Below are 57671 nucleotides of genomic sequence, written 5' to 3' on the forward strand. Positions count from 1 at the left end.
AAAACGGTAATGTAATTGGGACAGAAGACACCGTAACAGTGTCTCCAACTCAAAATTCAACTTATACCTTTGAAGTAACATATGATTTATGTACGGGTGGTCAAGCTACTGTTGTAGATGAAGTTGAGGTTACTTACACCAACCTTTCTACAGCTGATGGAACATTTGAAATGGATTTAGACTGTACGGGAGCAACTGCTACTATTCTTGGAGATACAGGTGGAACATTTGCTTTCAACCCAGAACCTACGGATGGCGCTATTATTGACCCAACAACCGGAGAGATTACTAATGGTACCTCTGGAACAACTTATAATGTACAATATACAGTAGGAGAGGCTGGTTGTCCGGCTATTGTTACGGAAATTATAACATTGCCAGCGGCAGGAGATCCTTCCTTCACATTAACCGCAACATGTGACGGTGCTATTACTACAATTGATGGTGATAGCGGAGGTACGTTTGTTTTTAATCCAGAACCTGCAGATGGCGCAACAATAGACAGTACAACAGGTGAAATTTCTAACGGTGTTAGTGGTAATACCTATACTGTTGAATATACTATTTCTGGAACCTGTCCTGTTACGAGAACAGAAACTGTAACCGTATTATTACCAAGCGACCCATCTTTTACGCTTTCAGCAGATTGCGTAAGTGCAACAGCAACTGTAACGGGAGATACTGGAGGTGTATTCACATTCAATCCAGTGCCAACCGATGGTGCAACCATTGATTCCGCTTCTGGTGAAATTACGAATGTTGTAGCAGGTGCAAGTTACACGGTAGAATACACAACAGTAGGCGACTGCCCAGAGACAGCAACGCAAACAATAAGTATTCCGTTAATAGCAGATGCAGCATTTGAAATGACAACATCGTGTACAGGTGCAACAGCTAATGTAACTGGTGATACAGGTGGTGTATTCACATTTAATCCAGTACCAACGGATGGTGCGGTATTAGACATGAATACCGGTGAAATTACAAATGGTGTTCCTGGATCTTCTTATACCATAGAGTATACAGTAGGTGATGTTAGTTGTGAAGCAACAACTTCAGAAACAATAACCTTGCCAACGGTTGGTGATGCATCCTTTACCTTAACTGCTAATTGTGATGGAGCCGTAGCAACTATAGATGGTGATGCAGGAGGAACATTTACCTTCAACCCAGTACCAACGGATGGTGCAACTATAAATGCAACCACAGGAGAAATCTCGAATGGTACCGGTGGTACTACGTATACAGTAGTATATTCAACGTCTGGAGTTTGTGCAGAAACAGAAACACAAACAGTAACAGTGCTGCCAGGAGGTGATGCTTCATTTACAATGACAGTAAATTGTGATGGTGCTACCGCTGTTCTAACAGGTGATACAGGAGGAACATTTACATTTAATCCTTTACCAACAGATGGAGCAACTATAGACCCAGGTTCAGGTGAGATTATGAATGTAGTATCAGGAAGTAGTTATACGGTTGAATATACCACGGTAGGTACTTGTCCAACAACGGCATCGGAAACAATAACTATTCCGGCAGAAGAAGACGCTTCATTTAGCGTGGTTGCAATATCATGCGAAGGAGCAACTATAAGTATTTTAGGAGATACGGGAGGTACATTTACTTTTAACCCGATTCCAAACGATGGTGCAACCATAAATGCAACAACGGGAGAAGTCCAAAATGCTGAAACAAACACGTCGTATACAATTGCGTATACTACAACTGGACCTTGTCCCGTATCATCTGAAGTAACATTTATTACAGATGAATGTTTGGTGCAGGTTATTCCGCAGGTTATCACACCAAATGATGATGGCGTAAACGATACGTTTGATCTAAGTGGTTATGATGTGAGTAGTTTAGAAATATTCAACCGTCATGGTGTTAAAGTATTTAGCCATAAAAATGGAATTTATACAGACCAGTTTAGAGGAGTTGCCGATAACGGTGATGAATTACCGGTAGGAACTTATTATTATATCATGAAATATCAAAATGGTAAAGTGAAATCATCATGGGTATATATCAACAAGTAAACGAACGCAACCAAAATTTAATAATGAAAAAACTATATATAATTTTCGTATTCTTATTGTCAGCATCCTTTATGCATGCACAACAAGACCCGCAGTACACGCAGTATATGTATAATATGAACGTGATAAACCCAGCTTATGCCGGTTCCTTTGAAGGAATTGCTATTGGTGCTCTTTATAGAAGCCAATGGGTTGGGTTAGAAGGTTCGCCTAATACTGGAACACTCTCTATTAGTGCGCCAGTTGGAAAGCGCGTAGGTCTCGGTTTATCCTTTATTAATGATGAAATTGGACCAGTTAGAGAAAATAACGTCTATGCTGATTTCTCATATACCTTACCATTAGGAGGTGATAACAAATTAGCCTTTGGTGTTAAAGCAGGTGCAACCTTTCACAAAGTTGGATTGGTGGATTTGGACGTCATAGATATGAATGATCCCTTCCTTCAAGAAGATGTGGATGGCGCTACACCAAACGTTGGTGCCGGTGTTTATTTCTACAAACCAAACAAATATTATGTGTCGGTTTCTATGCCAAATATGCTTAACTCCGTGCATTTAGATGCTACAAACGGTGTTAAAGTTGGATCTGAAACACAACACTTATTTGCTGGAGCAGGTTATGTATTTAATTTATCTGATAATTTCGCATTAAAACCTCACGGTATGATGAAAATGGCGTTTGATGCGCCTATCAGTTTTGATGTAAATGCAAACCTTTTCATGTTTAATATTGTGGAAATTGGAGCAGGATATCGTTTAGAGGATTCTTTTACTGGAATGATTAACTTTATGGTATCTCCTAATTTAAGAATTGGTTATGCTTATGATAGTGTGCAATCAGATTTAAGTTATGCAACATCATCATCACATGAGATATTTATTAACTTCGATTTCAGTTTCACCAAAAAAGTATCGCGTTCACCACGTTATTTCTAATCACTTAAGCTAAACATAATGAAAAACATTAAAATATTTATAGCACTTATAGTCATGAGTAGTTTAAGTGCGACTGCTCAAAATAAAGCTACGGAATCTGCTGATAAGCATTTTGCTAAATTCGAGTTTGTTCAAGCTATTGCAGGTTACAATAAACTGGTTGAAAACGGTGAAGGAGACACCTATGTCTATTCACAATTAGGAGAAGCTAATTATAATATTTTCAATACAGTTGAAGCGGAACGCTGGTATGCCAAAGCTTTAGAATCATCAGATAATGCTGAAATGGTTTACAAATACGCTCAAATGCTTAAAGCAAATGAAAAGTACCAAGAAGCCAATGCACAAATGGCGCGTTTTGCTCAATTAAAACCAAGAGATGACCGTTCAAAAGCGTTTAAAGCAAATCCTCATTATTTACCATTAATATTGGAAAAAGCAAAAGAGTATACCATTCAAAATTTAGAAATTAATACTGAAAATTCAGATTTTGGAGGCGCAGTTTATAATAGTCAATTGTATTTTACAACAGCTAGAAATAATGCTAGACGTAACTACGGATGGAATGACCAACCATTTTTAGATGTTTACGTTTCAAATATTCTTACAGATGGTACATATCAAGAAGCTGACCCCGTAAAAGGAGATATTAATACAAAATACCATGAAGGGACTGTAACATTTACTCCGGATGGAAATACCATGTATTTTGCGCGTGAGAGTTTCTTTGAAGGCGAATATGAAAAAGATTCAATCTCTAATACAAAATTCAGTGTTCTACATATATACAAAGCAAATAGAGATGGTGATAAATGGCGAAATGTTGAGTCGCTTTCTTTAAATAATTCTAGCTACAATGTAAATAGTCCTGCTTTAAGTGCAGATGGCAAAACGTTATATTTCCAATCAGATATGCCAGGAGGTCTTGGATTATTTGACCTGTACAAAGCACCAGTAAATGAAGACGGTACAGTTGGAGAACCAGTAAATTTAGGAGACAAAGTAAATACAGAAGGAAACGAAAAATTCCCATTTTCAAGTTCTAACGGAACATTATACTTCTCTTCAGATGGTCACTTAGGACTAGGTGGTTTAGACGTATTTTATATGTCAGAAGCGGGTGAAGCTGTAAACGTAGGTGTTCCCGTAAATAGTAATGTAGATGACTTTGCGTTCACTGTAAACGAGGAAACAGGAGAAGGCTTTGTGTCTTCTAATCGTTCTGGAGGAAAAGGTGGCGATGATATATATGCAATAAAACGCCTAGTACCATGTAATGTAAATGTAATTACAACCGTAGTAGATAATGATACTAGTAATCCTTTAGCGGGCGTTTCTGTTAAAATTAGAGATGCTGCAGGACGTGTGGTTTCAACGCAAACATCAGATGTTAAAGGTAAGGTAGAATACACTGTTTCTTGCGATAAAACTTTGGAAATTGCCGGTGTATTAGAAGGCTATGAAAGTAATACAATTAGCTTTGCAGGGAGTAAGGATAAGGAAGCGTTATTGCTGCTTAATTTAAATCCTATTGATAAAATTATTGTGCTAGATCGTGTTGTATTGAATCCAATATTATTCGATTTTGATAAATCTAATATTACACAACAAGGGGCATTTGAATTGGATAAATTAGTATCTGTTATGAAGAAATATCCAAATATGATTATTTTGGCAGAATCTCACACAGATAATAGAGGTCCAGCTTCATACAATGAAAGATTATCAGACAGACGTGCTAAATCTACCGTTCAATATGTAATCTCTAAAGGTATAGATGCTTCCAGAATTTCTGGAGTAGGAAAAGGTGAAAATGAGCCTAAAGTAGATTGTAAATCTAATTGTACAGAAGCAGAACATAAAACAAATAGACGTTCAGAGTTTATTATAGTAAGTGGAAATCCTTCTGAAGAATAATGCAAACTAATTATTAGTTATAAAAAAAAGCCTTGCTATTAATTTAGCAAGGCTTTTTATTTTCTTCGTGTTTAATGTCAATTTTTTGCATTTTACTATAGATTATAAAACGGTCTTTAATTAAAGCGTAAAACTGAAATTTAGCTTCCTATAGTCCGTAATATAACTAGTAAATATGCAACCACCATCTGGTATTAAAATTCATACGAAAAGCTTTTTATTTTAAGTGTACCTAAAGTTTGCGCATAAAAAAAGCCCCGAAGAAAATTCGGAGCTTTGTTATTATTTAATTTGTTTACCATCTTTATCAAAAAAGTGGTACTCTAAGTATGTGTAAGCATCTCTTGGTAATATTTTGACCCATTTTTTATGTTCAAAAAACCATTTTGAACGTATTGATGGAATACCTTTGGTTAAAAAGGCTGCTATAAAAGGATGTGTGTTTAAGGTCACCTTTGTATAGTCTTTTTTTAATAATTGTTCAAGATCGTGAGTAATTTTCGACACAATACCTATTGGTGCTTCAACATCGGCTCCATTAATGGAATCCGGATTTTCCTCTCGCGTTTTAATGTTCATTTCTGGACGTACGCGTTGTCTTGTAATTTGTACTAAACCAAATTTACTTGGTGGTAGTATTTTGTGTTTCGCTCTGTCATCTTTCATTTCATCACGAAGATGATTGTAAAGCGTTTTTCTGTTTTCTGCTTTCGTCATATCAATGAAGTCAATAACGATAATGCCTCCCATATCACGTAAACGAAGTTGTCTAGCAATTTCGGTTGCAGATATCATATTAACTTCCAAGGCTGTATCCTCTTGATTTTTAGCTTTATTGGAACGATTACCACTGTTTACATCAATAACGTGTAAAGCTTCAGTGTGTTCTATTACCAAATAAGCGCCTTTGGACATAGAAACAGTTTTCCCGAAGGATGTTTTAATCTGTCTTTCTACACCAAATTTCTCAAAAATGGGAACATTGGATTGATATAATTTCACAATTGATTCTTTTTTTGGTGCAATTTCTTGCACATAATCTTTAATTTGAATGTAAAGTTCTTCATCATCTACATGGATATTGGTAAACGTATCGTTAAAAATATCACGTAATATTGATGAAGCTTTATTCAATTCGCCAAGTACCTTACTTGGGTGGTGTGCTTTGTCTAGTTTTTTACACATTGCGGTCCAACGACCAAGCAAATTTTGTAAATCTTTATCTAGCTCTGCTACTTTTTTGCCTTCTGCTACTGTACGAACAATAACGCCAAAACCTTGGGGAGTAATACTCTTTACAAGGCGTTTTAAGCGGTCTTTTTCTTCTTTGTCCTCTATCTTTTGTGAAATAGAAATACGATCAGAAAAAGGCACCAAAACAATGTATCTGCCAGCTATGGATAACTCGGAACTAATCCGTGGTCCTTTAGTGGAAATTGGCTCTTTTACTATTTGTACTAATGTAGATTGATTTGATTTTAAAACGTCCGTAATTTTGCCGTCTTTATCAATATCTTTTTCAAATGGGAAATTCTTTAAAGAATAGTCTTTTAGTTTACCTGTGCTTACACGTTTTGTGAATTTTAAAAGGGAAGGGAGTTTGGGTCCTAAATCATGATAATGTAAAAAGGCATCTTTTTCGTAGCCTACATTTACAAACGCAGCATTTAAACCCGGAACAGCTTTTCGTATTTTGGCAATAAACACATCGCCAACGGAAAAGTTATTACCGCCTTCATCTTTCTGTAATTCAACTAGTCTTCCATCTTTTAATAAGGCAAAATCAACAGCGTCTGAACCAGACCGAATAATTAATTCTTTATCCATTTTGTTAATTTTTATCTACCATACCAATGGTATGACAGATGGATTAATACTATTTTTTCTACTGTTCATTACAAACAATAGAAAGAACACCCAAACTATAATCCGTTTTTACACGGAATATAGTTAAGGTATCTCACAGGATTTTTTTAAATCCGAAGAGCAACTCGATATATAAAACCTTTATATAAAGCGAAACTCAATTTCAAAGAACTCTTTGTTGTAAAAACCAAAAAAGTAGTTAAATAACTACTTTTTAAGCTTACTTCTTCTTTTTGTGACGGTTAGCGCGTCTTCTTTTTTTACGCTTATGCGTTGCTACCTTGTGTCTCTTTCTCTTTTTACCACTTGGCATAAGTTACTTGTTTTAAGTTAATAATTTAATGTTTTTACTTGACGTCAACATTCGTTTTAACACCTTCTACAAATACTTTTGCAGGTTTAAATGCAGGAATATTATGAGCAGGTATTTTGATAGTTGTATTTTTAGATATATTTCTTCCAGTTTTTTCAGCTCTAGTTTTAATAATAAAGCTACCAAATCCTCTTAAATAAACGTTATCTCCACTCTCTAATGAAGTTTTCACTTCCTCCATAAATGTTTCAACAGTTGCCTGTACATCGCCTTTTTCAATTCCTAATTTTTCAGAAATTTTTGCTACTAAATCAGCTTTTGTCATGTTAATTATTTTATTGTTTGCTATTAATCTAATAAGGGATGCAAATATAGGAATTTAAAATTCAATATTTCAAACCTAATTCATTAAAATTTAAGAATATAAACCTTTACTTTTGCCGTTAGCAACCTACTTCAATGCATTTTACAAAAACTTTAACAAATTGGTATTCAATAAATAAGCGTGATTTGCCGTGGCGAAATACCAAGAACCCATACTATATATGGTTATCCGAAATTATTTTGCAACAAACCCAAATCAAGCAAGGTCTGCCTTATTACGAAGCCTTTGTGTCGCAATATCCTACAGTTTTCAATCTTGCAAATGCTCATGAAGAGGCTGTTTTAAAACTTTGGCAAGGATTGGGTTACTATTCACGAGCTAGAAATTTACATGCTACAGCCAAGTCTGTGGCTTATGAGTTACATGGAAATTTCCCTAATACCTATAAGGATTTACTAAAACTAAAAGGAGTTGGCGATTATACAGCCAGTGCCATTGCCTCCTTTTGTTTTAATGAGGTGGCTGCTGTTGTAGACGGTAATGTATATCGTGTGCTTGCCAGATTTTATGGAATACATACTCCTATTAATAGTACGCAAGGTAACAAGGTGTTTAAAGCCTTGGCAATGGATCTTATTGATGCTAAAAACCCAGCCAATTTTAATCAAGCCATCATGGAATTTGGCGCCATACAATGCAAACCTAGTAGTCCGGACTGTTCGGTTTGTCCTTTAAGAGAAAGTTGTGTGGCGTTTAGGGAAAACGAGGTAAACGTCCTGCCTGTTAAAATTAAAAATAACAAACCTAAAAACAAGTTCTTTAATTTTTTGGTTTATGTAACGGATGGTGGGTATACGATACTAGAAAAGCGAAAAGGAAAAGGCATCTGGCAAAATCTCTATCAATTTCCGCTATTAGAATCTAAACATAGTTTAGATGAAGCCGATTTTTTACAGCAATTAAATCCGGATGATTCGGTTGTGAAAGTAACCTTATATAATCCGGTTGATATTATTCATAAATTGTCACATCAGCATTTACATACCAAGTTTTGGATTATACAAACTACCAATTTGCCAAAAATAGGTATTCCCATTTCAGAAATTGAAAACTATGCCGTTCCTATTTTGATTAAAAACTTTATTGATGTTTTCAATTTTCAATCTGAAATTTAGGGAGCTCATATTTTTTTACTAAATTTAAGTTTATGAATAGCAAAAGCGTAATTTTGCCAAATAAATAAAGAATCATGTCAGGAACATTAAATAAAGTTATGCTAATTGGGCATTTGGGAGATGAAGTAAAGATGCATTACTTTGAAGGTGGTGGCTGTATTGGCCGTTTTCCGTTGGCTACAAACGAGACGTATACCAGTAAACAAACCAATGAACGTGTAACAAACACCGAATGGCACAATATTGTAGTTAGAAATAAAGCCGCTGAAGTTTGCGAAAAATATTTAAGCAAAGGCGATAAAGTATATATTGAAGGTCGTATTAAAACAAGAAAATGGCAAGATGATACAGGAAATGATCGGTACTCTACTGAAATACAATGTACAGATTTTACGTTTTTAACAACCAAAGGCGAAAGTGGTAGTTCCCCATCCAGTCAGCCACAACAACAACAACAAACACATAGTGCACAACCACGTCAAGAGCCTATTACTCCCAAGCCGGAAGTAGATATGCCGGAAGACGATTTGCCATTTTAAACGTCATTAAAACCAACTATCATTGGACCTAGAACCTCCCAGTTTTTTATCGTTAATTATCTCCGTTGATTATTCCATATTTTTAGGAATAGCACTCCTATTTGTGTTATTGCTTTGTTCCGCCTTAATTTCAGGAGCAGAAGTAGCATTGTTTTCATTAACCAGAACAGATATTGAAGACGAATCGCAAACAAACACAACGGCTGTCAATATTATTGTTAAGCTATTGGAGCGTCCTAAAAAACTGTTGGCAACTATTTTGGTGGCCAACAACTTCATTAATATTGGTATAGTAATTCTCTTTGCCTATTTGGGGCAATTTATCTTTAAAAGCATTCAAATACCGATTGTAAAGTTTTTGGTAGAAGTGGTCGTTATCACTTTTTTAATTTTACTATTTGGTGAAATTTTACCAAAAATTTACGCAAGTAGAAACCGAATGAAATTCGCCATTTTTATGGCTTATCCATTACGAGTTTTAGATGTAATTTTTTCACCATTGAGCTTGCCAATGCGCAGTATCACGTTAGGAATTCACAGTAAATTAGGTAAGCAGAAATCTAATTTAAGTGTAGATCAACTATCGCAAGCCTTGGATTTAACAAGCGAGGCAGATACCACCAAAGAAGAACACAAAATTTTAAAAGGTATTGTATCCTTCGGGAATACAGATACCAAGCAGGTCATGAGACCACGTATTGATATTTTTGCATTAAATGTCAACCAGAAATATTTAGAAATTATTCCAGAAATTGTGAGTAATGGTTATTCCCGAATCCCTGTTTTTGAGGAAAATATTGATAAAATAAAAGGGATTCTCTATGTAAAAGATTTATTACCATTTTTAGACCGAAAGCAATTTGATTGGACCAGCTTGCTACGGGAGCCATTTTTTGTTCCAGAAAATAAAAAGTTGGACGATTTAATGGTGGAATTTCAAGAAAAGAAAGTGCACTTGGCTGTTGTAGTTGATGAATATGGTGGCACCTCGGGATTAATTTCTTTAGAAGATATTATTGAGGAAATTGTGGGTGATATTAGCGATGAGTTTGATGATGAAGACTTAATTTACTCCAAACTAGATAATAATAATTATGTTTTTGAAGGTAAAACAGCTTTAAAGGATTTTTATAAAATTGTAAAAGTTGAAGATAACAGCTTATTTGAAGACGAAAAAGGGGAAGCGGAAACCTTGGCTGGCTTTATTTTAGAATTCTCAAAAAGTTTTCCCAAACAGGGCAGTAAAATATATTTCGGAAATTACGTTTTTATAATAGAAGCTTTAGATAAAAAACGGATTACTCGTGTAAAGGTAACTATTCCTTAAATTTATCTTATTTAATTTAAAACAAATGAAGTTTAAAAGTGTTATAATCATAATTCTAGCAATAACTATAAGCGCATGTGGTAATGATACCTTGCCAAAGCCTGCAGCACATTTACGATTGGAATATCCTAAAGCTGACTATAAAAGGTTAGAAGCCGGTTTTCCGTTTACTTTTGAAAAAAATGAATTAGCCGCGGAAATTAAGGCAAGAACTATTGGAAATGATTCTGGTAGCTATGGAATAGATTTAATGTATCCTGCATTAAAGGGCACCATTTATTTAACCTATAAACCAATTAACAATAATAAAGAACGGTTATTAACCTTGCTTAAAGATGCGCAAGGATTTACACAAGAGCATACCGTAAAGGCAGATGAGATTGCGGAGCAACTTTACGAGAATAAAGAGCGAAAGGTTTACGGCATGTTTTATGAAGTTGGCGGTAATGCAGCATCACAATCCCAGTTTTATGTAACGGACAGTACCAGTCATTTTTTAACAGGATCCTTATATTTTTATGCAAAACCTAATTTCGATTCTATTTTACCTGCAGCAAAATATTTGCAAAAGGATATCCAACATATTATGGAAACCGTAACCTGGAAATAAAAAAAGCCACTCATTTGAGTGGCTTTTTGATATTATAAAATTGTAATTAAGCCTTCGCTTTATCTGCACAACATGCCATTTTACAGTCTTCAGCACAAGCTGTTTTTTCGGCTTCTGTTTTATCTGCACAACATGCTTTTTTACAATCTTTATCGCAAGCTTTTTTGTCAGCAGCATCTGGTGTAGCTTCAGAATCAAAACTATCAACAGTTTTCATATCTTTTACAGAATATACATCACCAGCTTTCTTTACAACTTCTTCTAAAGACATAGCATTAACTTTAGCCTCATCGTATTCTACCATTGCTAAACGTGTATCAAAATCAACTTTAGCCGATTTTACACCGTCCATTTTAGCCATTTTCTTTTCAATGGTTTTGGCGCATCCCATGGCGCATGTCATACCTTCAATGGTAAATTCTGCTTTTGCGTATGTCGCATTTGGATCTAATTCGGCCACAGCTACTTCGGTAGTTTCTGTTTCAACCGTTACCACTTCTGGTGCTGTTTCATTTTTACAACTTGCAAATACTAAAGCTAGTACAACAAGTGTCACTATATTTTTTAACGTTTTCATTTTAATTGTAATTAAGTTCATTACAAAATTACTAAATATTGCCATTTATTGCATTTAAAATTGGAATTTTGTGCCTTGAACCGTTTTTGTATGAAGCAAATTAGTAGTAAGTGGTTATATTTAGTCGTGCTTTCCGTGATTTGGGGTACATCATTTATTCTCATTAAAAAATCACTTTTAGGACTTACACCGTATCAATTAGGTGCTGTTAGAACCATAATTACAGGAATTTTCTTGCTTGCTGTAGGTTTTAATAAGCTTAAAACCATTGATAAACGCCAATGGAAATGGATTGGTGCATCGGGTTTTTTAGGATCTTTTTTCCCCGCTTTTCTATTCGCAATTGCAGAAACTGAAATTGATAGTGCTGTAGCATCTATTTTAAATTCATTGGTGCCATTGAATACTATTTTATTAGGGTTTGCTGTTTTTAAAATAGCATCAACCAAGCGTCAAATTTTAGGTGTGATAATTGGGTTTGTTGGAACGGCTATCCTTATTTTAAAAGGTGCCGAGCTAAATCCGGAACAAAACTATTTATATGCTGGTTTTGTTATAATTTCAACAGTAATGTATGCGGCTAATGTGAATATTATTAAACGCTATTTACAAGATGTGAAACCCTTAGCTATTGCAGCCGGAAATTATGCGGTTATTACTATTCCTGCTTTAATAACTTTATTTTTTGCAGATTTTTTCACCACGGAAACTTTATCCAATCCAAATTTAAAAATGGCATTGGTTTATGTCATCATTTTATCCTTTTTTGGGACGGCTTTGGCAAAAGTGCTATTTAATAAACTGGTTCAAATGTCTACGCCAGTTTTTGCGTCTTCAGTCACTTATTTGATGCCTATTATTGCATTGGTTTGGGGTGTTTTGGATGGTGAAGGCTTTAGTTTATGGCAAGGTTTAGGTTCGCTTATTGTTTTACTAGGTGTGTATTTATCTCATAAGCGAAAAAAATAAAAGCCCGAAGTGTCCTCCAGGCTTTTAAAATATAATGTTTAATGTTTAATTATTCGAAATCGGCATCTGAAACATCTTCATTTACTTTAATTTCTGATACAATAAAGTCAATTGTTCTTGGACCCATTGTTTGCGAAATTTTAAAAGGAAATTTAACACCTGACACATCTTTATAGTTACTAAAGAAAGTGGCAGATTGGCCCATTTCTGAAGCCTCTATTTCTTTGATTTTTAAGCCAGTTTCAACACTGTAATACACTGAAGTTTTTTCGTCAACTTTAATTTTATAGGCATTTTCACCTTCTATTTTTTCAATTTTCTCTAAAGTAACACCACCATTAAGATAGTTTACTTCAGGGAATGGAGACGACTCGACCTGGGCTTCTTTAACTTCGGCTTCCGTCATATCTTTACGTTGACCTTGCGCAAACGAATAACCAGCTGTACCATCTAAAACTTGTTTTTGCGTTTGCCCCATAACGCTTATTTGTTGTAATGATTGGTTCTTTATGGTTTTCTTCATTTCTAAATTAATTACCACACCTGGTTGTAATTCTGCTTCAGCTGTAATGTAAACCGAGTTAACCTTATCTAAATTTGCTTTGCCACCAATAGCGTCAATATAGGCGTTAAGCACTTTATTGGCATTCATGTCCGCAGGCATTTCGATTTCGTATTCTGGTTTTTCAGTTAAATCCGCATACTTATCATAATAGCGAATTGGTAATCCTACTTTTTCAAGGTTTTCAAGAACTTCACTTCCGTTTCCAACGACAATAACACGCGCATTTTCAGGTCGCATATATTTTTTAGCTGCTGTTTGTACATCTTCAATAGTTACATCGTTTATCTTTTGAAGATACGTTTCGTAAAAATCTTTTGGTAAGTTGTTTAACTTAATATTCAAGGCATAACTTGCAATAGTTTCTGGACGTTCAAGAGCCATTACAAAGTTTCCAGTGTATTTAGCTTTTACGTTACGCAATACCTCTGCATCTACAGGTTCATTATTAATACGTTTAATTTCTTTAAGCGTTTCCACAACGGCACTATCTGTAACTGTATTTCTAACTTTGGCAGTTGTACTAAAACGAGACATGCCATAGCGATTAGCACCTAATCTGGAGTACGAACCATAGGTGTAACCGTGCTTTTCACGAAGGTTTAAAAATAAATAACCTTCGCCACCACCACCAAGTATTTCATTTGCAATTAAGGCCGAGAAATAATCAGGGTCACTCATTTTTAATGAAACATTGTTGGTAACAGAAATATTAGACTGTGTTGCACCAGGAACATCAATAAAATTGATTTGAGGAACTGGTAAGCTTTCTGCTGTTTTTGGAATTGTAGTGGATACACTAGCATCTGTTTCCCAATCTTTAAAGTATTTCTTTACTTGTTTCTCAACGGTTCTAAAATCAACATCACCAATAACAACTAAATAGGCGTTGTCAGGATTCATGTATTGTTGGTAATAGGCTTTAATATTATCAAACGTAATATTTTTAATTGTTTCTTCGGTTGTAAACTCGCCATAAGGATGTAGTTTTCCGTAAGATAATGCACTACCAACACGACCTGCAATAGCATCCGGGTTTTTATCGCTATTTTTTAAGTTTTCAATCAGCTTTGTTTTTTCCGCTTCAAACTCTTCTTCGGTTAATAATGGATTAATAACAGCATCTGCCATTAATTCCATAATACGTTCTGAATATTGCGTTAATGAACTAGCAAAACCGCTTCCAAAACCTAAATTAAGACTAGCACCTAAAAAATCAATTTCTTCATTAAAGGCATCCTTTGGAATGGATGTTGTTCCATTTCCTAACATAGAGCCTAATACGCTAGTTACACCAGCAATATCACCTTCAAAAATGGGGCTGTTATCTATTCGTAATGAATAGGAAACACGTGGTAATTTATGGTTTTCAACAACTAAAACTTTTAAGCCGTTTTTCAATTCAAATTCGCCAGGTTCCTCTAAAGTAATTTTTGGAGCTGGTCCAGCTTTTGGTTGTTTAGATCGGTCTATTTGAGCTGAAACGCTTAGAGCGATAAAGAACAGGACAACAAAAGCAGATAGTTTCATTTTTATAGTATATGTATTCATCTTATTGATCGTCTTTTTTTGGTAAGTAATCTATTTCTACGCGTTGGTTTGGATTTAAGTACTTTTTAGCAACGTTTTGGATGTCTTCTCTAGTAATAGAACGGTAAATATCTATTTCATTATTAATTAAGTTTACATCACCATATAATAAATAATAAGTAGCTAATGAATTAGCAATTCCAGAAATACTAGAGTTAGAATTTACAAACTGATTTTCAAACTGATTTTGAAGTTTTTGATAATCGCGTTCTGAAATTAATTCATTTTGAATTTTTACAATTTCCTCATCCATTTCCGATAATAAAGTTTGAATAGTTACTTGGTCACCTAATGGTAAAGCGAATAACGCAAAAATATTATAGTCAACTTGAGGAAGGTTTATGGCTTGAACAGTTAATGCTTGTTTTTGCTCATCTACTAATTTTTTATATAATACCGAACTCTTACCACCACTTAAATATGACGAAATCATATCCAATACACGTGCGTCTTTAGTAGCCATTCCTGGGCCTCTATACGCTGCAATAATTGCTGGTGTTTGAATGTTCTTGTCGTATGTAGTAGCTTTAACAGTTTCAGTAATTGGTGCTTCAGTCGGGAAGTTACGTACAACGTCTGGACCTTTTTTTACGGCTCCAAAATAATCTTTTACTAATCCTTTGGTTTTGGCAATATCAATATCTCCAGCAACAACTAAAACGGCATTATTAGGAACGTAATATTTATCAAAAAACGCCATAAACTCTTCAAGAGTAGCTGCATCTAAATGGGCCATCTCGCCAATATTGGAATCTTTGTATGGATGTAACACAAATAAGTTTTCGCCAATAGTATTTAAAATTTGTCCGTAAGGTCTGTTGTCAAAACTTTGACGTCTTTCTTCCTTTACAACCTCATTTTGTGTGTCCACACCAACTTGATCAATAACAGGGTGTAGCATACGTTCAGATTCTAACCATAGGCCCAATTCTAATTTGTTAGAAGGAAATATTTCATAATAATAGGTTCTGTCTTGTGATGTATTGGCATTAAACGTTCCACCATTAGCTGGAATAATTTTCATGAATTCACCACGACCAATATTTTCAGAGCCTTCAAATAATAAATGCTCAAAAAAGTGAGCAAATCCAGTACGGCTTCTGTCTCCATCTTTTCCGCCTACGTCATACATCACCGAAGTAGAAACTACAGGTGCGGTATTGTCTTGATGCAGAATAACGTGTAATCCATTATCTAAATCAAATTCTTCAAATTTCACTTCTTGTGCAACACTAGTAATAATGGCTAGCAAACATGCAGAAAAAGTTAATAATCCTTTTTTCATGTGTTTTTGTTTTTGTTAAATGACATGTAATATGTCTGTTATGTATTCAATATGTTACAATGTTTCAAAAATAAGAAATACTTATTGCTTTTATAACCTTAGATAAAAAAACATAAACAAATTATTATTTGCCATAAATTTTCACGAAATTTAAGAACCGAAAAAATATTGATATATGAAAAACGTAATCTTACCAGTAAGGTTTGGCCTTATTACCAGTGCTGTATTAATTGCTTACTTTTTAATTCTAGCACTAATAGATAAACATACAAATCCGGTTTTTAGTTTTTTAAATGCGGTTATTACGGCTTTCGGGATTTTTGAAACCGTTCGTTATTATAAACTGGAGCAAGGCGATAAATTCACATACTCTAATGGCTTTGTAGCAGGTTTAATAACAGGTTTTGTTGCTACTGTTGTTTTTACATTTTTCTTTTTACTTTACATAACCGAAATTAATAGCGATTTTGTATCACAAGTTTTGTCTTTTATAGACTTTGGCGCGCCAGTTAGTGTTGGTGTTATGACCTTTGTTGTTGGCATAATGGGTGTGGCCACAACCGTAATTTCGGCATTTACGGTGATGCAGTATTTCAAAAAAAGCTGGAATATTTCGTAATTTAAACAAAACGTTTGTAGTTTAATTATTTAGCAGTATATTTGCATCCGCTTTCCGTGAGGTTAGCAGATTAATAAACTAATTTAATAAAAACGTTACGCTATGTACGCAATTGTAGAGATAGCAGGGCATCAATTTAAAGTTGAAAAAGACCAAAGAGTTTTTGTTAATCGTTTAGCAACAGAAGAAGGTAAGGAAGTTTCTTTCGATAACGTTCTTTTAATTGCAGATGGTGACAATATAACTGTAGGCGCCCCAGCTATAACCGGAGCTCTAGTAGGAGCAAAAGTATTAAAGCACCTTAAAGGTGATAAAGTTATTGTTTTCAAAAAGAAAAGACGTAAAGGTTACCGTGTAAAAAACGGACACAGACAATCTTTAACGGAAATCGTAATTGAGAGCATTGCAGCGTCGGGAGGCAAAAAAGCTGAAAAAACCGAAAAAGCAAAACCAGCTAAAGCAGAGAAAACAGTGAAAGCTGAAAAAGCTGCACCAGCTAAAAAGGAAGAGGCTACAAAAGCAGCTCCTAAAAAATCAACTGCTAAAGCAGACGATTTAAAGAAAATTGAAGGTGCTGGACCAAAAGCTGCTGAAGCTTTGGTAAATGCAGGATTTGAAACTTTTGCTAAAATTGCAAAGGCAACCCCTGAAGCATTAAGCACTGTGTTAACAGATGCAAGTTCAAGATTAGCTCACATTGTGACTGACACTTGGCCAAAACAAGCGGCTTTAGCTGCTGAAGGTAAGTGGGATGAACTTAAAGAATTACAAGACAGATTAGACGGCGGAATTGAGAAATAATTTCGTTATTATTAATAAAATAAAACCTTAAGACAATGGCTCATAAAAAAGGAGTTGGTAGTTCGAAGAATGGTAGAGAATCAGAATCAAAACGTTTAGGCGTTAAGATTTTTGGTGGACAAGCTGCTGTTGCTGGAAATATCATCGTAAGACAAAGAGGTAATACACATCACCCAGGTGAAAATGTGTATGGTGGAAAAGACCACACGTTACACGCTAAAGTGGACGGACTTGTTAAATTTACAAAGAAAAAAGACAACAAATCTTATGTTTCTATTGAACCTTTCGAGGCTTAATTAAACAATTTCTTTAAAACATATAAAACCTTTTCTGGAAACAGAAAGGGTTTTTGTTTTTTAACAATGTATTTAATTTAGGATTATTTTAGAATATCACGTATAATCTTCACATGATGATTGGTATGTAATTCTAAAAATCGATAAATTCTTTTTTTGTTTACGTCCCCAAAAAGCGGATGCTTAAAAAAGGCGTTTTTATCTAAATCAGGAATGATGTCAATATTTGTTCGTGCTTCTTGCAATTGTTTTATAAGGTCTTTTTGTGAAATAGTTTCAGGTGGTTTAACGTTTTTTGGTGCCTTTGCCTTTCCTCTCGGGAAAAACCCTAATGTAAAAAAAAGCTTTCCTAAAAAGCTGAAATCATTTTTATATAAAGCCGGATCTGATGATTGTAATGTTAAAACAACTTGATTAATTACTTTGCAGCTATGGTCTATGTGCCAGCCAACAGTTGCTTTTGAAATTTTTGGATTAGCAACGTCATGCTGATTTATGTGGTTTTCTAACTTGTTTATTAATTCATATAGTTTTTTTGAGCTCATGGATATAGTGTTTTACAAAACGAAGTTACGTATTTAAAAGCTATGGTTTAGTTGCTTTTTGCGATAAGGATTACTCTTGCATTTTTACTTTAATAAATAAGAAATCGTGAATGCTATGCATTTGTAACGGCATCCTATTTTGAGGTACGATAAAAAGATACAGTGGAAGGCGTGGTGCTACGTAGCTTTTAGCGAAGTGGCAATTGCCCAAAAAAAATCCCAAACATGCCTGCTTGGGATTTTATATAATATCTAAAAGCGAAGCGGTCTATGTTCTAGAGTCGCAAGCGGTCTTTTTCTAGTATCTGTAGTATTCTGGCTTATAAGGACCTTCAACAGCTACACCAATATACTTGGCTTGATCGTCTTTAAGTTCGGTAAGCTCTACACCAATTTTTTCAAGGTGCAATTTAGCTACTTTCTCATCTAAATGTTTTGGTAGCATATATACCTCGTTTTTATAAGCGTCTTTATTTGTCCACAATTCAATTTGTGCTAGAGTCTGGTTTGTAAATGAGTTACTCATTACAAAACTTGGATGACCAGTTGCACAACCTAAATTTACCAAGCGTCCTTGTGCTAAAATAATAACGTCCTTTCCGTTTACGGTATATTTATCAACTTGTGGCTTAATAACATCTTTGGTATGACCGTGGTTTTTGTTTAACCAAGCCATATCAATTTCGTTATCAAAATGTCCGATGTTACAAACTATTGTTTTGTCTTTCATGGCTTCAAAATGTTCACCACGAACAATATCTTTATTTCCTGTAGTGGTAATAACAATATCGGCATTTCCAACAACAGTTTCTAATTTCTTAACTTCAAAACCATCCATAGCAGCTTGAAGCGCACAAATAGGATCGATTTCTGTAACGGTTACAATACTTCCAGCACCTTTAAAAGAGGCAGCGGTACCTTTACCAACATCGCCATAACCACATACCACTACGCGCTTTCCAGCTAACATAATATCTGTTGCACGACGTACAGCATCTACAGCACTTTCTTTACAGCCATATTTATTATCGAATTTCGATTTTGTAACCGAATCATTTACATTTATAGCTGGCATGGGTAATGTTCCAGCTTTTACACGTTCGTATAAACGGTGTACACCTGTAGTTGTTTCTTCTGAAAGGCCATTAATGCCCGCAGCCAATTCTGGGTACCTGTCTAAAACCATATTAGTTAAATCGCCACCATCATCTAAAATCATATTTAGTGGTTTTCTGTCTTCACCAAAAAACAAGGTTTGTTCAATACACCAATCAAATTCTTCTTCGGTCATATCTTTCCAGGCGTAAACAGCCGTTCCTGCTGCTGCAATAGCTGCTGCTGCCTGATCTTGGGTAGAGAAAATATTACATGAACTCCATGTAACTTCAGCGCCTAAAGCTTGTAATGTTTCTATTAAAACTGCTGTTTGGATCGTCATGTGCAGACAACCTGCAATACGTGCACCTTTAAGTGGTTGTTCATTTTTGTATTCTTCACGTAGACTCATTAATCCTGGCATTTCTGCTTCAGCTAAATCCATTTCTTTTCTTCCCCAAGCCGCAAGCGACATATCTTTTACCTTATTTGGTACGTAAGCAACTGTTTTTGTAGTCATAGTATTTTTTTCTTAATGTTTTTATAGCCTAACAACTTTGGCAAAAGGACTTAAAATAGTTAAATTCGCTTGTCACATTTACTAAAGCTGCTTTAGGCAGTGCAAAGATAACTAATAACTTTTAGAATATTAAATGCCGCTTTATAAAACCCTTATTCCCAACTCACAAACTACTGTTAAAATCTGGAAGATAGAAGAATCTTATGACGATTTAATTCAGCCAATTACCTTAAAACCCGAAAGTTTAAGCCGCGTTTTAAGTATGAAAAGTGAGCTGCACCAACGTGGTTTTTTAAGTGTTAGACATTTGCTTGCCGAATTTGGTTATACCGATACCGATTTGTATTACGATGAAAATGGTAAGCCGCATTTAAAGGACGGGAAATATATTTCTATTACGCATTCCTTTACATTTTCTGGAGTGGTGGTTAGTGATCATTTAGTAGGCATTGATATTGAAAAGCAACGTGACAAAATTGGTGTTATTGCTCATAAATTTATGGATTATGAAAGTCAATATTTACAAAAAGATGCCGAAGATTATATTCGGAAACTAACCGTTATTTGGTGTATTAAAGAATCCCTTTATAAATTGTTTGCTACTCCTGGGTTGAGTTTTTTACAGCATACACTGGTAATTCCTTTTGAAATATTAGATTCCGAAACACGCGCTTGGATAGATTATGATAACAGTAAACATAGTTTCGATACTACTTTTTTAGAATTTGAAGGTTTTACCTGTGCTTTTGCCTTACCAATTAAGTAATGAAGACTATTTATAATCACATTTTACAAGCTACATCTAAAGGTGAAAAATTATTAGCCGTTTTAATCGATCCTGATAAAATGGATTTAAATACCGTTGCTAAATTTATAGAAAAGGTAAATGCGTCTCGAGCCACACATATTTTTGTTGGTGGAAGTGTGGTTGCAGCGCAATTAACAGAAGCTTTGGTAATAGAAATTAAAAAACACACCCAATTACCTCTTTTATTATTCCCTGGTGATGTAGGACAAATAACAAATCAAGCCGATGCACTCTTATTTTTATCACTGATTTCAGGTAGAAATCCAGACTATTTAATTGGTAAGCATGTTCAAGCCATTTCGAAATTGAAAAATTCAAATTTAGAAATTATTTCAACCGGTTATATCTTAATTGAAAATGGCAAACAAACAGCCGTACAACGTGTAACCAATACAGCACCATTACAAAATAATAACATCCAATTAATAGCAGATACAGCCACAGCTGGCGAATTACTTGGAATGAAACTTATATATTTGGAAGCTGGGAGTGGTGCATTGCAACCGGTATCCAAGAAGATAATTGAAAAAGTAAAAACCAATATTAGCATTCCCTTAATTGTGGGCGGCGGAATTCGAAATTTAAAACAATTAAAACAAGCCTACCAAGCTGGAGCCGATTTAGTAGTTATAGGAACGGCTTTTGAAGATGATGAGTCTTTTTTTGAAGAACTTCAAGATTGTTAATGTTGCCTCAAGCGGGTTGTAAGGTTTTAAATTTAAAATAAGTACAAACATTAAAAAGATTACCGCTTTCGCGGCAAATAAACATGAAAATATCCGTAGAATTAACCTTAACACCGTTGCATGATGACTATGAACCAGCCATCATTCATTTTATAAAAAAATTACGAGCATCTCATTTAAAAGTCCTTGAAAACCCATTAAGCACGCAGGTTTATGGCGATTATGATGCGGTTATGAAACTTTTAACCGTTGAAATAAAAGAAGCTTTTGAATTAATTGAACGCGGTTTGCTACACATGAAAATAGTCAAATCAGATAGACAAGATTATGAGCCTCATTTTTGATTACCTGTTTGGTCAGTACAGTGATTATGATACTCTAGATATTGTACTTGAGATTATTGCGATTGTTTTTGGGTTTCTATCCGTTTGGTATTCTAAACAGAACCATATTTTTGTGTTTCCAACCGGTATTATTAGCACAAGTATCTTTGTGTATTTATTGTTTAAATGGGCACTATTAGGCGATATGATTATTAACGCCTACTATTTTATAATGAGTATTTATGGTTGGTATATTTGGACACGTAAAATAAATGATACGCATGAAACACCAATTACATCATGGAATAAAAGGGATAAACAGACTTCAATTGGAATTGCCGTTGCAGCGGTAATTTGTGTTGCTGTTATTTATCAAATTTTTAATAAATGGAGTAGTTGGGTGTCGTATGTTGATATTCTTACAACTGCCATATTTTTTGCCGGAATGTATCTCATGGCAAAACGAAAAGTTGAAAATTGGATTTTCTGGATTGTAGGTGATCTTATTTCAGTCCCCTTATATTTTTACAAAGGATTTACCTTTACAAGTTTACAGTATTTAGGTTTTACAGTATTAGCAATTTATGGTTATTTAGCATGGAAGAAACACTTAAACAAGACGAGAGTCATTGCATAAAAATTGTCCTGTTTGGTCCTGAGTCAACAGGAAAAACCATTCTTGCTAAAAAATTGGCGACTCATTTTAATACACTTTGGGTTCCAGAATTTTCTAGGATTTATGCTGAAAATAAAGCAAAATTACATGAGGTATTAACCCAAGATGATGTATTGCCCATTGCGGAAGGCCAAATGGCTTTAGAAAACAAATTGACTAAGCAAGCAGATAAATTACTAATTTGTGATACCGACTTGTTAGAAACAAAAGTATATAGTGAATCTTACTATCAGGACTTTACTTCAGAGCGCTTAAATAAATTTGCCACAGAAAATTACTATAATCTTTATTTTTTAACTAATATTGATCTGCCATGGGAGCCCGATGGCATTCGCGATAAACCGCATGAAAGAGAAACGATGTTTCAAGCGTTTCAAAAGGCGTTAGAAATTCATCAAAAGCCCTATATTTTATTAAGTGGAAATCTAACAAATCGTTTTGAAGTTGCCGTAAAGCATATTAATGAATTATTAAAAAGTAAGATATGACTTTTTCTGAAAAGGACATAAAACAAATAGAGTCAAAGGGTTTAACTGTGGAAGGTGTCAACAAACAGCTTGAAACCTTCGTTTCCGGTTTGCCATTTTCACATTTGGTGGCAGCCGCAACAGTTGGAGATGGTATTTTACGCCTAAATAATTCGGAAGTTGAAAACCTTGTGGCATTTTTTGATGAAAATAAAGACCAATTTGATATTGTAAAATTTGTTCCCGCATCAGGAGCAGCAACTCGAATGTTTAAATTTCTGTTTCAGTTTTTGGAAGAATATGATCCAGCTGAACAAACTATTAATTCGTATTTGAATACGCGTGATGATAAAAGTTTACATATTTTCTTTGTTGGTTTAGAAAAATTTCCATTCTATTTTGAAGTCTTGGAGTTGTTAAATAAAACCTATCCAAACTACGCCGATTTAGATGTTAGTTACCGCTCGCAATTATTTGTAAAAGCTATGTTAGACGAGGACGGTTTAAATTATGGCAATTCACCAAAAGGATTATTACCGTTTCACGAATATAAAAACCAAATTATTTCTACAGCTTTTGAGGAACATTTATTTGAATCTGCATTGTATGCGTGTTGCAATAAGCAAGCAAAATTGCATTTTACCATTTCAGAAAGTCATAAGGATAAATTTAGTAATGAGTTTTCAAGAATAGAAGATAAAGTAGAACGTAAAACCAATTCTCAATTCGATATTTCATTCTCGTATCAAAAAGAATCAACCGATACAATTGCTGTTACACCTAAAGATGAGCCTTTCAGATTAGAGAACGGCGATTTGTTATTTCGTCCATCAGGACATGGTGCGTTAATTGAAAATTTAAACGATTTGAATGCCGATATTATCTTTATTAAAAACATTGATAATGTGGTTGTTTATAAGTATAAAAATGAAGTAGCCAAGAATAAAAAGATATTGGCTGGGATTCTGATGGAAATTCAACAGCAGGCATTTCAGTATTTAAAATTAATTGATAAAGGCGAATTGTCCCACGAAACAATCATTGAAATCGCACGGTTTTTAACAAAAAAAATGCAGGTAAAAATTTCTACTGAATTTGAAAAATATGCAGAAAAGTTTCAAATAGAATATCTTCAGAGTAAATTAAACCGACCAATTCGTGTTTGTGGTATGGTTAAAAATGAAGGTGAACCTGGAGGTGGGCCCTTTTGGGTTAAAGATGAAAGTGGAACTATTTCACTTCAAATTGTAGAGTCGGCTCAAATAAATCAAAAGAATAAACATCAAAAAAGTATTTTAAAAAATGCCACACATTTTAATCCTGTCGATTTGGTTTGTGGTGTTAAAGATTACAAAGGAAATAAATTTGATCTCACCCAGTTTATAGATCATAGAGCCGCTTTTATTACCAAAAAAACACGATTAGGAAAGGATTTAAAAGCTTTGGAGTTGCCAGGTTTATGGAATGGAAGCATGGCCAATTGGAACACCATTTTTGTTGAAGTGCCACTCATTACCTTCAATCCAGTTAAAACAGTAAACGATTTATTAAAGTCACCACATCAGCTAAAATAATATGTTTGATGCAGCATTTCTTATAACGGAATTATCATTTAAAGCGATTAGAAGTTCGGGTGCTGGTGGTCAGCATGTAAACAAAACATCCTCTAAAGTGGTATTGAGTTGGGATTTGCCAAATTCACAAGTATTTTCAGAAAACCAAAAAGCCCGTCTTCTTAAAAAGTTAGATAATCGGTTAACAACGGAAGGAATATTAATACTATCTAGTGACGATAGCCGCAGTCAACATAAAAATAAGGACTTGGTTATTAAACGCTTTTTAGAGTTAATAAAGCAAGGGTTGATTGTGCCAAAAAAGCGCAGACCAACCAAGGTTCCAAGAGCAGTGAAACTCAAACGTCTTTCCAACAAGAAAAAACAAGCTGATAAAAAGGCAAATAGGAAACCACCGGAAGTTTAAATTAATAATTTCTCATTATTACTTGCTAATTATACATTGTTAACTACCTTTGCAGCGTTCTCATAAAGGGGTGCCCAATAACGGCTGAGATCATACCCATTGAACCTAGAACAGGTAATGCTGTTTAGGAAAATAACAACAATTTTGTAATGTTGTGCGTGATTGCGCATGGCAACAAAAAAACTAATTTTTAATCAGAATAATTACCTCTTTTTATTCGCTAAATTTATTTTTATCGGATGAAATTTTTATTCAACAACGCGTCAGTTTTTCGCTGGCATCATTTTCAAAAAGCAAGTGTGCTTTCCATTTTTTTAACGACTTCTCTTGGTGTTTTTTCACAAGAAAAACCGCAGGATTCCACAAAACTAGAAACACTTGATGAAGTTTTAGTGCGCTCGGTTCGTGTAAAAGCGGACTCGCCAATTACACATTCCAATCTTTCTAAGGAAGCTATTGAAAAGCGGAATCTGGGGCAGGATATTCCCATTCTATTAAACTTTCTACCGTCTGTGGTTACCACTTCAGATGCAGGAGCAGGCGTTGGTTATACAGGCATTCGCGTGCGTGGTATTAATGCGCAATCTACAAACGTAACTATTAATGGAATCCCGTATAATGATGCTGAATCATTAGGAACCTTTTGGGTGAATTTAAACGATTTCGCCTCATCGGTTGAGAGTTTACAATTGCAACGTGGTGTAGGAACATCCACAAATGGATCTGGTGCTTTTGGTGCCAGTGTTAATGTGCTAACAGACGCCGTTTCCCAAGAAGCTTATGGGGAATTTGCCAATTCTTTCGGTAGTTTTAATACCCGAAAACACACCTTGAAATTTAGCACAGGCTTGCTGAATGACCATATAGAATTTGCGGGACGTCTATCAAATATTAAATCGGATGGTTATATAGATCGTGCGACTTCTAATTTGAAATCTTATTTCCTTCAAGGATCTTATAAATCGACAAATACTTTAATAAAAGCCATAACATTTTCGGGTAAGGAAATAACCTATCAGTCTTGGAATGGTTTGGAGGATAAAGACAAATTGGACAATGATCGAACCTATAATACAGCTGGTGAGTATACCGATGAAAATGGCAACACCCAGTTTTACGAAAATGAAGTAGATAATTATCAACAGGACCATTATCAACTGCATTGGAATCAGCGTATTGATAATAATTGGTCCACCAATATGGCTTTGAATTATACGGCTGGACGAGGTTATTTCGAGCAATATAAAGAAGATGCCGAGTTTGCCGATTATGGTTTAAATGAGATTATAATTGTAACAGATACGATTTCGGAAACGGATTTGGTAAGACGACGTTGGTTGGATAATGATTTCTTTGTAGTAAATGCGAATGCGAACTATAAAAATAATCAGTTAGATGTGCTTTTTGGAGGCTCATACAGTTATTATGATGGTGGCCATTTTGGTGAAATTATTTGGGCGCAATTTGCCAGTAATAGCATGAATACGGATCGTTATTATGATAATAAAGGTTTAAAAACAGATATCAATTTCTTCGGAAAAGGTACTTTTAAACTAAATGATAAAATCAGTTTGTTTGCCGATTTACAAATGCGTTTGGTGGATTATGAGGTGAATGGAATTGATTCGGATCGAAATGTTTTTAATGTCGATGAAAATTACGCCTTTTTTAATCCTAAAGCGGGAATTAACTATAATTTGAATGCAGAAAACAGTATGTATTTCTCATATGCTCGGGCAAATCGTGAACCAAGTCGTGATGATTTTGAAAACAACGCAGACGTAAAACCAGAACAATTAAATGATTTTGAATTAGGTTGGCGACATAATAATGAAAAGTTCCGGTTTAATGTAAATGCCTATTACATGTTATATAACGAGCAATTAGTTTTAACAGGAAATATTGATCAGTCTGGAAACCCAATTCGTACCAATAGCGGTGATAGTCACCGATTGGGGTTAGAGGTGGAAGCAGCCCTTCAAATAGCAGAAAAATGGCGATTACAGCCAAGTGTAACATGGAGTTCCAATAAAAACAAGGAAACGATTACAGAGTTTGACGGTAGTTTGGTAAATTTTGGTAAAACGGATATTTCCTTTTCACCAGAATGGATTGCTTCTAATGCCTTAACATTTCAACCGATTACTAATTTACAGTTAACACTTTTAAGTAAGTATGTTGGCGAGCAATTTATGAGTAATACCGAGGCTGCAGCCTCCAAATTAGATAGTTATTTTGTAAATGATTTTAGTGTTAATTACGAAATGTCTTTCCGAAGAGATGAAAACACTAAACCATTTTTAAAGTCAATTTTGTTTTCAGGATTGGTTAACAACCTATTTAATGTTAAGTATGCATCTAATGGCTACTATTACACATTTGATGATGATTACTCAAATCCACCACAAGTGTCAACTATAGAAGGTGCTGGTTTTTATCCACAAGCAACTACTAATTTTTTATTGGGAATGACTTTGAAGTTTTAAGAAGATTATGTGTGTAAAATAATCTCATAAATTAAAAAACTGCCTAAAAACAAATTATCGTTTTTAGGCAGTTTGCGTTTAGAGGGTGTTTTTACGGGAAAACCGTAACGGGTTTTGCAACTTTTCGATGAACTGCACAAATTTGTTAAAAATTGCTGCTCAAACTGTTTTTTTTTTTTTTTATGTTTGATTTATCTGAATACAAATTGAGTTATTTAAGAAGTCTCTCAATGCGTTTTTTAGGTAACTTGTTGCAACATAACTAGCGCTAGTTTTTATTTTTATCCTTTAGATAGGTTGAAAAGACTTCTTGACAAAAGGCTTCTAAAATTTAGACTTCTTAAACAATCTTTTGTTTAACCGACTAGTGATATAAACTAGTCTAAAATTTAAATTTTATGAAAATTTTAAGAAATCAATTTATAGTGCTTTTTTCATCTTTACTGATCTTTTTTACATCCTGTAATCAATATGATTCATTAAACGCTGATAAATTAGATTCTTCCGCTTACAAAACAGCGAAAATTCAATTAGAGGGTTATAATAGTGTTAATAACCAAGAGAACAAATCCAATAAAGAGATTATTGAACTGAATAAAAATTTGATGCAGTATCTTCAAGAGCAAAATAATACAAATTATGAGTTTTCGGATACGATTTATTCATTAAATAATGAAAAGGCAGAAGTGAATTTTAATCATGCCATAAACTCGGGTTTTTTAGAACAATCTGATTTAATTAAATTTGATGTTTTAGTTTCTGATATTGAGAATTTTGGCTTTCCAGCAGCAATTCTTAATTTTGAAACCAAAATTAAGAAAGAAAATTTAACGACAGCGAAATCAGAAAAATACGATCTATTAATCCAAGGTCTGAAATTAACTTATGAAATTAATGATGATTTATTAAGATTAAGTTCCACTTGTGATTGGATTGTGGTTTAGCTACTGTGGGTTTTGTAGCGGCATTTGTTGGTTTGGTAACATTGGAGATTGGATCAGCTGGTTTAGCTACCGCGTTTGTTGTAATTGGTTATGTTGCTGCTTCAGCCGCTTTGGTTCACAGTTGCGAAGATTGTTTTTAATTAAAAATATGAATTATGATAAAATTAAATAAAAAAGTAACATTTATTCTATTTGCTATTTGTCTTTTTATAATAGGTTATGAAATTTATTATCTAATTGAAAATGGCTTTGGAACAACTAATGATTTAATCTTTCGTTTATTATTAATATTATCTTTGATAATATCGTCTTATTATTTTGGAAGATTATTATATGCTAAAAAGCATAATATAAAATAGTAATTATATTTAAAAGCGATCAATTTTGTTTCTGAACTCAAAGCTTGGTCGCTTTTTTCTAATTATTATAAACCCGAATAATATTCCCAGATTTTTCAACAAAATAGCGTTTTAAACCGTATTGTCCTGTTGTGCCTTCTTGTTGTTGACCCGTTAAAATATCATAAGCGTTTGCATCATCGCAACTGCATGTTGCAATAACGCCTGTAACGGTTAATTTCGAACAATCGCGAATGGCGTGATTTGGGTCAGATAATTCAAAAGCATTATAATTATTTCCACCTGCATAAAAAACCACCACACCATTAATGCCGTAATTATTGTTTAATATCACATAATTGTTTGGGAATTCCATATCGCTATACTGCGGTAAATTGGTGTTTATTAAATTACCAGTGTCAAATGTGTAGTTAGGTAAAAATTCATTTTGGCGCACGTTATCATCATCATTTTTATTACAAGACGTAAAAACCACAAACGCAAAAACAAGCAAAAACAGATATTTCATAACCAATTATATTTTCAGGGCAATTTACAACAAAAACCCAAACGTATTAAAAATTTCGTATATTTAGCTAACTTGCATTTTGCTACTCAAAACGATTAAAAGTAAGCTACTTATCATAGTAATAACAATAAGTAAACTTACAGGTATCAAAAAAATTGTGTAGCTTTGTATATATATCTCGTGCAAGCGGGATTTTTTTATGCTGAACAGATTTGGCGCTCGTTGTCCATTTGTTTTCAGCATCTTTTATTATTATAAAACATGAAATTATGAGTAAAGTATCTTATTATACACCGGAAGGATTAAAGCGTTTACGTGAAGAGTTACGCCAATTAAAAGATGTAGAGCGTTCAAAAGCATCGCAAGCCATTGCTGAAGCGCGAGACAAAGGTGATTTAAGTGAAAATGCCGAGTACGATGCAGCCAAAGAAGCACAAGGTATGTTGGAGATGAAAATATCCAAATTAGAAAGTGCCTTGGCAGGCGCTAGAGTTATTGATGAATCGCAATTGGATAACACCAAAGTATTGGTGCTTTCTAAAGTCAAAATAAAAAATCAGACTAACGGAATGGAAATGACCTATACCTTGGTTGCTGATGGTGAAGCCGATTTAGCTTCCGGAAAGTTATCTGTTAACTCACCAATTGGAAAAGGCCTTTTAGGAAAATCCGTTGGCGAAGTAGCCGAAGTACAAGTGCCAAATGGTGTTATGAAGTTTGATATTTTAGAAATTTCTAGATAACAAATTCAAAGGCCTATATTGGTAGATAGAAAAAGGTAAACACGAAATTATTCTTGAAAAGATTCCCTTAAAGCGGGAATCTTTTTATATTTACAGGTATACTAATAGCAAACTATGGCAACCCTATTCACAAAAATAATTAATGGCGACGTTCCGTGTTATAAAATTGCGGAAACTGACGATTATTTCGCCTTTTTGGACATTAACCCAAATGCAGAAGGACACACACTATGTATCCCAAAGCAGGAAGTGGATAAGTTGTTTGATTTAGATGAAGTTACCTATCATGGTTTATTGGAGTTTTCCAGACAAATTGCATTAGCAATTGAAAAAGCTGTGCCTTGTAAACGTGTTGGTTTAACGGTTATTGGTTTGGAAGTTCCGCATGCTCATGTGCATTTAATTCCGCTAAATACTATGGAAGATGCTCGCTTTATTTCAAAAGAGAAATTAACAGAACAGGATTTTGAGAACGTAGCAAAAGCTATTCGCTCGTATCTATAAATCTAACTTAAGAATACGGTTGCGCCAATACCAACGACTATAATTCCGATTAAGACGCCAATACCAATCCACGCCGATTTCTTTAATTTAAAGGATGCTTTTTTAGGTACAAAAGCACGTTTGTGATAATCAAAAACACGATCAATATCATCGGTCCAATTTACAGGATAGATAGTTGTTTCACAGGTTTTACAGAAAAGTTCATGTGCTGTTTCAGTGGTTAAAGATTTATAAAAGGATGTTTCCACAAATTTCTGCTTAAACGTAAAATGTAAACCATTGGTATTATAGCATTCTGGACAATTATTATTAATTGCAACTTCCTTAATAGTTATAAATCGATTGTCCATAGTTACGTTGTTTTTAAAAGAATTTGCATACTGGTTCCTTTGTCAATTTCAGATTCAAGCACATAAATTTTACCGTTATGGAATTCTTCAATAATGCGCTTGGCTAATGATAAGCCTAATCCCCAACCGCGTTTTTTGGTTGTAAATCCAGGGTCAAATATACGGTTAAATTGACTTCTAATTAGTCCTTTTCCGGTATCTGTAATGGTTATTTTTACATTATCTTCTAATTGCGTAATAGTAATAACTAATTTTCCTTTTCCACGCATGGCGTCGATGGCATTTTTCACTAAATTTTCAATAGTCCAACTAAAAAGCTGTTTGTTTAATTTAACGTAAATAGGGTTTTCGGGAACTGAAATTTCAAATTCAATAAGTTTAGAAGAACGCGTTTTTAGATAGTCATAAGACTCTAATGTTTCTGCAACAATATCCGCTTTTTCTAGTTTTGGTAAGGAGCCTATTTTACTAAAACGTTCCGTTATAGTTTGCAGGCGACTAATATCTTTTTCTATTTCTAGAATGTATTCCGGATTTACCTGTTCGGTTTTAAGTATTTCTGTCCAGCCAATTAAAGATGATAATGGCGTACCTATTTGATGCGCTGTTTCCTTGGCCATACCAGACCATAATTTGTTTTGTGTGGCAATTTTTGTACTGCGGTAAAAAAAGTAGGCAACTGCACCAAATAATATAATAATCAGTAATAAGGCAAGTGGATAATATTTTAGTTTATTTATTAAAGGTGAGTTGCCGTAATATAAATAGCCATCATTTATTTTTTGGTTCGTTTTAGGATCAATGTAGGAAAGCTCAATAGGTTTGTTTTCAGCCTCTAAATTTGCGATAAGCCTTTTAGTGCTGGCATCATTTTTCAAATATCTTTCTTCAACATTATTGGTCAGTCCAATAGCTCCTTCAGCATTAATAACAACTATCTGGTTGTCATTTTTACTTATTAAAACGCGAGAAACCATCGGATTTACATCATCTTCCAACATGTTTTTTTGAAATTCTGTTTGGGCTAATGCCCAAATGTCCATCTTCTGACGTTGTTCTTCTTTAAAATGCTGAAAAAACACAAAGGTATTCCACAGAATCAAGGATATAATAACAAAACTTGCTGCAACAATGATGTAGCGTGTTAGATTTCGGTATTTAGAAAAAAGCATAGGTTTATTTTGGAATGTTAATATAATGGAAATCTGTTGATAATATTGTGTGAGATGATAACCAAATCGTTTTTAGTTCGTTATTAGATTAATTACATTTGTGCAAAATAATAAAGTTTTCATGATTTCATACGAACCTAAAGAATTATCAACAGGCAAGTTACACGGTTATCTGTTAAGTGCTGTGGCTCCAAGGCCTATTGCGTTTGCTAGTACCGTTGATGCCGATGGAAACCCAAATTTGGCGCCTTTTAGTTTCTTTAATGTATTTAGTGCTAATCCACCAATTCTAATTTTTTCACCAGCACGACGTGTTCGTGATAATACGACGAAGCATACCTTGGAAAATATTTTAGCTACTAAAGAAGTGGTTATTAATGTGGTGAGTTTTGAAATGGTGCATCAAACGTCATTAAGCAGTACGGAATATCCTTTAGGAGTAAATGAGTTTGAAAAGGCAGGTTTTAGTATGCTAAAATCGGATTTGGTAAAACCATTTCGTGTTGCTGAATCTCCGGTTCAATTAGAATGTAAGGTGAATGATGTGATACATTTAGGTACCGAAGGAGGCGCTGGAAATTTAATTATTTGTGAGGTTGTAAAACTTCATTTGGAAGAAGACATTTTAGACGAAAACGATCAAATTAATCAGGAAAAACTAGATTTAGTTGCAAGAGCTGGTGGTAGTTACTACAGTCGTGCCAAAAACGGTTTTTTTGAAATTCCAAAACCATTATCAACGTTAGGAATTGGTGTGGATCAAATGCCAGACCATGTAAAAAACAGCATGATTTTAACAGGAAATGAATTAGGCATGTTAGGAAATGTAGAAAGTTTACCAACACCAGAAGCCGTTCAGGAGTTTTTGGAAGCTGTAAGTGAACATCACCCTAATATTAAAGAAGCAAATCATAGAAAAAAACATAAATTGGCAAAAAACTATTTAAGCTTCGGCGATTTAGATAGTGCCTGGAAAATATTATTATCATAACACAGAAAATTAAATTACAATGGAAGTACAAGGAAGAATTAAAGTTATTGGAGAAACGCAAACGTTTGGGAGTAATGGCTTTAGAAAAAGAGAAGTAGTCGTTACAACAGAAGAGCAGTACCCACAACATATTATGGTAGAATTTGTTCAAGATAAAACGGATTTATTAAATAGTTTTCAAGCTGGACAACAAGTTAAAATCAGTATTAATTTACGCGGTCGCGAATGGGTAAACCCACAAGGTGAAACCAAGTATTTCAACTCTATTCAAGGATGGCGTATTGAAGCAGCTCAAGCAGATGCTTCAAACCCAGAAATGCCACCAGTACCACCAGCACAAGCTTTTGCACCTGCAGACGATTTAAACGAAGAAGATAACGACGATTTACCTTTCTAATTTCCGGTAAAATGACGTATAATAAACCTCAATGTTTTTTAATGTTGAGGTTTTTGTTTTTTACAATTCATGAGTTCATTTTGAATATATATTTTGATTACGCTTATGCATGTCAGGTTGAGTGCAGTGGAAGCCTAATGAAAAGTTCAAAATAGTTTGCGATTAGGCGCGAACAGTCAACTAGATAGTTTATTATTATTATTATTTCTTTATGCAATTTCTAAATCAAGATTTATGGTTTCCACCCGTTTCACAAGCAAATGAAGACGGCTTACTGGCCATTGGAGGCGATTTATCCGTGCCACGATTACTACTTGCTTATCAATTGGGGATTTTTCCTTGGTTTGAGGGCAGTCAGCCAATTTTATGGTGGTCACCAGATCCACGTTTTGTGTTATTTCCAGAAAACTTAAAAGTGTCAAAAAGTATGAAACAGGTATTGCGAAATGCCGATTTTACCGTGTCTATCAATCAAAATTTTAATCAAGTCATTACCGAATGCTCTATAGCCAAACGGAACGGTCAAGCAGGAACTTGGATTACCGATAGTATGATAATGGCATATAATGAATTACATAAGGCTGGCTACGCAAAATCTGTTGAGGTTTGGCAAGAAGGTGAATTAGTTGGTGGGTTTTATGGTGTCGATTTAGGAAATGGCGTTTTCTGTGGCGAAAGTATGTTTGCTAAAGTTAGCAATGCCAGTAAAGTAGCCTTTATCACTTTTATTCAAAATACCGATTATCAACTAATAGATTGCCAGGTGTATACCAATCATCTGGAACGATTGGGTGCAGAAGATATTTCGAGAGATGTGTTCTTGGAATATTTGAAGTAATTTTTGGTTGCTAGTTTCAAACTTCATCATACCTAAAACAGGTTACCTCATGATCATTTACCAAACCGGTTGCTTGCATAAACGCATACATAACGGTAGATCCTACAAACTTAAAACCACGTTTTTTTAAGTCCTTACTAATAGCATCAGAAATAGCAGTTGTGGCTGGGGCTTCTTTATAGTTCTTCACGTTATTGGTTATCGGTTTTCCATCAACAAACCTCCATATATAGTTGCTAAAACTTCCAAATTCCTTTTGAATATCCATGAATAATTTCGCATTGGTAACGGTTCCATTTACTTTCAGTTTATTCCGAACAATTCCCGCATCTTGCAATAAACTATCAATTTTAGACTGCTTATAGTTGGCTATTTTTTTATAATCGAAATGATCAAATGCTTTTTTAAAATTTTCGCGTTTGCGTAAAATGGTAATCCAACTCAATCCCGCCTGAAAGGTTTCAAGAACTAGGAACTCGAAAAACGTGTCGTCATCATAAACGGGAACGCCCCATTCCTTGTCGTGATAGGCTTCGTATAAATCGTCGCCAACACACCAAGCACATTTATGTTTTGTCTTCATACCGCAGATTGTAAGTTTTCAGATTAAAGATAGACATAGATATGACATTAATCATATATCAGGAAAAAAAATCCAACTATTTTTGCGCGCTATGTAATAATGGTTACCGATGATTAATTGGGTGCAAGGTATTTTTGCACCATCATATAATGAGATAAAAATTATGGAAACAATAAACGATACGAATATTTCAAATATTATAAAAGCGAGTTTAAAAACGAGTTATACTTATGCAGATTATCGCGATTTAGTAACGGATTTGGTAGGGCGTGAATCTACTACAGGCAACGACAAATCTGAAGATATGGTAGAATACACCAAGCTTAATGATAAGCGCATGAAACGTTGGGATAAAACCATTAAATTAACAGAAGATTCCATAACACGTTTGGCCAATTTTAAAGGCAACGTTACATGGATTGTAATCACCGAAAGCTGGTGTGGTGATGCTGCTCACGTAGTTCCCCCTATGGCTAAATTAGCTGAACAATCAGACAACATTTCATTGAAATTAGTTTTACGAGATACCAATGAGGACTTGATGAATCAGTTTTTAACTAATGGTGGAAAATCTGTTCCTAAATTAATTATGGTAGAAACGGAAACATTAGAAGTGGTACATACGTTTGGTCCCAGGCCAGCGGCTGCAACGAAATTAGTGGCTGATTATAAAGCAAAGCACGGTATGATTACACCGGAAATTAAAGAAGATTTACAAGTTTGGTATAATAAAGATAAGGGTCAAAGTACCATAGACGAGTTACTAACTATGCTAGGCGTTTAATTCTTACCTTCAAAATAAAAAGTAATAGAACCGAGTTGCGTTTTTTTGGAATTATCCACATTAAAACGCGACTCGTTCGCATATTCTAGCGCGTGTTCGTGTAAACAATCATTGTCTGTTGAAGCGGCTGTGTTAATGGTTGATTTTATAACATCTCCTTTATTATCAACTGTAATATTTACGACAACTTTCCCGCCATCATCACATAAATAAATAGGTGTTGGTAAATATTTATGCGTTCTATTCACTAATGAATAATGCATAGAACTTTTTTTGTTAACCGATTGTGCTGATTGACTGCTTTGCTGTTGTTTAAGCACTGAATTTACATCGTTATACGAGGACATAACATCTTCATTTATTTCAGAACCTGAGCCTGTTCCGGTCGTGTTCTCACGTGTAGTTTCTTCCGTGGGTGAGTCAGGTCTAGTAAACTCATAATCTTTTGGAGGAGCAATAGGTTGGTAGGCCTGTGCGAATTTCTTGTAGTTTTCAGTTTCGTTATAGGCTTTATTGGTTTCTGCTTTTTCAGTCTGTTCTGTGGCTAGTTTTTCCAAGGCTTCAGCTTCTAAATCCGCTTCCGTTTTTGGCTCCATAACATAATAGCTTTCCGCTAATTTTTCGCCATGTTGGGTAATATGAAAACCGAATAGCATCATTAAAACCGTTGCCGAAATTAAGCCAGAGAGTAAACCTGCTTTATGTTTATCTGAAAAATACAATAGCTGTAAATGTCTTATTTAGGATGAATTATCAAGTTAATATACGTAAAAAGAAGCTATTTAGTTGTTAAGCTTTCTATAAAGGCTTCAGGTAACAGTGCGTTATCCACATGAAAATTGCCAATTTTAGTGCGTCGTAATACAGATAAATGGGCTCCAGAATTTAAGGCTTTGCCAAAATCGTGTGCTAAAGAACGAATGTAAGTGCCTTTGCTACAAACAACACGGAACTCAATGTTTAAACCATCAATTTTAGTAATCTCAAAGGCAGATATTTGAATGCGTCGTGAACTAATTTCTACGGATTCACCAGCACGCGCAAATTCATATAAGCGTTTACCTTCTTTTTTAATAGCAGAAAAAACGGGCGGAAATTGATCTATATCGCCAATAAATTGTTTGGTGGCCTCATGAATAGCGGTTTCCGTTAGATGTGCAGTTGGGAATGTGGCATCTATTTCGGTCTCCAAATCGTATGAAGGTGTTGTACTACCCAAAACAATTGTTCCTGTGTATTCTTTATCTTGACCTTGGAATGTATTTATTTGCTTGGTCATTTTTCCCGTACAAATAATGAGTAATCCAGTTGCTAATGGATCTAAAGTACCCGCATGACCCACTTTAATTTTTTTAATATTGAAAGCATGCCGAATTTCCCAACGTAATTTATTAACCACTTGAAAAGAAGTCCAATGTAAAGGTTTGTCTATTAATAGTACTTGTCCAGCTTGGAAATCTTCAGTAGTTTTCATGTTAATTTACGAGTGTATAAATAATTGCAATCACACCAACAATGGCACAATACATAGCGAAATAGGAAAGTTTACTTTTCTTTACTAATGAAATCATCCAAGTACAAGCAAATAGTCCTGCAAGAAAAGCGGCTATAAATCCAGCGCTTAAATAAGTAAAATTAGATGCTTCGTAAGTTAAATCGCCGCTTAAAAGGTCTTTAGCGATTTTCCCAAAAATAAGCGGTACAACCATCAAGAAGGAAAAACGAGCAGCTCGTGTTTTATCATTCCCCAATAATACAGAAGTAGAAATGGTTGCTCCGGAACGTGAAATACCAGGAAGCATGGCTATAGCCTGTGAAACTCCAATTATTAAGGCGTTTTTAAAACTTACTTTTTTATGGGTGTCCTTAGCTTTATCAGCTAAAAAGAGTAGGGCAGCTGTTACTAAAAGCATAAAGCCGACTAGCATAATATTACCTCCAAAAAGACTTTCTAATTGTTCTTCAAAAAAGAGACCTACAATAACGGCAGGAATCATAGACAATGCAATTTTAGACACAAATTGCAAGTCGTCATTCCACTCAAATTTCAAAACACCTTTTAGTAGGAGCCAAATATCTTTTCTAAACACAACCATAGTGCTCAATGCGGTTGCAAAATGTAAAACCACTGTGAAAAGCAGACTTTCTTTAGGAATAGAGTTGTCGCCCAAAATGGCTTTTCCAAGTTCTAAATGACCACTAGAAGAAACAGGTAGAAACTCGGTGAGACCTTGTATAACACCTAAAATAATAGAATCGGTTATATCCATTGGGCAAAAATATTAAAAATGACGTAGTAGCCGAAGAAAGTAAACGGACTTATTTTTTATTCGGATTCAGTAAAATAGCGTAAACTTCTATAGCAAAACCAAGTAAAACTAACGTTGGCGCTAAACGAATGCGTCGAAAATTAAATATTTCTGGATTAAAAACATTAGGGTCATCGCTACCACCACCTGACATTAGAATGAAACCTAAACCAATTACGGCTAGACCAATTATCATGAATTTATAATTTTTCCTTCCGAATACAAATTCGGTTTGTGTGTCTGCCTTACGTTTTTGTTCGCCCATAATTTTTAATTAATCTTCCGAATTTTTAGGTTCCGAAGTAAATTCTGTAAAAATAATAACATCATGTATTGCTACATATGCAATATGCTTTAATCCGCCGAACCCATTTTTCGGCACATGCAAAGTAACTGATTTATTTAAAACTTTTGCGTTAAGAGATTCTAAAATTAATACATCCTAGCTAATCCTTAATAATACAGCTGATCTGTTTTTAAATTCAAGAAACGTTGCGTAGCTATAAACGTGCTAATCCAAGTAATAATAATACCTAACACAAAAATACCAGCAAATAAAAGTCCTAATAAAATATGGTTATTTAAAAGTTCTAATTCAGGGAAGGTTTGATTAATATAATATAAAACCACAGCCATTCCAATCATGGCTAAAACGGCTCCAATTACACCTAAACGTACGCTTTTCCACACAAATGGACGTCTAATAAATTGCTTGGTAGCACCAACCATTTGCATGGTTTTAATAGTAAAGCGTTTGGAATAAACCGATAAACGAATGGAGCTATTAATCAGTAAAACTGCAATAATGGTAAATAAACCACTGATAACTAAAATCCAAAAACTTATTTTTTTTACATTATCATTCATCAAATTCACCAAGTCATTATCATAACGAACTTCGTCCACAAAGCTTTTGGTAAGCGCTTCTTGCGCAATGCCATCTAATTGTTCCGCTGTAACAAAATCGGCTTTTACATAAACATCAATGGAGTTCTGAAGTGGATTATAACCTAAAAAAGCCATGAAGTCTTCACCGTTTTCGGCTTTCATAGATTCGGCAGCTTGTTCTTTTGAAACAAATTCGGTCGATTTTACATAATCAGACATCGCTAAGCTTTTTTCTAGCTGTTTAGTTTCAACTTCTTTAGCAGAATCTTTTAAATAAATGGTAACTACTACCTGTTCCTTAAAATGATCAGATACTTTTTTGGCATTTAAAACCAGCATACCCAACAAGCCTAATAGGAATAAAACCAAGCCTATACTCAATACTACAGAAAAATACGAGGATATTAATCGGCGTTTTTGATACTTCTCAAAAGATGAACTCATAAATACGATGCGTTAATGCTGTAAAAATATAAAAGAAATCCAATTCCTTAAGGATTACAACGTTTAAACTTTCAACATTGTTATAATAAGTTTAAATTTGCGCCTTTATAAGCATAAAATAGACAGATGCAATACAATTTCAACGACATAGAAGCCAAATGGCAAAAATATTGGGCAGAAAACCAAACGTTTAAAGCCGATAATCAATCTGATAAACCAAAATACTATGTTTTGGATATGTTTCCATATCCAAGCGGAGCAGGTTTGCATGTTGGTCATCCATTAGGGTATATTGCTTCTGATATTTATGCACGATTTAAAAGACATAAAGGCTTTAATGTATTGCATCCACAAGGCTATGATAGTTTTGGTTTACCAGCCGAGCAATATGCCATTCAAACAGGTCAGCATCCAGCGGTTACAACCGAAGAAAACATTAAAACATACAGACGTCAGTTAGACCAAATTGGGTTTTCATTTGATTGGAGTCGCGAGGTTAGAACGTCTGATCCCAATTATTATAAATGGACGCAATGGATTTTTATTCAATTATTCAATTCGTGGTATTGCAAGCACGCGAGTAAAGCGTACCCCATTGCAGATTTAGTTGAAGTTTTCGCTTCGGAAGGAAACAAATCTGTAGAAGCCGTTTGCGACGATCATGTTCTAATTTTTTCTGCTGAAGAGTGGAACGGCTTTTCGCATGAAAAACAACAAGAAATATTATTACAATACCGATTAACCTATTTGGCGGAAACCGAAGTGAATTGGTGTCCCGCTTTAGGAACCGTTTTAGCGAATGATGAAATTGTCAATGGCGTTTCAGAACGTGGAGGCCATACGGTTATTCGTAAAAAAATGACACAGTGGTCTATGCGTATTTCGGCCTATGCGGAACGTTTATTACAAGGACTAGATACGGTTGATTGGACAGGTTCATTAAAAGAAAGCCAACGCAATTGGATTGGAAAATCTATTGGCGCCTCTGTTTCTTTTCAAGTGAAAGATCACGATAAGGTGATAGAAGTCTTTACCACCAGACCAGACACTATTTTCGGCGTATCATTCATGACCTTAGCGCCAGAACACGAATTGGTTTCACAAATAACAACCAATGCACAAAAATCAGAGGTTGAAGCTTATATTGAAAAAACAGCCAAACGTAGTGAACGCGACCGAATGGCGGATGTAAAAACTATTTCAGGTGTTTTTACGGGAGCGTTTGCAGAACATCCTTTTAGTAAAGAACCGATTCCAATTTGGATTGGCGATTATGTATTAGCTGGCTACGGAACCGGTGCTGTAATGTCTGTGCCATGCGGTGATCAGCGTGATTACGCTTTTGCAAAGCATTTTAATATTCCAATCCCAAATATTTTTGAAGGTGTCGATATTTCTGAAGAAGCCTTTGCCGACAAAGATAAAGCGGTCATTGCTAACTCTGATTTCTTAAACGGCTTACCGTATAAAAAAGCCATGAAACGTGCTATTTTTGAATTAGAAAAAATAGAGCAAGGTGAAGGCAAAACCAATTATAGATTGCGTGATGCCGTGTTTTCAAGACAACGCTATTGGGGTGAGCCATTTCCAGTGTATTACGTAAATGGCATGCCACAAATGATTGATAAAGAGCATTTACCAATCCGTTTGCCTGAAGTAGAAAAGTATTTACCAACCGAAACAGGAGAGCCACCTTTAGGTCGTGCGGATGTTTGGGCTTGGGATTCTAAAAATTTTACCGTTGTTAGCAATGCGTTGATAGATAATAAAACGGTGTTCCCGTTAGAACTGAACACCATGCCAGGCTGGGCAGGAAGTTCGTGGTATTTCTTTCGATACATGGATGCTCAAAACGACATGGATTTTGCTAGTGAAGAAGCCCTCAACTATTGGGAGAATGTGGATTTGTATATTGGCGGAAGCGAACATGCTACAGGTCATTTATTATACGCACGTTTTTGGGTGAAGTTTATGAAAGATCGTGGTTTTGTAAATGTAGAAGAGCCATTCAAAAAGCTGATTAACCAAGGGATGATTTTGGGAACAAGTGCCTTTGTTTACCGATTGAGTTTTATGTTTGCAGACCCTAGATCTGAAGAAGCTGTAGGAGCAAAACTTTTGAAGAAATTACAAAATATTTATATTTCGCATTCAGAGTTTATCAGCAAAGGTGATTTGGCATTGGATAAAGAAGCCTTGAAAAAACTCAAAAATACCCTTGCTAAAATTGCCGGTTTACCGAATACAGATACTTTAGAAAACCTTATAGTTGTGCCAATGCCAATTCACGTAAAAGTGGAATATATAAATGCTTCCGATGAATTAGATATTGAAGGATTAAAGCAGGATGGCGAATTTGGCGACGATTATAAAGATGCAGTTTTTATTGGCGAAAACGGTGAAATAATTAAAGCTGACAATGATGTTTATAAAGTAGGTCGTGAAGTAGAAAAGATGTCTAAATCCAAATACAATGTTGTTAATCCAGATAGTATTTGTGAAGATTATGGCGCCGACAGTTTACGTCTCTATGAAATGTTTTTGGGACCTTTAGAGCAATACAAACCATGGAACACTGCAGGAATTACAGGAGTTCATAGTTTTCTTAAAAAATTATGGAAGTTGTATGTAGACGATAACGGAATTAAAGTTACAGAATCAGAACCTACCAAGGACAACCTGAAAACCTTGCACAAAACGATTAAAAAGGTAGAGGAAGATATTGAGAGTTTTTCATTCAATACCTCTGTTTCAACATTTATGATTGCCGTTAACGAACTGACAGTTCAAAAATGTACGAGTCGTGATATCTTGGAGCCGCTTATTGTGTTGATGTCGCCTTATGCACCACATATTTCAGAAGAATTATGGAGCCAATTAGGTCATGAAAAATCTATTTCTACTGTCGCTTTTCCAAAATTTGATGAAAAGCATTTAGTAGAAAGTTCTAAAAATTACCCAATTTCTTTTAATGGTAAAATGCGATTTACACTTGAATTACCTATGGATATGAGTAAAGAAGATATTGAAAAAGCTGTAATGGCACATGAAAAAATACAAGCACAATTAGAAGGACGCACACCTAAAAAGGTGATTGTTGTTCCTGGCAAGATTGTAAACATCGTTGGTTAATTCCTGCGTAGACAGGAATCTCTCTATTCGAAGAATAGTAATTTTAATTAATAAAAAAAAGAGTTTCACATTTTGTGAAACTCTTTTTTTTTGAATAATAGCGAAGCTGAACTGACAAAATTACTTAACAAATATTTGGCGCATTATTTGCTATATATCTTGTAAATTTACAGTTCAAAAAAAGAAAACAAATGATTGGATATTATATATTAATTGGAGCCATAGCTTTAGTAAGTTGGGCCGTTAGTAGTCAGTTAAAAAGGAAATTTAAAAAGTATTCGCAAGTGCACTTACAAAATGGCATGAGCGGCAAAGAAATAGCAGAAAAAATGCTATTGGATAATGGTATTACGGATGTTGCTGTTATATCAACACCAGGTCAGTTAACCGATCATTACAACCCAAAAAATAAAACAGTTAATTTAAGTGAGTCGGTTTACAATCAACGAAATGCTGCTGCAGCTGCGGTTGCTGCGCACGAATGTGGTCACGCAGTTCAGCATGCACAAGCCTATGAATGGTTAACTATGCGATCCAAATTGGTGCCTGTAGTTAGTGTGTCATCTGATATGTCTCAGTGGTTAATTATTGGTGGTTTAGTTTTAGGTGGAGCCGCAGGTGTTGGTCTTGGATGGTATGTAGCTGTTGCAGGTGTTATTATGATGGGATTAGCAACTGTATTTAGTTTTATTACGTTGCCTGTAGAGTATGATGCAAGTAATCGTGCATTGGCTTGGTTAGAAAACAAACACATGGTTACGCGTGACGAACATGCTGCCGCTGAAGATGCTTTAAAATGGGCGGCTAGAACCTATTTAGTTGCTGCTATTGGAGCTTTAGCCTCATTGGCGTATTGGGCAATTCAAGTATTTGGTGGTCGCGATTAAAAATAAACGCTTTAACGAATTTAAAAGTCAGATGTTTTGCGTCTGACTTTTTTTAGTTATTTTTCAAACTCAAATTAGAACCAAATTTAATTATGGAAAACCAAGTTCAAGAACAACATGTATTAGCACAGGTATCAGATATAGATCGGGTGGCCTTTTATAAAAAAACCTATGCTCATGTGGCAGGAGGTGTTTTAGTCTTTATCCTATTTGAATATTTATTGTTACAAAGTGAAACGATTGTAGAATTCATGTTATCCATGTTGGATGGCTATAAATGGCTCATCATGTTAGGTGGTTTTATGTTTGTTACAAATTATGCCGAGCGCATGACTATGAAAACCACCGATAAAAACACACAGTATTTAGCATTTGCACTTTATATATTGGCTGAAGCTTTCATTTTTGTGCCGTTAATTTATGTTGCCATGTTTTATATGGATTCCGGAACAGAAATGCTAAATCAAGCCGCGATTGTAACATTAGGCTTATTCACTGGTTTATCTGCTGTTGTGTTAGTAACAAAAAAAGATTTTTCATTTATTAAAACCGGTTTAACTATTGGCTTTTTTATTGCTATTGGATTAATTCTAGCAGGAACCTTATTCGGATTTACACTTGGCTTGTGGTTCTCGGTAGCAATGTGTTTATTAGCAGGCGGCTCTATTTTATACCAAACGTCTAATATGGTAAACAAATACACAACTGACGATTATATTCCAGCAGCATTAGGATTATTTGCTTCATTAATGTTATTATTTTGGTACGTTTTGAGTATTTTTATGTCAAGAGATTAGTATATAAAATCAATTAAAAAAAAAGCTCCTGAATATTCAGGAGCTTTTTTTATATTTTAATTTGTCTGTCTATTTGCTGATTCAAGGAAATAAAGGTTTCTGTTCTAGAAACACCTGAAATGGATTGAATATCCTTATTCAGTAAATGCATTAAATGCTCATTATCCTTACAGAGTATTTTAATGAAAATACTCCAGTTTCCTGTGGTATAATGACATTCCAATACTTCAGGGATTTTTTGCAACTGCTTAACAGCTTCCGGATTACTCATGGCTTTATCCAAGTAAATACCTATAAAAGCCATGGTTGTATAACCTAATACTTTAGGATTTATGACAAATTTAGAGCCCGAAATAATTCCTGATTTTTCAAGTTTCCGAAGCCGTTGATGTATTGCTGCTCCAGAAATACCTACCTCACGTGCAATTTCCAAAACTGGTGTTCTAGCATCGCTCATTAAAGCACGCAAGATGGTTTTATCAATACCATCAATAGTTATTTCCTTATTGTTTATTTTCATGAACTAGTAAGTTATAAGTGCAAAAACCCTTATAAATTTAGCGGATTATATCCTAAATATGGCACTTCAGTTTCTGTAAATGCAATACCATAGGTTTCCAACTCTTGTAAAATTGGCCCATAAACTTCTTTGGTAATAGGCATTTGCACACCAGGCGTGGTTATGGTTTCGTTTAAAATAGCTAGCGTTGCAATAGCAACAGGAAGTCCAACGGTTTTAGCCATAGCTGTGTACGTTTGATCCTCACCAATAGTTACCATGGTCGAATCTATCTGATGCCGTTTGCCATCCAATTCATAACCAAATTTATGGTACATAACAATCATGTCCTTATCATCTTCTTCTAATGTCCAACTATCCATAAGGATTTTTTGAAGAATTTGAGCAGGGGTTGCTTTTTTCAATTCAACACGTTTATTACCATTTAAAATATCCAGTTCTAATAGCTTATCCCAAACAATATCATCCTGGTCAATCTTTAAGGCATGACGGAATTTTAATTCAACAGAATCCGTTGGGCTATACGGTAAAAATGCATTTACAAAATCGCGATAGCTCATATTTTCACTATCATCAATCGTATAGCTATCATCAGTCATTCCTAATTGAACAAACATGTTCCAAGCGCGGCTAAAGCCCACACGACGCATGGTTCCTCTATATAGCGTTTTAACGTTACTCAAGCCGTAAACAGATTGATACTTTAAGGAATCGCGATTGGCATAACCTTCAAAACGGCCATATCCTTCAACGTCTAAAAACTCTGTTCTTCTAAATAATCGGTTATACGGAATGTACTTGTACGTCCCTTCTTGTAAAAATTTGGCAGCACCACCTTGGCCCGCGACTACTACGTTCCTTGGGTTCCAAGTAAATTTGTAATTCCATAAATTATTGTCGCTTTCGGGCGCTACTAAACCACCAGTGAAGGATTCAAAAAGAATCATTTTACCACCAGCATCACGAATTCTGTCAATAACATGCATGGCACTCATATGATCAATACCTGGGTCGACACCTATTTCATTCATAAAAATTAAACCTTTATCGCGTGCTGCTTTGTCAAGGTTTTGCATTTCATCACTAATGTAAGAGGCTGTTACCATATTTTTATTGAAGGTAATACAGTCGCGAGCTACTTCAATATGGAAGCGAGCGGGAAGCATGGAAATAACAATGTCACAATTTTGAACAGCGTTTTGGCGCGATTCTTTATCAAAAACGTCCAGCATGATTGCTTGGGCATTTTCGTGATTGTTGATTAATTTTTTGGCGTTTGTGAAATTCACATCGCCAACAATAATTAATAGATTTTCTTCATGAGATTTTTCAAGTAAGTATTTTATAAGGTAAGATGCGGATTTTCCAGCACCAATGAGTAATATCTTTCGCATAATGAAATATGTTGAGTATTTTTGTTGTCACGAAAGTAAGAAATAGTAATTGTTATAAAAACTCAATTCACAAAATAATATGAACAGTAAGATATTAAGTTTAGGTGCGTTTTTAGGGCTAGTAGCCGTAATTTTGGGTGCATTTGGAGCACATGGACTCAAGGGGTTAATTTTACCGGAACAAATTGCAACATTTGAAACAGGTGTGCGTTATCAAATGTATCATGCCTTGTTTTTACTTTTTTTAGGAGTGTCATCTGCTGTTAATGCTAAAACTAAACAAATTATCTTTTATTTAGTCTTAATTGGCGTGTTATTGTTTTCGGGCTCCATATATGGCTTAGCAACTAATAGTTTAACCGCTTTTAATTTTAAGACTATTGGATTTATTACACCAATTGGCGGATTATTACTAATTATTTCGTGGCTCTTATTGTTAATAAAGTTTTTAAAAAATAGGACTGATATTTCTAAAAATTAAGTGCATAGAATAAAATAATGTTTAATTTTGTAGAATAAACAACACATATTATTATGATAGATCATACTCAAGCATCCAATACAATTTCATTAGAAAAATATGGAATTAAAAATGCTAAAGTTCAATATCAATTATCTTCCGAACAACTACACAAACTTACAATTGAAAAAGGTCAAGGCGTTGAAGCGTCTTCTGGTGCTTTAGCAGTTAATACTGGTGAATTTACAGGACGTTCTCCTAAAGATCGCTTTATTGTTAAAGATGCAATTACCGAAGATCGCGTTTGGTGGGGAAATATTAATATCCCTTTCGAATCGGATGCTTTCGAAAAACTATATAATAAAGTAACCGATTACTTATCAGGAAAAGAAGTATTTGTAAGAGATAGCTATGCTTGTGCAGATGAAAAATACCGATTAAATATTCGTGTTATTACTGAATTCCCTTGGAGCAATATGTTTGCCCAAAATATGTTTTTAAGACCAGAACCGTCGGAACTTGAAAACTTTAAGCCAGAATGGACTATTGTTAATGCACCAGGATTTATGTCAGTTCCAGCTGAAGATGGAACACGCCAACATAATTTTGCAATTTTAGATTTTACTCGAAAAATTGCTTTAATTGGTGGGACCGGCTATACAGGTGAAATTAAAAAAGGAATTTTCTCTGCTTTAAACTTTATTTTACCCGTATTTAAAAATACGTTGCCAATGCACTGTAGTGCTAATGTTGGTAAAGATGGCGATACAGCTATATTCTTCGGATTATCAGGGACAGGAAAAACAACACTTTCTGCCGATCCTAATCGTAGATTAATAGGCGATGATGAACATGGTTGGACAAAAGAAAACACCGTTTTTAATTTTGAGGGTGGTTGTTATGCTAAAGTAATTAATCTTTCAGCTGAAAATGAACCTGATATTTTTAATGCTATTAAGCCAGGAGCCATACTTGAAAACGTAATCATGGACAAAGATGGTCATGTAGATTTTGAGGATATATCGATTACGCAAAACACACGAGTAAGTTATCCAATTGACCATATTGATAATATTCAAGTGCCGTCTATTGGTGAAAATCCTAAAAATATTTTCTTTTTAACGGCAGATGCCTTTGGTGTTTTGCCTCCAATTTCTAAATTAACACCAGGTCAAGCCGCTTACCATTTTATTTCTGGATATACGGCTAAAGTTGCGGGAACAGAAGCAGGTATTGACGAACCGCTACCAAGTTTTTCTGCGTGTTTTGGAGCGCCATTTATGCCATTGCATCCAACAAAATATGCAGAAATGTTAAGTGCAAAAATGCAAGAAGCTGGTGTAAACGTTTGGTTGGTAAATACAGGCTGGACTGGTGGACCTTATGGTGTTGGATCGCGCATGAAATTAAAATATACACGCGCCATGATAACGGCTGCCATGGATGGAAGTTTAGAGGCTGCCAATAAAGACAACTACCATGAGCATTCTGTATTTGGTGTTCAGCAACCAAAAGTTTGCCCGAATGTACCAACAGAAGTATTAAGTCCTAGAAAATCATGGAATAATGACGAAGGATATTATAAAACAGCTAATAAATTAGCGGATTCATTTAAAGAGAATTTCAAGAAATTTGAGGAGTTTGCCAATGCTGAAATTATGGCTGGGGCTCCAAAAGTAAGATCGTAACAATCTGCGAACCAATTAATTTGGTGCGTTAATATTATTGTTTTACTTGTTTGAATAGGTTTAAAATTGTAGTTTTACACTCAAATTTAAACCTATTTTTTATGAAAAAAACTACTTATTTATTAGCAATTTTTATTGCATTTCAATCATTAACTTTTGCCCAATGCCCAGGAATTCCAGCTATAGGTTATACTTGTGTTCCGGATGCCGCGTTTGAACAAGCGTTAATTGATTTTAACTATGATACTGAAGCAATTCTGGATGGTCGTATACTTACGGCCGATGCTTTAGCAGCAACAGGTTCTTTAGGTTTGCCAAATAAAGGCATTACAGATTTAACGGGATTAGAAGCGTTTTTAAACATTGATGGGCTTAACTTATCCTATAATACAGGATTAACAACTGCTAATTTGACAGCCAATGTTAATGTTACGGATGTTAACTTTGAAGGATGTACGGGCTTGAGTAGCTTGACGGTTACTGGCTTAACAGCTTTAGAAAATGTAAATGTTTATGGAACAATTATAACTACTATTGATTTGTCTACGAACCCAGCATTATTGCTTTTTAATGCACAAAATGCAACTTTAACATCAATTGATTTATCGGCAAATAGTGCTGTAACAAATGTTAATTTAAGAAATAACGACTTAACATCTGTTGACATGAGAAATGGAAATAATGCAAATACTGTGTTTAGATCTGATTTTAATGGAAGCTTAACTTGTATTTTTGTTGATGATGCAACGGAACCTAATTTGGGTGCTTGGATTATTGATGGCGGAAGTACTTTTGTTGAAACGGAGCCAGCTTGTGCAACATTGAGTTTGGAAAAAGCAAACACATCAGTGTTTTCAATTTTCCCTAATCCGGCTAAAGGTGTTGTAACTATTTCTTCTAATTTAGAGGAAAACACGCGTTTAGGCGTTTATGATATTACTGGAAAATTAGTATTGACTAATACTATTTCATTTGGAAATAATAGAATAAATATAGCATCATTATCATCTGGTGTGTATTTAATGCGTGTAACGACAAGTACAAAAACTGTTACTAAAAAACTAGTGGTTAATTAAACTAGAATTCTAAAACATAAAAAGCCCAATTGATTTATTTCAATTGGGCTTTTTTTATGATTATTTTTAAACCTATTTCTTTTTATTAACGTCCTTTATATACTTTTCCAAAGCCATAGTCATAGAAGGTGTTTCTGGTGTTGGTGCAGCAATATCAACACGCAAACCATGTTCTTCAACAGCTTTGATAGTTGTGCTTCCAAAAACTGCTATACGCGTCTCGTTTTGTTTAAAGTCTGGGAAATTATGAAATAAAGATTCAATTCCCGAAGGACTAAAAAACACTAATATATCGTAATAGACATTTGCTAAATCAGATAAATCACTAATAACCGTTTTGTAAAAAACAGCTTCTTTCCATTCCACATTTAAAGCATTTAGTGTTTCTGGAACTTCAGGTTTTAGTTTATCAGTTGTTGGTAGTAAAAAGGATTCGCCTTTATATTTTTTTATTAATGGTGATAAATCGGCAAAATTACGTTTTCCTACATAAATTTTACGTTTTCTATAAACCACATATTTTTGAAGGTAATAAGCAACAGCTTCAGATTGACAGAAATATTTCATGCTATCTGGAACTTTAAAACGCATTTCATCCGCGACTCTAAAAAAATGATCTACAGAGTTTCTACTCGTTAAAATTATAGCTGTGTATTTAGATAAATCAACCTTTTGTTGTCTAATCTCCTTGGCATCAACCCCTTCTACATGTATAAATGGTCTAAAGTCAATTTTTACTTTTTGCTTTTCCTGAAGATCAAAATATGGCGAATTTTCTATTTTAGGTTCTGGTTGAGATACTAAAATTGTTTTCACTTTCATAGGCTTTTTCTTTAATTTGAAACCTTAATTTTTTATAGCTAATTGATATAAAATAATGTAAGGAGCGATTTCAAGAGCGCAAAGATACAAAATAAAATAAAACATGTTCTGTTTTATAAGATTTTGATAGGTCTTAACTGTTGTAATGATGCCAATGACGAATACGAGTACAATAATTGCCCAAATACTATAAATAATAGGATTAGAAACGGAAATACCATAGATAATAATGGCATTTAATGGCATAAGAATAATGCCTAAAAAATTCTTATAACTTATTTTTTGGAACAAATAATTATCTATTAAAAAGTCAATTTCAAAAACACTCCCTATAAGCCGTTCTAACAATGTTTTCATAACTATAAGAATGGCAATAATAGCTGTTAATTTTAACAACAGTAATTTAGATATTTCTAATTCCGTTGTTAAATGATTATAACTAATAAATCCAAAAATTGATATAGCTAACACAAAGTTTAAAAACAGAAGACCATCAAAAACATCAAAAAACTTTTGATCTTTAGCGTAAATTTTAAGGTACTTGGAGTTTCCTAAAACCAAAATAAAATCCTGAAAGCGTTTGGCAAAAAGCACCTTGCAAACTGCTATTAGAATAAGTCCAATAACAATTAAAATGGTATACAAGTCATTTGAAATAACATTACGAAGCATGTTGTAAAATTATTATAAATTATTCTACTTGTGTCTAATATTTTAAGGAATATTTAAAAAAAAGTATCTTTTAAATAGTTTACATTTGCTAAAAATAACAGCGTGTAATGTCAGACACAATTGTCATCATTCCTACTTTTAACGAAATTGAGAATATAGAAGCCATCATTAGGGCCGTGTTTTCGCAAGAAAAGGTATTCCATGTTTTGGTAGTTGATGATAGTTCACCCGATTTAACAGCTGAAAAAGTTAAAGAATTACAAGTAGAATTTCCGGAGCGTTTACACCTCTTGCAACGTCAAGAAAAAACGGGACTTGGAACCGCATATATTGCTGGATTTAAATGGTGTTTGGAACGTGATTATGCCTATATTTTTGAAATGGATGCCGATTTTTCTCATAATCCAAACGACTTAATTCGCCTGTATAATGCTTGTCATATTCAGCATGCTGATTTAGCAGTGGGCTCTAGGTATGTAAAAGGTGTTAACGTTGTAAATTGGCCAATGAGTAGAATTTTACTATCTTATTTTGCATCCAAATATGTGCGATTAATTACCCGAATGAAAATACACGACACCACGGCAGGCTTCGTTTGCTATAAACGTCGGGTTTTAGAAACCATAGATTTAAACAGCATTAAATTTGTGGGCTATGCTTTTCAAATTGAAATGAAGTTCAAAGCCTATTTAAAAGATTTTCAAATTATTGAAATCCCCGTTATTTTTACAGACCGTTCCAAAGGGAAATCTAAAATGAGTGGAGGCATAATTTCGGAAGCTATTCTAGGCGTTATAAGTATGAAAATAAACAGTTTTTTTAGAAAAAAATAAATATGAGTTTACCAACAGCGTTGTTAATTAAGAACGGCAAAATAGTTAATGAAGGTACTATTTTGGAAGGTGATATCTACATTGAGAATGATATTATTAAGGAGGTTGCACCTTTAATTAGCGTAAAATCTTCAAATGTTAAGGTTATTGATGCCGAAGGAAATTATATTTTACCTGGAGTTATTGATGATCAGGTCCACTTTAGAGAGCCGGGACTTACACACAAAGGAGATATTGGCAGCGAATCTAAAGCTGCTATTGCTGGAGGTATAACGTCGTTTATTGAAATGCCAAATACCAATCCGCAGACTACAACTATTGAAAAACTCAACGAAAAATTTGCTATTGCGGCGCAAACCTCACATGCTAATTATTCGTTTATGTTTGGCGGAACTAATGATAATTTAGACGAAATTCTTAAGGTAAACCCGAAGGAGGTAGCAGGTTTAAAATTGTTTTTAGGTTCCTCAACAGGAAATATGTTGGTGGATAATCCTGCAGTTTTAGAAAAAATATTTTCAAGCACAGATATGGTTATTTCAGTGCACTGTGAAGATGAAGAAACAATAAAAGCCAACTTAAAAACACATACGGATAAGTATGGTGATGATATTCCGTTAAAATGTCACCCTGTAATTAGGAGTGAAGAAGCCTGTTATATTTCATCATCCAAAGCTATTGAGTTGGCTAAAAAAACAGGAGCACGGCTGCATGTTTTTCACTTATCAACTGCTAAAGAGACGGCTTTATTTACTAATAAAATTCCGTTAAAGGATAAAAAAATTACCTCGGAAGTATGCATTCATCATTTATGGTTTAGTGATGCGGATTACGATAAGAAAGGAACGCATATTAAGTGGAATCCTGCCGTAAAAACGGATAAAGACCGTGAAGGACTTTGGAAAGCTTTATTGGATGGGCGAATAGACGTTATTGCTACAGATCATGCACCGCATACATTAGATGAAAAAAACAATGTTTATACGCAAGCACCTTCAGGTGGTCCTTTAGTGCAACACGCTTTGGTTGCCATGTTGGAAATGCATCATCAGGGAAAAATAACAGTTCCTAAAATTGTTGAAAAAATGTGTCATAATCCGGCTATTCTTTTTCAAGTTGAAAAAAGGGGGTATATTAAGGAAGGCTATTTTGCAGATATGGTTATTGTGGATATCAACAACCCATGGACGGTAAAAAAAGAAAATATTTTATATAAATGCAAATGGTCTCCTTTTGAAGGGGCTACCTTCAAATCACGCGTAACACACACCATTTTAAACGGTAGTTTGGTTTTTGAGCACAACAAATTTAGTACGGAAAAAGCAGCCAAACGCCTAACTTTTAATAGATGAAAAAAGTTGTAATATATATTCTTTTAGCCGCTTTTGTAGTTAATTGCACCCAGTTTGGAAAGCCTAAAAAGCCGGAAAATTTAATTGCTAAAAAAGATATGGTTGCCATTTTAGTTGATTTATCCTTATTATCTTCAGCTAAAGGGATTAATAAGAGAACATTAGAGCATAATGGTATTTCACCTGAAGATTACGTTTATAATACGCATCAAATTGATAGTTTACAATTCCTAAACAGCAATAAGTATTACTCGTACAATACAAAAGAATATGAAACTATCCTGAAAAACGTAGAGGATAGCTTAAAGAAGTTGAAAGAAAAATACAAGAAAATCGTAGAGGAAAATGAAACCCAAGAACTTTTAAGCAAGGAGCTGCAATCGAAAAAGTCAAGTAAAGATTCCATCACGAAAAAGCCAAGAAAAATAGAGTAATTTAATGCTCTTTTAAAAATTGTGAAGCCACATTTTCTATATAATCACTGATTGAGGTAAATTGAAAATTTAATTGCGATTTTATTTTAGTGTTATTATAAACGGTTTTGTTTAATGTAGATTTTAACATCGGTTTTACGAGTTTTCTAGGCTTTCCAGTTAATTTATGTTTTAACCAATCCAATCGCCAAGCTATGCTTAACATCCAGGATTTTGCTTCAATATGAGGTGGTTTTACATTAAGGGTTTTGGCTATGGTAGCTAAAAATGTTTGGTAAGGAATATGTTCGGCAACTAAAATATAGCGCTCATTTTTAATAGTGCTTTCTAAAAGCATAACCATACTGTTAACAACATCATTGACGGTTACACAAGCAATATGACCTTTGGTGTAGAAAGGAAGGCCTTCATAAACCTGATTAAAAAGTTCACCACTTCCATGACTCCAAATACCTGCGCCAATTATTACACCAGGATTCACTATAATCGCATCTAAGCCTTCTTGAGTACCACGCCAAATTTCAATTTCGGCACCATATTTAGTTATTGCATAAACACTGTTATCTTTTTCTTGATTCCAATTAGTCTCTTCATCCACATGTCTATTGTTTTCAGAGTCGCCAATAGTGGCCACACTACTCACATAACACAATTTTTTTACATGATGGCTAATGCATAAATTGACGATATTAGTCGTTCCTTCAATATTTGTTTTTCGAAGCTTGTGGTAATCATTAGGCGCAAAAGACACCATGGCCGCACAATGGTATACATATTCTATGTTCTTGAAGGCCTCTGTAAGTTGTGGAATATCTAATAAATCAGCTTCTATCCATTCAATTTTATTGAAAAGCGATTCATAATCCTGTGTATAATAGGAAAAAACACGTTTAACAATTTCTTGTTTTGCTTTGGTTCTATAAATGGCTCTTACAGCCTTGCTATCTGCTATTAACCGATATAATAAATGCGAACCGACTAAACCAGTTCCTCCTGTAACTAAAATCATACATACAAAGTAAAGAATTATCCAGAAATCGCAATGGTTTATGTATTGATTTTTATCTTTGCGCTTATTTAATTTTTATTGATATATAAAATGGCAAATGCATTTGTTGAAGATTTAAGATGGCGTGGAATGGTACATGATATCATGCCCGGAACGGAAGAGCAACTTTCTAAAGAAATGACAACCGCTTATATAGGTTTCGACCCAACTTCAGATTCGCTTCATATTGGTAGTTTAGTGCCTATTATTTTATTGGTACACCTTGAAAAAGCGGGACATAAACCCATGGCTTTAGTAGGTGGTGCTACAGGAATGATTGGTGATCCTTCAGGAAAAAGCGATGAGCGTAACCTTTTGGATGAAGAAGCGTTAAGTAAAAATGTTGCGGGAATTAAAGGCGTATTGTCACGTTTTTTAGATTTCGATTCCAAAGCGAAAAACGCTCCAGTTCTAGTGAATAATTACGATTGGATGAAAGATTTTTCATTCATTGATTTTGCTAGAGATGTTGGTAAGCGTATTACCGTAAATTACATGATGTCCAAAGACTCTGTAAAAAAACGTTTTTCAGGGGAAGATGGCAACGTTGGCATGTCATTTACAGAGTTTACATATCAATTAATTCAGGGCTACGATTTTTATTACTTGTATAAAAATCATAACGTATTACTTCAAATGGGAGGAAGTGATCAGTGGGGAAATATTACAACCGGAACCGAATTGGTAAGACGTATGCATGTTGGAGAAGAAGCCAAAGCCTTTGCCATGACTTGTCCTTTAATTACTAAAGCAGACGGTTCAAAATTTGGTAAAAGCGAAGGTGGCAATATTTGGTTAGATGCTGATAAAACATCGGTTTATAAATTCTACCAATTCTGGCTAAACACCTCTGATGAAGATGCTGAAAAGTATATCAAAATTTTTACATTTTTAGATAGAGCAACTATAGAACAATTAATAAAAGATCATCAAGAATCACCACATTTACGATTGCTTCAAAAGCGTTTAGCGGAAGAAGTAACGACCTTTGTACATTCCAAAGCTGATTTTGAAAATGCGGAAAAGGCCTCTCATATTTTATTTAGCAAATCGTTTAAAGCTGATATAAAAACCCTGGATGAAAAAACATTTTTAGATGTTTTTGAAGGTGTGCCTTTAGCAGAAATTACTAGAACAGATTTTGATAAAGGTTTAGATATGATTGGTGCTTTAGCAGCTCACACTAATTTTTTAGCTTCTAATGGTGAAGCTAGGCGTGCGCTAAAAGAAAATTCCATTTCTGTGAATAAGGAAAAAGTTACTGATACCTATATGCTTTCAGATGATGATTTAATAAATAATCAATACATCATTATTAATAAAGGAAAGAAAAACACCTATATATTAAAGGTAATCTAATGTTCGTTCAGATATAAAATAAGAAAGGTTATAAATAGAAACGTCCCGAATTAATTCGGGACGTTTCATTTCTAATCAACCAACTAAAAAAAATTAATCTTTTTCATAGTATAGGTTTAGTCGTAATAATTGTCAATTCCTTACAAAGCCATTAAATTACATCCACGAATATCTGAATTATCAAAGCGTCCAATAATTTCAAAAGACCCATCTGTGTGTATTTTTCCTAAATCTTGTGTTGCAAGGAATGCACAGGAATTTATATTGGCTAAATCTATTATATTTAAGCCGCCGGTTTTACCAGATTTTTGAATGGTTAAGGCATCTTCTGTATCACGGGTTAAAACGCGCATCCATGGTGGGCAATTAAAAATGCCATGGCCTTTGGAATAAGCCTGACTTAATAATTCGGTCATACCATACTCACTATGAATTTCAAGAACACCGAATCCTTCTTTTAAAATATCATGAAGTTCATTTCTAATCAATTCTTTGCGTCTGCCTTTCATGCCACCTGTTTCCATAACGATGGTGTTTTTCAATTGAAATTGATGAAATTCTACCAAATCCAATAGCGCAAAGGACACACCAATGAGTATTACCTTTCGGTTTTGAGATTCTAATTTTAATAAGGTATTTTTTAATGCCTCTAAATTGTTTAAATAGAAACCGCTTTCAACCTTTTTTGATTGTTTTATTAACGCATCTGCCATATATATTAATGACGAGCCATCACGTTCCAAATAACTCGGAAGTAAGGCTAAAACCACATAGTCTTCAACGTTACCGTAAAAGGTTTCAAAACCGGTTTCAAAGCTCTGTTCGTATACAGATAAGTCGGTTACAAAGTGTTTGCTAGTTGATTGTCCCGTAGTTCCAGAACTTGTAAATATTTTTTGAACTGTATGGGTTGTGCTTACAATATTATGTGACTTAAAAAACTGAATTGGCAGGAATGGAATGTCTTCGAATTGATGAATATCACTCGGGTTTTTATATAACAAATCGCAAAAAGAACGATACACGATATTGTTTTCAAACTGATATTTAAAAACTTCAAGCGCCTGTTTTTGGAATGCTTGTTCGGAATTAATGTTAAAAATGTCAGACGGTTGTATCATGACAACAAAAGTATGTAAAATAAAAAAGCGCTACCAATTGGTAGCGCTTTAAAAATTATAAATAGAGTTGATTATTTAATTACTAATTTTTTAGTAACTGAATTTCCATTTTGAGTTATTCTTAAAATATACAACCCAGAATTTAATGACGATACATTAAGACTGTTATTTGAAATTGTATGATTCAATACGTTCTTTCCTAATACATCATAAACGTTTACCGAAATAGCTTCAGCAGACGGGCTTGAAATGTTTACAAAACCGTTTGTTGAAGGGTTTGGATAGACATTGAAAGTCGTTGATGTAAATGAATCTGTTGATAAGGTATTAGAGTATGATCCAACCGGCACTGGTGTAACAGCGGCAGCATTCGTTGTTTCGCCATCTAAAGCATCAATACCACTAAACGACCAGTTAGCAATTACAAAACCACCATCAGGACCCGTATCTGATACTCTGTAAGCCCAGCCATCAGTATATTCCCAAGCTTCGCCTGTACCATCAACGTTAATATCACCAAAAGTATCAATAACAACGCCGTTTTCAAATAATTCCACAGCATCATCACCATTAATACCCATTGGGCCAGAAGCTGTATAATCAGGAGCAAAACCAAAGAAATTAGCGAACTCTACAGCTTCAGAAGCTACATAGATAAAATCTCCAGCTGACGCAGAAACTGCTGGGAATGTAAATTCTTGTCCATCAGTTCCACCACCATTATTAGCACTGCCTAAGCCATATAAACTTAAATCGGCAACATTTTGTAAAACATAAATTTCAACACCTTTTGGAGTTCCTCCACCTAGAGGACCATCAAAAACTGCTGTTAAAACAAGTGAATTTGTAGCGGCACCAAAGACATTACCAGATAATGCTACGGTTTGATCCGTTGTTCCAGTGGAAGCAACTGTTACATCACCAG

General features: G+C 34.5%; 60 protein-coding genes (1 of these 60 running past the window's edge). 37 read left to right on the top strand and 23 right to left on the bottom strand.

Going from position 1 to position 57671, the window contains the following annotated elements; genetic code table 11:
* From ACN0QX_RS00935 to ACN0QX_RS00945, 3 genes are all read left to right on the top strand, one after another.
* Positions 1-2042: gliding motility-associated C-terminal domain-containing protein (locus ACN0QX_RS00935; protein ID WP_417195089.1), on the top strand; the 2042-nt coding region annotated here is incomplete at its 5' end.
* A gap of 23 nt (positions 2043-2065) precedes the next feature.
* On the top strand, positions 2066-2980 hold the full coding sequence (locus tag ACN0QX_RS00940) for a type IX secretion system membrane protein PorP/SprF (RefSeq protein WP_248396372.1): 915 nt from the start codon (positions 2066-2068) through the stop codon (positions 2978-2980).
* An 18-nt stretch (positions 2981-2998) separates the two neighbouring features.
* Complete coding sequence (locus tag ACN0QX_RS00945; protein WP_417195091.1) at positions 2999-4897, top strand: OmpA family protein; 1899 nt, start codon at positions 2999-3001, stop codon at positions 4895-4897.
* 282 nt (positions 4898-5179) lie between these two features.
* On the opposite strand, the gene ACN0QX_RS00950 is transcribed toward ACN0QX_RS00945, so the two are convergent.
* On the bottom strand, positions 5180-6724 hold the full coding sequence (locus ACN0QX_RS00950; protein ID WP_417195092.1) for an Rne/Rng family ribonuclease: 1545 nt from the start codon (positions 6722-6724) through the stop codon (positions 5180-5182).
* Positions 6725-7110: 386 nt separating this feature from the next.
* The gene (locus ACN0QX_RS00955; protein WP_019386001.1) at positions 7111-7401 is read right to left on the bottom strand and encodes an HU family DNA-binding protein; all 291 of its coding nucleotides are present in this window, start codon (positions 7399-7401) and stop codon (positions 7111-7113) included.
* 134 nt (positions 7402-7535) lie between these two features.
* Between ACN0QX_RS00955 and mutY the strand changes: the two genes are divergently transcribed.
* The 4 genes from mutY to gldD all read left to right on the top strand — a co-directional run bounded on the left by mutY (position 7536) and on the right by gldD (position 11052).
* Positions 7536-8576, top strand: coding sequence for an A/G-specific adenine glycosylase (gene mutY, locus ACN0QX_RS00960; protein WP_417195093.1), 1041 nt, complete (start codon positions 7536-7538; stop codon positions 8574-8576).
* A 74-nt stretch (positions 8577-8650) separates the two neighbouring features.
* A complete protein-coding gene (locus ACN0QX_RS00965) occupies positions 8651-9115 on the top strand; it encodes a single-stranded DNA-binding protein (protein ID WP_417195094.1) in 465 nt (154 codons plus the stop codon).
* A gap of 22 nt (positions 9116-9137) precedes the next feature.
* Positions 9138-10442 carry a gliding motility-associated protein GldE gene (locus tag ACN0QX_RS00970; protein ID WP_248396362.1) on the top strand — a complete coding sequence of 435 codons (1305 nt, stop codon included), beginning with the start codon at positions 9138-9140 and terminating at the stop codon, positions 10440-10442.
* A gap of 25 nt (positions 10443-10467) precedes the next feature.
* Positions 10468-11052: a gliding motility lipoprotein GldD gene (gene gldD, locus ACN0QX_RS00975; RefSeq protein WP_248396359.1), complete on the top strand. Its 585-nt coding sequence runs from the start codon at positions 10468-10470 to the stop codon at positions 11050-11052.
* A gap of 46 nt (positions 11053-11098) precedes the next feature.
* On the opposite strand, the gene ACN0QX_RS00980 is transcribed toward gldD, so the two are convergent.
* Positions 11099-11629: a heavy-metal-associated domain-containing protein gene (locus tag ACN0QX_RS00980; RefSeq protein WP_248396357.1), complete on the bottom strand. Its 531-nt coding sequence runs from the start codon at positions 11627-11629 to the stop codon at positions 11099-11101.
* A 90-nt stretch (positions 11630-11719) separates the two neighbouring features.
* Between ACN0QX_RS00980 and ACN0QX_RS00985 the strand changes: the two genes are divergently transcribed.
* A complete protein-coding gene (locus ACN0QX_RS00985; RefSeq protein WP_248396355.1) occupies positions 11720-12598 on the top strand; it encodes a DMT family transporter in 879 nt (292 codons plus the stop codon).
* Positions 12599-12647: 49 nt separating this feature from the next.
* Here the strand turns inward: ACN0QX_RS00985 and ACN0QX_RS00990 are convergent, their stop codons facing one another.
* Together ACN0QX_RS00990 and ACN0QX_RS00995 are read right to left on the bottom strand one after the other, a co-directional pair.
* The gene (locus tag ACN0QX_RS00990; protein WP_417195095.1) at positions 12648-14711 is read right to left on the bottom strand and encodes a M16 family metallopeptidase; all 2064 of its coding nucleotides are present in this window, start codon (positions 14709-14711) and stop codon (positions 12648-12650) included.
* 1 nt (position 14712) lies between these two features.
* The gene (locus ACN0QX_RS00995; protein WP_376858151.1) at positions 14713-16035 is read right to left on the bottom strand and encodes a M16 family metallopeptidase; all 1323 of its coding nucleotides are present in this window, start codon (positions 16033-16035) and stop codon (positions 14713-14715) included.
* A gap of 175 nt (positions 16036-16210) precedes the next feature.
* Between ACN0QX_RS00995 and ACN0QX_RS01000 the strand changes: the two genes are divergently transcribed.
* The 3 genes from ACN0QX_RS01000 (at position 16211) to rpmA (ending at position 17751) form a co-directional block, all read left to right on the top strand.
* Positions 16211-16654, top strand: a complete 444-nt coding sequence (locus ACN0QX_RS01000) for a DUF4199 domain-containing protein (protein WP_248396349.1) — start codon at positions 16211-16213, stop codon at positions 16652-16654.
* Positions 16655-16756: 102 nt separating this feature from the next.
* Positions 16757-17455, top strand: coding sequence for a 50S ribosomal protein L21 (gene rplU / locus ACN0QX_RS01005; protein ID WP_248396347.1), 699 nt, complete (start codon positions 16757-16759; stop codon positions 17453-17455).
* Positions 17456-17490: 35 nt separating this feature from the next.
* Positions 17491-17751 (top strand): 50S ribosomal protein L27, encoded by a 261-nt coding sequence (gene rpmA, locus ACN0QX_RS01010; protein ID WP_248396345.1) that lies wholly within the window; start codon positions 17491-17493, stop codon positions 17749-17751.
* Positions 17752-17834: 83 nt separating this feature from the next.
* Here rpmA and ACN0QX_RS01015 read toward each other — a convergent pair whose 3' ends face one another.
* Complete coding sequence (locus ACN0QX_RS01015) at positions 17835-18296, bottom strand: DUF1569 domain-containing protein (protein ID WP_248396342.1); 462 nt, start codon at positions 18294-18296, stop codon at positions 17835-17837.
* Positions 18297-18594: 298 nt separating this feature from the next.
* On the bottom strand, positions 18595-19911 hold the full coding sequence (gene ahcY / locus ACN0QX_RS01020) for an adenosylhomocysteinase (protein ID WP_248396340.1): 1317 nt from the start codon (positions 19909-19911) through the stop codon (positions 18595-18597).
* A 133-nt stretch (positions 19912-20044) separates the two neighbouring features.
* Here ahcY and ACN0QX_RS01025 point away from each other — a divergent pair, with 133 nt between their 5' ends.
* The 10 genes from ACN0QX_RS01025 to ACN0QX_RS01070 all read left to right on the top strand — a co-directional run bounded on the left by ACN0QX_RS01025 (position 20045) and on the right by ACN0QX_RS01070 (position 28421).
* A complete protein-coding gene (locus ACN0QX_RS01025; RefSeq protein WP_248396338.1) occupies positions 20045-20677 on the top strand; it encodes a 4'-phosphopantetheinyl transferase family protein in 633 nt (210 codons plus the stop codon).
* Entirely contained in the window at positions 20677-21405 is a 729-nt protein-coding gene (locus ACN0QX_RS01030; RefSeq protein WP_248396336.1) for a geranylgeranylglyceryl/heptaprenylglyceryl phosphate synthase, read from the top strand. Before ACN0QX_RS01025 ends, ACN0QX_RS01030 begins: the two co-directional genes overlap by 1 nt.
* Positions 21406-21488: 83 nt before the next feature.
* Positions 21489-21749 carry a thiamine-binding protein gene (locus ACN0QX_RS01035; protein WP_248396334.1) on the top strand — a complete coding sequence of 87 codons (261 nt, stop codon included), beginning with the start codon at positions 21489-21491 and terminating at the stop codon, positions 21747-21749.
* Positions 21733-22365 (top strand): nicotinamide riboside transporter PnuC, encoded by a 633-nt coding sequence (pnuC, locus tag ACN0QX_RS01040; protein ID WP_417195096.1) that lies wholly within the window; start codon positions 21733-21735, stop codon positions 22363-22365. Before ACN0QX_RS01035 ends, pnuC begins: the two co-directional genes overlap by 17 nt.
* Positions 22326-22892, top strand: coding sequence for an AAA family ATPase (locus tag ACN0QX_RS01045; RefSeq protein WP_248396330.1), 567 nt, complete (start codon positions 22326-22328; stop codon positions 22890-22892). Before pnuC ends, ACN0QX_RS01045 begins: the two co-directional genes overlap by 40 nt.
* Complete coding sequence (locus tag ACN0QX_RS01050) at positions 22889-24445, top strand: DUF4301 family protein (RefSeq protein WP_417195098.1); 1557 nt, start codon at positions 22889-22891, stop codon at positions 24443-24445. Before ACN0QX_RS01045 ends, ACN0QX_RS01050 begins: the two co-directional genes overlap by 4 nt.
* Before the next feature lies 1 nt (position 24446).
* The gene (arfB, locus tag ACN0QX_RS01055; protein ID WP_248396326.1) at positions 24447-24851 is read left to right on the top strand and encodes an alternative ribosome rescue aminoacyl-tRNA hydrolase ArfB; all 405 of its coding nucleotides are present in this window, start codon (positions 24447-24449) and stop codon (positions 24849-24851) included.
* 239 nt (positions 24852-25090) lie between these two features.
* Positions 25091-27337, top strand: coding sequence for a TonB-dependent receptor (locus ACN0QX_RS01060; RefSeq protein ID WP_417195099.1), 2247 nt, complete (start codon positions 25091-25093; stop codon positions 27335-27337).
* A 398-nt stretch (positions 27338-27735) separates the two neighbouring features.
* Entirely contained in the window at positions 27736-28281 is a 546-nt protein-coding gene (locus ACN0QX_RS01065) for a hypothetical protein (RefSeq protein ID WP_417195100.1), read from the top strand.
* Positions 28266-28421: a hypothetical protein gene (locus tag ACN0QX_RS01070; protein WP_417195101.1), complete on the top strand. Its 156-nt coding sequence runs from the start codon at positions 28266-28268 to the stop codon at positions 28419-28421. The genes ACN0QX_RS01065 and ACN0QX_RS01070 overlap by 16 nt, the downstream gene beginning before the upstream one ends.
* Before the next feature lie 277 nt (positions 28422-28698).
* On the opposite strand, the gene ACN0QX_RS01075 is transcribed toward ACN0QX_RS01070, so the two are convergent.
* Complete coding sequence (locus ACN0QX_RS01075) at positions 28699-29148, bottom strand: hypothetical protein (protein WP_248396322.1); 450 nt, start codon at positions 29146-29148, stop codon at positions 28699-28701.
* A 269-nt stretch (positions 29149-29417) separates the two neighbouring features.
* On the opposite strand from ACN0QX_RS01075, the gene greA reads away from it, so the two are divergent.
* Positions 29418-29891 carry a transcription elongation factor GreA gene (gene greA / locus ACN0QX_RS01080; RefSeq protein WP_248396320.1) on the top strand — a complete coding sequence of 158 codons (474 nt, stop codon included), beginning with the start codon at positions 29418-29420 and terminating at the stop codon, positions 29889-29891.
* A 114-nt stretch (positions 29892-30005) separates the two neighbouring features.
* The gene (locus tag ACN0QX_RS01085) at positions 30006-30395 is read left to right on the top strand and encodes an HIT family protein (RefSeq protein ID WP_417195103.1); all 390 of its coding nucleotides are present in this window, start codon (positions 30006-30008) and stop codon (positions 30393-30395) included.
* A 2-nt stretch (positions 30396-30397) separates the two neighbouring features.
* Here the strand turns inward: ACN0QX_RS01085 and ACN0QX_RS01090 are convergent, their stop codons facing one another.
* Both ACN0QX_RS01090 and ACN0QX_RS01095 read right to left on the bottom strand, forming a co-directional pair.
* Positions 30398-30745 carry a hypothetical protein gene (locus ACN0QX_RS01090; RefSeq protein WP_248396316.1) on the bottom strand — a complete coding sequence of 116 codons (348 nt, stop codon included), beginning with the start codon at positions 30743-30745 and terminating at the stop codon, positions 30398-30400.
* Between the two features lie 2 nt (positions 30746-30747).
* Positions 30748-31917, bottom strand: coding sequence for a sensor histidine kinase (locus ACN0QX_RS01095; protein ID WP_417195104.1), 1170 nt, complete (start codon positions 31915-31917; stop codon positions 30748-30750).
* A 121-nt stretch (positions 31918-32038) separates the two neighbouring features.
* Here ACN0QX_RS01095 and ACN0QX_RS01100 point away from each other — a divergent pair, with 121 nt between their 5' ends.
* The 3 genes from ACN0QX_RS01100 to aat all read left to right on the top strand — a co-directional run bounded on the left by ACN0QX_RS01100 (position 32039) and on the right by aat (position 34143).
* Positions 32039-32908: a flavin reductase family protein gene (locus ACN0QX_RS01100; RefSeq protein ID WP_248396312.1), complete on the top strand. Its 870-nt coding sequence runs from the start codon at positions 32039-32041 to the stop codon at positions 32906-32908.
* Positions 32909-32927: 19 nt separating this feature from the next.
* Entirely contained in the window at positions 32928-33305 is a 378-nt protein-coding gene (locus ACN0QX_RS01105; protein ID WP_248396310.1) for a DUF3127 domain-containing protein, read from the top strand.
* A gap of 211 nt (positions 33306-33516) precedes the next feature.
* Positions 33517-34143, top strand: a complete 627-nt coding sequence (gene aat / locus ACN0QX_RS01110) for a leucyl/phenylalanyl-tRNA--protein transferase (RefSeq protein ID WP_417195105.1) — start codon at positions 33517-33519, stop codon at positions 34141-34143.
* A 16-nt stretch (positions 34144-34159) separates the two neighbouring features.
* Here the strand turns inward: aat and ACN0QX_RS01115 are convergent, their stop codons facing one another.
* A complete protein-coding gene (locus ACN0QX_RS01115; RefSeq protein ID WP_248396306.1) occupies positions 34160-34726 on the bottom strand; it encodes a DNA-3-methyladenine glycosylase I in 567 nt (188 codons plus the stop codon).
* Between the two features lie 163 nt (positions 34727-34889).
* Here ACN0QX_RS01115 and ACN0QX_RS01120 point away from each other — a divergent pair, with 163 nt between their 5' ends.
* Positions 34890-35510, top strand: a complete 621-nt coding sequence (locus tag ACN0QX_RS01120; RefSeq protein WP_417195106.1) for a thioredoxin family protein — start codon at positions 34890-34892, stop codon at positions 35508-35510.
* Here ACN0QX_RS01120 and ACN0QX_RS01125 read toward each other — a convergent pair.
* From ACN0QX_RS01125 to ACN0QX_RS01145, 5 genes are all read right to left on the bottom strand, one after another.
* Positions 35507-36232: a hypothetical protein gene (locus ACN0QX_RS01125; protein WP_248396301.1), complete on the bottom strand. Its 726-nt coding sequence runs from the start codon at positions 36230-36232 to the stop codon at positions 35507-35509. The two genes, ACN0QX_RS01120 and ACN0QX_RS01125, sit on opposite strands and share 4 nt — an antisense overlap.
* A gap of 56 nt (positions 36233-36288) precedes the next feature.
* Complete coding sequence (truB, locus tag ACN0QX_RS01130; protein ID WP_376858135.1) at positions 36289-36984, bottom strand: tRNA pseudouridine(55) synthase TruB; 696 nt, start codon at positions 36982-36984, stop codon at positions 36289-36291.
* A 1-nt stretch (position 36985) separates the two neighbouring features.
* Positions 36986-37780: an undecaprenyl-diphosphate phosphatase gene (locus ACN0QX_RS01135; protein ID WP_417195107.1), complete on the bottom strand. Its 795-nt coding sequence runs from the start codon at positions 37778-37780 to the stop codon at positions 36986-36988.
* Positions 37781-37829: 49 nt separating this feature from the next.
* The gene (locus tag ACN0QX_RS01140; RefSeq protein WP_248396294.1) at positions 37830-38084 is read right to left on the bottom strand and encodes a DUF3098 domain-containing protein; all 255 of its coding nucleotides are present in this window, start codon (positions 38082-38084) and stop codon (positions 37830-37832) included.
* Between the two features lie 188 nt (positions 38085-38272).
* Entirely contained in the window at positions 38273-39151 is an 879-nt protein-coding gene (locus tag ACN0QX_RS01145) for a cell division protein FtsX (RefSeq protein WP_248396292.1), read from the bottom strand.
* A 126-nt stretch (positions 39152-39277) separates the two neighbouring features.
* Between ACN0QX_RS01145 and ACN0QX_RS01150 the strand changes: the two genes are divergently transcribed.
* The 3 genes from ACN0QX_RS01150 to ACN0QX_RS01160 all read left to right on the top strand — a co-directional run bounded on the left by ACN0QX_RS01150 (position 39278) and on the right by ACN0QX_RS01160 (position 43967).
* Positions 39278-42283 carry a leucine--tRNA ligase gene (locus ACN0QX_RS01150; protein WP_417195108.1) on the top strand — a complete coding sequence of 1002 codons (3006 nt, stop codon included), beginning with the start codon at positions 39278-39280 and terminating at the stop codon, positions 42281-42283.
* A gap of 191 nt (positions 42284-42474) precedes the next feature.
* Positions 42475-43170: a zinc metallopeptidase gene (locus ACN0QX_RS01155; RefSeq protein ID WP_417195109.1), complete on the top strand. Its 696-nt coding sequence runs from the start codon at positions 42475-42477 to the stop codon at positions 43168-43170.
* 92 nt (positions 43171-43262) lie between these two features.
* On the top strand, positions 43263-43967 hold the full coding sequence (locus tag ACN0QX_RS01160; RefSeq protein WP_248396285.1) for a Bax inhibitor-1 family protein: 705 nt from the start codon (positions 43263-43265) through the stop codon (positions 43965-43967).
* A 49-nt stretch (positions 43968-44016) separates the two neighbouring features.
* On the opposite strand, the gene ACN0QX_RS01165 is transcribed toward ACN0QX_RS01160, so the two are convergent.
* On the bottom strand, positions 44017-44487 hold the full coding sequence (locus ACN0QX_RS01165; protein ID WP_066250811.1) for an Lrp/AsnC family transcriptional regulator: 471 nt from the start codon (positions 44485-44487) through the stop codon (positions 44017-44019).
* Positions 44488-44516: 29 nt separating this feature from the next.
* Positions 44517-45881 carry a saccharopine dehydrogenase family protein gene (locus ACN0QX_RS01170; RefSeq protein ID WP_417195110.1) on the bottom strand — a complete coding sequence of 455 codons (1365 nt, stop codon included), beginning with the start codon at positions 45879-45881 and terminating at the stop codon, positions 44517-44519.
* 79 nt (positions 45882-45960) lie between these two features.
* Between ACN0QX_RS01170 and ACN0QX_RS01175 the strand changes: the two genes are divergently transcribed.
* The 3 genes from ACN0QX_RS01175 to ACN0QX_RS01185 all read left to right on the top strand — a co-directional run bounded on the left by ACN0QX_RS01175 (position 45961) and on the right by ACN0QX_RS01185 (position 49105).
* Complete coding sequence (locus ACN0QX_RS01175) at positions 45961-46362, top strand: DUF423 domain-containing protein (RefSeq protein WP_248396281.1); 402 nt, start codon at positions 45961-45963, stop codon at positions 46360-46362.
* A gap of 53 nt (positions 46363-46415) precedes the next feature.
* A complete protein-coding gene (gene pckA, locus ACN0QX_RS01180; protein ID WP_248396279.1) occupies positions 46416-48029 on the top strand; it encodes a phosphoenolpyruvate carboxykinase (ATP) in 1614 nt (537 codons plus the stop codon).
* A 101-nt stretch (positions 48030-48130) separates the two neighbouring features.
* Entirely contained in the window at positions 48131-49105 is a 975-nt protein-coding gene (locus tag ACN0QX_RS01185) for a T9SS type A sorting domain-containing protein (protein ID WP_417195111.1), read from the top strand.
* A gap of 72 nt (positions 49106-49177) precedes the next feature.
* Here the strand turns inward: ACN0QX_RS01185 and ACN0QX_RS01190 are convergent, their stop codons facing one another.
* Both ACN0QX_RS01190 and ACN0QX_RS01195 read right to left on the bottom strand, forming a co-directional pair.
* Positions 49178-49927, bottom strand: coding sequence for a uroporphyrinogen-III synthase (locus ACN0QX_RS01190; protein WP_248396274.1), 750 nt, complete (start codon positions 49925-49927; stop codon positions 49178-49180).
* Between the two features lie 24 nt (positions 49928-49951).
* On the bottom strand, positions 49952-50599 hold the full coding sequence (locus ACN0QX_RS01195; protein ID WP_417195112.1) for a DUF4271 domain-containing protein: 648 nt from the start codon (positions 50597-50599) through the stop codon (positions 49952-49954).
* 107 nt (positions 50600-50706) lie between these two features.
* Between ACN0QX_RS01195 and ACN0QX_RS01200 the strand changes: the two genes are divergently transcribed.
* Genes ACN0QX_RS01200 through ACN0QX_RS01210 form a run of 3 tightly spaced genes read left to right on the top strand, consistent with a single transcriptional unit; the run spans position 50707 to position 53218 of the window.
* Positions 50707-51432 carry a polyprenol monophosphomannose synthase gene (locus ACN0QX_RS01200; RefSeq protein WP_417195113.1) on the top strand — a complete coding sequence of 242 codons (726 nt, stop codon included), beginning with the start codon at positions 50707-50709 and terminating at the stop codon, positions 51430-51432.
* 2 nt (positions 51433-51434) lie between these two features.
* Positions 51435-52784, top strand: coding sequence for a dihydroorotase (locus ACN0QX_RS01205; protein ID WP_248396267.1), 1350 nt, complete (start codon positions 51435-51437; stop codon positions 52782-52784).
* Positions 52781-53218: a DUF4296 domain-containing protein gene (locus ACN0QX_RS01210; protein WP_417195114.1), complete on the top strand. Its 438-nt coding sequence runs from the start codon at positions 52781-52783 to the stop codon at positions 53216-53218. The genes ACN0QX_RS01205 and ACN0QX_RS01210 overlap by 4 nt, the downstream gene beginning before the upstream one ends.
* Position 53219: 1 nt before the next feature.
* On the opposite strand, the gene ACN0QX_RS01215 is transcribed toward ACN0QX_RS01210, so the two are convergent.
* Complete coding sequence (locus tag ACN0QX_RS01215; protein ID WP_417195115.1) at positions 53220-54227, bottom strand: NAD-dependent epimerase/dehydratase family protein; 1008 nt, start codon at positions 54225-54227, stop codon at positions 53220-53222.
* Between the two features lie 90 nt (positions 54228-54317).
* On the opposite strand from ACN0QX_RS01215, the gene tyrS reads away from it, so the two are divergent.
* On the top strand, positions 54318-55625 hold the full coding sequence (gene tyrS, locus ACN0QX_RS01220; RefSeq protein ID WP_248396260.1) for a tyrosine--tRNA ligase: 1308 nt from the start codon (positions 54318-54320) through the stop codon (positions 55623-55625).
* Between the two features lie 140 nt (positions 55626-55765).
* On the opposite strand, the gene ACN0QX_RS01225 is transcribed toward tyrS, so the two are convergent.
* Together ACN0QX_RS01225 and ACN0QX_RS01230 are read right to left on the bottom strand one after the other, a co-directional pair.
* Positions 55766-56746 carry an acyl transferase gene (locus ACN0QX_RS01225; RefSeq protein WP_417195116.1) on the bottom strand — a complete coding sequence of 327 codons (981 nt, stop codon included), beginning with the start codon at positions 56744-56746 and terminating at the stop codon, positions 55766-55768.
* A gap of 71 nt (positions 56747-56817) precedes the next feature.
* A protein-coding gene (locus ACN0QX_RS01230) for a lamin tail domain-containing protein (RefSeq protein ID WP_248396255.1) crosses the window boundary here: on the bottom strand, positions 56818-57671 show its 3' portion. The gene runs 1210 nt beyond the window's last position; the window shows 854 of its 2064 coding nt (coding positions 1211-2064); the start codon falls outside the window, past its right edge — the gene reads right to left on this strand; the stop codon is at positions 56818-56820.

It is taken from the genome of Bizionia sp., from assembly GCF_048259285.1.
GTDB classification, from domain to species: domain Bacteria; phylum Bacteroidota; class Bacteroidia; order Flavobacteriales; family Flavobacteriaceae; genus Algorimicrobium; species Algorimicrobium hallyeonense.

Bases quoted from the DNA above. Each gene is read 5' to 3' on its own strand.
- ACN0QX_RS00940 (WP_248396372.1), top strand. From the start codon at position 2,066: ATGAAAAAACTATATATAATTTTCGTATTCTTATTGTCAGCATCCTTT.
- ACN0QX_RS00945 (WP_417195091.1), top strand. From the start codon at position 2,999: ATGAAAAACATTAAAATATTTATAGCACTTATAGTCATGAGTAGTTTA.
- ACN0QX_RS00950 (WP_417195092.1), bottom strand. From the start codon at position 6,724: ATGGATAAAGAATTAATTATTCGGTCTGGTTCAGACGCTGTTGATTTT.
- ACN0QX_RS00955 (WP_019386001.1), bottom strand. From the start codon at position 7,401: ATGACAAAAGCTGATTTAGTAGCAAAAATTTCTGAAAAATTAGGAATT.
- mutY (WP_417195093.1), top strand. From the start codon at position 7,536: ATGCATTTTACAAAAACTTTAACAAATTGGTATTCAATAAATAAGCGT.
- ACN0QX_RS00965 (WP_417195094.1), top strand. From the start codon at position 8,651: ATGTCAGGAACATTAAATAAAGTTATGCTAATTGGGCATTTGGGAGAT.
- gldD (WP_248396359.1), top strand. From the start codon at position 10,468: ATGAAGTTTAAAAGTGTTATAATCATAATTCTAGCAATAACTATAAGC.
- ACN0QX_RS00980 (WP_248396357.1), bottom strand. From the start codon at position 11,629: ATGAAAACGTTAAAAAATATAGTGACACTTGTTGTACTAGCTTTAGTA.
- ACN0QX_RS00985 (WP_248396355.1), top strand. From the start codon at position 11,720: ATGAAGCAAATTAGTAGTAAGTGGTTATATTTAGTCGTGCTTTCCGTG.
- ACN0QX_RS00990 (WP_417195095.1), bottom strand. From the start codon at position 14,711: ATGAATACATATACTATAAAAATGAAACTATCTGCTTTTGTTGTCCTG.
- ACN0QX_RS00995 (WP_376858151.1), bottom strand. From the start codon at position 16,035: ATGAAAAAAGGATTATTAACTTTTTCTGCATGTTTGCTAGCCATTATT.
- ACN0QX_RS01000 (WP_248396349.1), top strand. From the start codon at position 16,211: ATGAAAAACGTAATCTTACCAGTAAGGTTTGGCCTTATTACCAGTGCT.
- rplU (WP_248396347.1), top strand. From the start codon at position 16,757: ATGTACGCAATTGTAGAGATAGCAGGGCATCAATTTAAAGTTGAAAAA.
- rpmA (WP_248396345.1), top strand. From the start codon at position 17,491: ATGGCTCATAAAAAAGGAGTTGGTAGTTCGAAGAATGGTAGAGAATCA.
- ACN0QX_RS01015 (WP_248396342.1), bottom strand. From the start codon at position 18,296: ATGAGCTCAAAAAAACTATATGAATTAATAAACAAGTTAGAAAACCAC.
- ahcY (WP_248396340.1), bottom strand. From the start codon at position 19,911: ATGACTACAAAAACAGTTGCTTACGTACCAAATAAGGTAAAAGATATG.
- ACN0QX_RS01025 (WP_248396338.1), top strand. From the start codon at position 20,045: ATGCCGCTTTATAAAACCCTTATTCCCAACTCACAAACTACTGTTAAA.
- ACN0QX_RS01030 (WP_248396336.1), top strand. From the start codon at position 20,677: ATGAAGACTATTTATAATCACATTTTACAAGCTACATCTAAAGGTGAA.
- ACN0QX_RS01035 (WP_248396334.1), top strand. From the start codon at position 21,489: ATGAAAATATCCGTAGAATTAACCTTAACACCGTTGCATGATGACTAT.
- pnuC (WP_417195096.1), top strand. From the start codon at position 21,733: ATGAGCCTCATTTTTGATTACCTGTTTGGTCAGTACAGTGATTATGAT.
- ACN0QX_RS01045 (WP_248396330.1), top strand. From the start codon at position 22,326: ATGGAAGAAACACTTAAACAAGACGAGAGTCATTGCATAAAAATTGTC.
- ACN0QX_RS01050 (WP_417195098.1), top strand. From the start codon at position 22,889: ATGACTTTTTCTGAAAAGGACATAAAACAAATAGAGTCAAAGGGTTTA.
- arfB (WP_248396326.1), top strand. From the start codon at position 24,447: ATGTTTGATGCAGCATTTCTTATAACGGAATTATCATTTAAAGCGATT.
- ACN0QX_RS01060 (WP_417195099.1), top strand. From the start codon at position 25,091: ATGAAATTTTTATTCAACAACGCGTCAGTTTTTCGCTGGCATCATTTT.
- ACN0QX_RS01065 (WP_417195100.1), top strand. From the start codon at position 27,736: ATGAAAATTTTAAGAAATCAATTTATAGTGCTTTTTTCATCTTTACTG.
- ACN0QX_RS01075 (WP_248396322.1), bottom strand. From the start codon at position 29,148: ATGAAATATCTGTTTTTGCTTGTTTTTGCGTTTGTGGTTTTTACGTCT.
- greA (WP_248396320.1), top strand. From the start codon at position 29,418: ATGAGTAAAGTATCTTATTATACACCGGAAGGATTAAAGCGTTTACGT.
- ACN0QX_RS01085 (WP_417195103.1), top strand. From the start codon at position 30,006: ATGGCAACCCTATTCACAAAAATAATTAATGGCGACGTTCCGTGTTAT.
- ACN0QX_RS01090 (WP_248396316.1), bottom strand. From the start codon at position 30,745: ATGGACAATCGATTTATAACTATTAAGGAAGTTGCAATTAATAATAAT.
- ACN0QX_RS01095 (WP_417195104.1), bottom strand. From the start codon at position 31,917: ATGCTTTTTTCTAAATACCGAAATCTAACACGCTACATCATTGTTGCA.
- ACN0QX_RS01100 (WP_248396312.1), top strand. From the start codon at position 32,039: ATGATTTCATACGAACCTAAAGAATTATCAACAGGCAAGTTACACGGT.
- ACN0QX_RS01105 (WP_248396310.1), top strand. From the start codon at position 32,928: ATGGAAGTACAAGGAAGAATTAAAGTTATTGGAGAAACGCAAACGTTT.
- aat (WP_417195105.1), top strand. From the start codon at position 33,517: ATGCAATTTCTAAATCAAGATTTATGGTTTCCACCCGTTTCACAAGCA.
- ACN0QX_RS01115 (WP_248396306.1), bottom strand. From the start codon at position 34,726: ATGAAGACAAAACATAAATGTGCTTGGTGTGTTGGCGACGATTTATAC.
- ACN0QX_RS01120 (WP_417195106.1), top strand. From the start codon at position 34,890: ATGGAAACAATAAACGATACGAATATTTCAAATATTATAAAAGCGAGT.
- truB (WP_376858135.1), bottom strand. From the start codon at position 36,984: ATGAAAACTACTGAAGATTTCCAAGCTGGACAAGTACTATTAATAGAC.
- ACN0QX_RS01135 (WP_417195107.1), bottom strand. From the start codon at position 37,780: ATGGATATAACCGATTCTATTATTTTAGGTGTTATACAAGGTCTCACC.
- ACN0QX_RS01140 (WP_248396294.1), bottom strand. From the start codon at position 38,084: ATGGGCGAACAAAAACGTAAGGCAGACACACAAACCGAATTTGTATTC.
- ACN0QX_RS01145 (WP_248396292.1), bottom strand. From the start codon at position 39,151: ATGAGTTCATCTTTTGAGAAGTATCAAAAACGCCGATTAATATCCTCG.
- ACN0QX_RS01150 (WP_417195108.1), top strand. From the start codon at position 39,278: ATGCAATACAATTTCAACGACATAGAAGCCAAATGGCAAAAATATTGG.
- ACN0QX_RS01155 (WP_417195109.1), top strand. From the start codon at position 42,475: ATGATTGGATATTATATATTAATTGGAGCCATAGCTTTAGTAAGTTGG.
- ACN0QX_RS01160 (WP_248396285.1), top strand. From the start codon at position 43,263: ATGGAAAACCAAGTTCAAGAACAACATGTATTAGCACAGGTATCAGAT.
- ACN0QX_RS01165 (WP_066250811.1), bottom strand. From the start codon at position 44,487: ATGAAAATAAACAATAAGGAAATAACTATTGATGGTATTGATAAAACC.
- ACN0QX_RS01170 (WP_417195110.1), bottom strand. From the start codon at position 45,881: ATGCGAAAGATATTACTCATTGGTGCTGGAAAATCCGCATCTTACCTT.
- ACN0QX_RS01175 (WP_248396281.1), top strand. From the start codon at position 45,961: ATGAACAGTAAGATATTAAGTTTAGGTGCGTTTTTAGGGCTAGTAGCC.
- pckA (WP_248396279.1), top strand. From the start codon at position 46,416: ATGATAGATCATACTCAAGCATCCAATACAATTTCATTAGAAAAATAT.
- ACN0QX_RS01185 (WP_417195111.1), top strand. From the start codon at position 48,131: ATGAAAAAAACTACTTATTTATTAGCAATTTTTATTGCATTTCAATCA.
- ACN0QX_RS01190 (WP_248396274.1), bottom strand. From the start codon at position 49,927: ATGAAAGTGAAAACAATTTTAGTATCTCAACCAGAACCTAAAATAGAA.
- ACN0QX_RS01195 (WP_417195112.1), bottom strand. From the start codon at position 50,599: ATGCTTCGTAATGTTATTTCAAATGACTTGTATACCATTTTAATTGTT.
- ACN0QX_RS01200 (WP_417195113.1), top strand. From the start codon at position 50,707: ATGTCAGACACAATTGTCATCATTCCTACTTTTAACGAAATTGAGAAT.
- ACN0QX_RS01205 (WP_248396267.1), top strand. From the start codon at position 51,435: ATGAGTTTACCAACAGCGTTGTTAATTAAGAACGGCAAAATAGTTAAT.
- ACN0QX_RS01210 (WP_417195114.1), top strand. From the start codon at position 52,781: ATGAAAAAAGTTGTAATATATATTCTTTTAGCCGCTTTTGTAGTTAAT.
- ACN0QX_RS01215 (WP_417195115.1), bottom strand. From the start codon at position 54,227: ATGATTTTAGTTACAGGAGGAACTGGTTTAGTCGGTTCGCATTTATTA.
- tyrS (WP_248396260.1), top strand. From the start codon at position 54,318: ATGGCAAATGCATTTGTTGAAGATTTAAGATGGCGTGGAATGGTACAT.
- ACN0QX_RS01225 (WP_417195116.1), bottom strand. From the start codon at position 56,746: ATGATACAACCGTCTGACATTTTTAACATTAATTCCGAACAAGCATTC.